General features: G+C 66.9%; 46 protein-coding genes and 2 rRNA genes (2 of these 48 only partly in view). 20 read left to right on the forward strand and 28 right to left on the reverse strand.

The features are described 5' to 3' along the window. Positions 1–1470, reverse strand: the 5' portion of a protein-coding gene (locus TSH58p_RS04585; protein WP_109071209.1) for a methyl-accepting chemotaxis protein. The gene continues 489 nt to the left of window position 1, outside the view; only the first 1470 of its 1959 coding nucleotides appear in the window; its start codon is at positions 1468–1470; its stop codon lies beyond the left edge, outside the window. Between the two features lie 169 nt (positions 1471–1639). Here TSH58p_RS04585 and TSH58p_RS04590 point away from each other — a divergent pair, with 169 nt between their 5' ends. The 8 genes from TSH58p_RS04590 to TSH58p_RS04625 all read left to right on the forward strand — a co-directional run bounded on the left by TSH58p_RS04590 (position 1640) and on the right by TSH58p_RS04625 (position 9784). Beyond that, positions 1640–2464: a YdcF family protein gene (locus TSH58p_RS04590; protein WP_247874157.1), complete on the forward strand. Its 825-nt coding sequence runs from the start codon at positions 1640–1642 to the stop codon at positions 2462–2464. Positions 2465–2569: 105 nt separating this feature from the next. Beyond that, positions 2570–3481, forward strand: coding sequence for a septal ring lytic transglycosylase RlpA family protein (locus TSH58p_RS04595; RefSeq protein ID WP_247874153.1), 912 nt, complete (start codon positions 2570–2572; stop codon positions 3479–3481). Between the two features lie 89 nt (positions 3482–3570). Then, positions 3571–4737, forward strand: a complete 1167-nt coding sequence (locus tag TSH58p_RS04600; protein ID WP_109071212.1) for a D-alanyl-D-alanine carboxypeptidase family protein — start codon at positions 3571–3573, stop codon at positions 4735–4737. Positions 4738–4807: 70 nt separating this feature from the next. Beyond that, entirely contained in the window at positions 4808–5440 is a 633-nt protein-coding gene (gene tmk / locus TSH58p_RS04605; protein ID WP_109071213.1) for a dTMP kinase, read from the forward strand. Between the two features lies 1 nt (position 5441). Then, a complete protein-coding gene (locus TSH58p_RS04610; RefSeq protein ID WP_109071214.1) occupies positions 5442–6560 on the forward strand; it encodes a DNA polymerase III subunit delta' in 1119 nt (372 codons plus the stop codon). A 72-nt stretch (positions 6561–6632) separates the two neighbouring features. Further along, complete coding sequence (gene metG, locus TSH58p_RS04615; RefSeq protein ID WP_109071215.1) at positions 6633–8183, forward strand: methionine--tRNA ligase; 1551 nt, start codon at positions 6633–6635, stop codon at positions 8181–8183. A 6-nt stretch (positions 8184–8189) separates the two neighbouring features. Continuing rightward, positions 8190–8987, forward strand: a complete 798-nt coding sequence (locus tag TSH58p_RS04620; protein ID WP_109071216.1) for a TatD family hydrolase — start codon at positions 8190–8192, stop codon at positions 8985–8987. Further along, positions 8984–9784 (forward strand): MBL fold metallo-hydrolase, encoded by an 801-nt coding sequence (locus TSH58p_RS04625; protein WP_109071217.1) that lies wholly within the window; start codon positions 8984–8986, stop codon positions 9782–9784. Before TSH58p_RS04620 ends, TSH58p_RS04625 begins: the two co-directional genes overlap by 4 nt. Before the next feature lie 37 nt (positions 9785–9821). On the opposite strand, the gene TSH58p_RS04630 is transcribed toward TSH58p_RS04625, so the two are convergent. Then, positions 9822–11000, reverse strand: coding sequence for a lysozyme inhibitor LprI family protein (locus tag TSH58p_RS04630; protein ID WP_109071218.1), 1179 nt, complete (start codon positions 10998–11000; stop codon positions 9822–9824). A 233-nt stretch (positions 11001–11233) separates the two neighbouring features. On the opposite strand from TSH58p_RS04630, the gene TSH58p_RS04635 reads away from it, so the two are divergent. Continuing rightward, entirely contained in the window at positions 11234–12094 is an 861-nt protein-coding gene (locus TSH58p_RS04635) for a DUF4384 domain-containing protein (RefSeq protein WP_109469149.1), read from the forward strand. Between the two features lie 13 nt (positions 12095–12107). Here the strand turns inward: TSH58p_RS04635 and TSH58p_RS04640 are convergent, their stop codons facing one another. The 8 genes from TSH58p_RS04640 to TSH58p_RS04675 all read right to left on the reverse strand — a co-directional run bounded on the left by TSH58p_RS04640 (position 12108) and on the right by TSH58p_RS04675 (position 20557). Next, the gene (locus tag TSH58p_RS04640) at positions 12108–12902 is read right to left on the reverse strand and encodes a PP2C family serine/threonine-protein phosphatase (RefSeq protein ID WP_109071220.1); all 795 of its coding nucleotides are present in this window, start codon (positions 12900–12902) and stop codon (positions 12108–12110) included. Positions 12903–13045: 143 nt separating this feature from the next. Continuing rightward, the gene (locus tag TSH58p_RS04645) at positions 13046–13276 is read right to left on the reverse strand and encodes a hypothetical protein (RefSeq protein WP_247874154.1); all 231 of its coding nucleotides are present in this window, start codon (positions 13274–13276) and stop codon (positions 13046–13048) included. 184 nt (positions 13277–13460) lie between these two features. Beyond that, entirely contained in the window at positions 13461–14477 is a 1017-nt protein-coding gene (locus tag TSH58p_RS04650) for an agmatine/peptidylarginine deiminase (protein WP_109071222.1), read from the reverse strand. A gap of 392 nt (positions 14478–14869) precedes the next feature. After that, on the reverse strand, positions 14870–15703 hold the full coding sequence (locus TSH58p_RS04655) for an ABC transporter permease subunit (protein ID WP_109071223.1): 834 nt from the start codon (positions 15701–15703) through the stop codon (positions 14870–14872). Then, on the reverse strand, positions 15700–16623 hold the full coding sequence (locus TSH58p_RS04660; RefSeq protein WP_014240467.1) for an ABC transporter permease subunit: 924 nt from the start codon (positions 16621–16623) through the stop codon (positions 15700–15702). The genes TSH58p_RS04655 and TSH58p_RS04660 overlap by 4 nt, the downstream gene beginning before the upstream one ends. Continuing rightward, positions 16620–17795 (reverse strand): ABC transporter ATP-binding protein, encoded by a 1176-nt coding sequence (locus tag TSH58p_RS04665; protein ID WP_109071224.1) that lies wholly within the window; start codon positions 17793–17795, stop codon positions 16620–16622. Before TSH58p_RS04665 ends, TSH58p_RS04660 begins: the two co-directional genes overlap by 4 nt. 98 nt (positions 17796–17893) lie before the next feature. Next, positions 17894–18994 (reverse strand): extracellular solute-binding protein, encoded by a 1101-nt coding sequence (locus TSH58p_RS04670; protein ID WP_109071225.1) that lies wholly within the window; start codon positions 18992–18994, stop codon positions 17894–17896. A 219-nt stretch (positions 18995–19213) separates the two neighbouring features. Further along, on the reverse strand, positions 19214–20557 hold the full coding sequence (locus tag TSH58p_RS04675) for a glutamine synthetase family protein (protein ID WP_035673873.1): 1344 nt from the start codon (positions 20555–20557) through the stop codon (positions 19214–19216). Between the two features lie 165 nt (positions 20558–20722). Here TSH58p_RS04675 and TSH58p_RS04680 point away from each other — a divergent pair, with 165 nt between their 5' ends. The 3 genes from TSH58p_RS04680 (at position 20723) to TSH58p_RS04690 (ending at position 24549) form a co-directional block, all read left to right on the forward strand. Next, complete coding sequence (locus TSH58p_RS04680) at positions 20723–22003, forward strand: FAD-binding oxidoreductase (protein ID WP_109071226.1); 1281 nt, start codon at positions 20723–20725, stop codon at positions 22001–22003. Positions 22004–22038: 35 nt separating this feature from the next. Next, complete coding sequence (locus TSH58p_RS04685) at positions 22039–23064, forward strand: hypothetical protein (protein WP_109071227.1); 1026 nt, start codon at positions 22039–22041, stop codon at positions 23062–23064. Between the two features lie 219 nt (positions 23065–23283). Further along, positions 23284–24549, forward strand: coding sequence for a ferric reductase-like transmembrane domain-containing protein (locus TSH58p_RS04690; protein WP_247874155.1), 1266 nt, complete (start codon positions 23284–23286; stop codon positions 24547–24549). 16 nt (positions 24550–24565) lie between these two features. Here TSH58p_RS04690 and TSH58p_RS04695 read toward each other — a convergent pair whose 3' ends face one another. After that, positions 24566–25990 carry an FAD-dependent oxidoreductase gene (locus tag TSH58p_RS04695; RefSeq protein WP_282183625.1) on the reverse strand — a complete coding sequence of 475 codons (1425 nt, stop codon included), beginning with the start codon at positions 25988–25990 and terminating at the stop codon, positions 24566–24568. A gap of 15 nt (positions 25991–26005) precedes the next feature. Continuing rightward, on the reverse strand, positions 26006–27160 hold the full coding sequence (locus TSH58p_RS04700) for a polysaccharide pyruvyl transferase family protein (RefSeq protein WP_109071229.1): 1155 nt from the start codon (positions 27158–27160) through the stop codon (positions 26006–26008). A 152-nt stretch (positions 27161–27312) separates the two neighbouring features. Here TSH58p_RS04700 and TSH58p_RS04705 point away from each other — a divergent pair, with 152 nt between their 5' ends. Then, complete coding sequence (locus TSH58p_RS04705) at positions 27313–27780, forward strand: hypothetical protein (RefSeq protein ID WP_109071230.1); 468 nt, start codon at positions 27313–27315, stop codon at positions 27778–27780. A gap of 6 nt (positions 27781–27786) precedes the next feature. Here TSH58p_RS04705 and TSH58p_RS04710 read toward each other — a convergent pair whose 3' ends face one another. After that, positions 27787–28776, reverse strand: a complete 990-nt coding sequence (locus tag TSH58p_RS04710; protein ID WP_109071231.1) for a TerC family protein — start codon at positions 28774–28776, stop codon at positions 27787–27789. Between the two features lie 321 nt (positions 28777–29097). Between TSH58p_RS04710 and TSH58p_RS04715 the strand changes: the two genes are divergently transcribed. Continuing rightward, positions 29098–29424: an HU family DNA-binding protein gene (locus tag TSH58p_RS04715; protein WP_256380066.1), complete on the forward strand. Its 327-nt coding sequence runs from the start codon at positions 29098–29100 to the stop codon at positions 29422–29424. 68 nt (positions 29425–29492) lie between these two features. Then, positions 29493–29903 (forward strand): MucR family transcriptional regulator, encoded by a 411-nt coding sequence (locus TSH58p_RS04720; protein ID WP_109071232.1) that lies wholly within the window; start codon positions 29493–29495, stop codon positions 29901–29903. 102 nt (positions 29904–30005) lie between these two features. Here the strand turns inward: TSH58p_RS04720 and TSH58p_RS04725 are convergent, their stop codons facing one another. Next, positions 30006–30530: a GNAT family N-acetyltransferase gene (locus TSH58p_RS04725; RefSeq protein WP_109071233.1), complete on the reverse strand. Its 525-nt coding sequence runs from the start codon at positions 30528–30530 to the stop codon at positions 30006–30008. A gap of 509 nt (positions 30531–31039) precedes the next feature. Between TSH58p_RS04725 and rpoH the strand changes: the two genes are divergently transcribed. Beyond that, positions 31040–31930, forward strand: a complete 891-nt coding sequence (gene rpoH, locus TSH58p_RS04730) for an RNA polymerase sigma factor RpoH (protein WP_109071234.1) — start codon at positions 31040–31042, stop codon at positions 31928–31930. A 231-nt stretch (positions 31931–32161) separates the two neighbouring features. After that, positions 32162–33508: a globin-coupled sensor protein gene (locus TSH58p_RS04735; RefSeq protein WP_109071235.1), complete on the forward strand. Its 1347-nt coding sequence runs from the start codon at positions 32162–32164 to the stop codon at positions 33506–33508. A gap of 95 nt (positions 33509–33603) precedes the next feature. On the opposite strand, the gene TSH58p_RS33575 is transcribed toward TSH58p_RS04735, so the two are convergent. Continuing rightward, positions 33604–33774 carry a hypothetical protein gene (locus tag TSH58p_RS33575; protein ID WP_199230180.1) on the reverse strand — a complete coding sequence of 57 codons (171 nt, stop codon included), beginning with the start codon at positions 33772–33774 and terminating at the stop codon, positions 33604–33606. Positions 33775–34077: 303 nt separating this feature from the next. Here TSH58p_RS33575 and TSH58p_RS04740 point away from each other — a divergent pair, with 303 nt between their 5' ends. After that, complete coding sequence (locus TSH58p_RS04740; RefSeq protein WP_109071236.1) at positions 34078–34653, forward strand: GNAT family N-acetyltransferase; 576 nt, start codon at positions 34078–34080, stop codon at positions 34651–34653. Here the strand turns inward: TSH58p_RS04740 and TSH58p_RS04745 are convergent. Further along, entirely contained in the window at positions 34631–35101 is a 471-nt protein-coding gene (locus TSH58p_RS04745) for a hypothetical protein (protein ID WP_109071237.1), read from the reverse strand. The two genes, TSH58p_RS04740 and TSH58p_RS04745, sit on opposite strands and share 23 nt — an antisense overlap. A 222-nt stretch (positions 35102–35323) precedes the next feature. Between TSH58p_RS04745 and TSH58p_RS04750 the strand changes: the two genes are divergently transcribed. Continuing rightward, complete coding sequence (locus TSH58p_RS04750; protein WP_109071238.1) at positions 35324–36478, forward strand: alpha/beta hydrolase; 1155 nt, start codon at positions 35324–35326, stop codon at positions 36476–36478. Positions 36479–36568: 90 nt separating this feature from the next. Here the strand turns inward: TSH58p_RS04750 and TSH58p_RS04755 are convergent, their stop codons facing one another. The 9 genes from TSH58p_RS04755 to TSH58p_RS04795 all read right to left on the reverse strand — a co-directional run bounded on the left by TSH58p_RS04755 (position 36569) and on the right by TSH58p_RS04795 (position 44589). Then, complete coding sequence (locus TSH58p_RS04755; protein ID WP_109071239.1) at positions 36569–37204, reverse strand: LysE family translocator; 636 nt, start codon at positions 37202–37204, stop codon at positions 36569–36571. A gap of 76 nt (positions 37205–37280) precedes the next feature. Beyond that, complete coding sequence (locus tag TSH58p_RS04760) at positions 37281–37928, reverse strand: hypothetical protein (protein ID WP_109071240.1); 648 nt, start codon at positions 37926–37928, stop codon at positions 37281–37283. Between the two features lie 89 nt (positions 37929–38017). Continuing rightward, a complete protein-coding gene (locus TSH58p_RS04765; protein ID WP_109071241.1) occupies positions 38018–38476 on the reverse strand; it encodes a molybdenum cofactor biosynthesis protein MoaE in 459 nt (152 codons plus the stop codon). A gap of 16 nt (positions 38477–38492) precedes the next feature. After that, positions 38493–38744 (reverse strand): molybdopterin converting factor subunit 1, encoded by a 252-nt coding sequence (gene moaD / locus TSH58p_RS04770; protein ID WP_109071242.1) that lies wholly within the window; start codon positions 38742–38744, stop codon positions 38493–38495. Further along, a complete protein-coding gene (glp, locus tag TSH58p_RS04775) occupies positions 38744–40012 on the reverse strand; it encodes a gephyrin-like molybdotransferase Glp (RefSeq protein ID WP_109071243.1) in 1269 nt (422 codons plus the stop codon). Before glp ends, moaD begins: the two co-directional genes overlap by 1 nt. Positions 40013–40087: 75 nt before the next feature. Continuing rightward, a complete protein-coding gene (gene mobB, locus TSH58p_RS04780) occupies positions 40088–40615 on the reverse strand; it encodes a molybdopterin-guanine dinucleotide biosynthesis protein B (protein WP_109071244.1) in 528 nt (175 codons plus the stop codon). A gap of 159 nt (positions 40616–40774) precedes the next feature. Then, the gene (gene pgsA / locus TSH58p_RS04785) at positions 40775–41386 is read right to left on the reverse strand and encodes a CDP-diacylglycerol--glycerol-3-phosphate 3-phosphatidyltransferase (RefSeq protein ID WP_109071245.1); all 612 of its coding nucleotides are present in this window, start codon (positions 41384–41386) and stop codon (positions 40775–40777) included. Between the two features lie 48 nt (positions 41387–41434). Beyond that, positions 41435–43417 (reverse strand): excinuclease ABC subunit UvrC, encoded by a 1983-nt coding sequence (gene uvrC, locus TSH58p_RS04790; protein WP_109071246.1) that lies wholly within the window; start codon positions 43415–43417, stop codon positions 41435–41437. A 401-nt stretch (positions 43418–43818) separates the two neighbouring features. Then, entirely contained in the window at positions 43819–44589 is a 771-nt protein-coding gene (locus TSH58p_RS04795; RefSeq protein WP_109071247.1) for an SDR family oxidoreductase, read from the reverse strand. Between the two features lie 94 nt (positions 44590–44683). Between TSH58p_RS04795 and TSH58p_RS04800 the strand changes: the two genes are divergently transcribed. Continuing rightward, a complete protein-coding gene (locus TSH58p_RS04800; protein WP_109071248.1) occupies positions 44684–45484 on the forward strand; it encodes a hypothetical protein in 801 nt (266 codons plus the stop codon). On the opposite strand, the gene TSH58p_RS04805 is transcribed toward TSH58p_RS04800, so the two are convergent. The 3 genes from TSH58p_RS04805 to TSH58p_RS04815 all read right to left on the reverse strand — a co-directional run. Continuing rightward, positions 45456–45746 carry a YkgJ family cysteine cluster protein gene (locus tag TSH58p_RS04805; RefSeq protein WP_109071249.1) on the reverse strand — a complete coding sequence of 97 codons (291 nt, stop codon included), beginning with the start codon at positions 45744–45746 and terminating at the stop codon, positions 45456–45458. The genes TSH58p_RS04800 and TSH58p_RS04805 overlap by 29 nt on opposite strands. A gap of 224 nt (positions 45747–45970) precedes the next feature. Next, positions 45971–46086 (reverse strand): 5S ribosomal RNA (rrf, locus tag TSH58p_RS04810). Between the two features lie 130 nt (positions 46087–46216). Further along, positions 46217–48880, reverse strand: a 23S ribosomal RNA gene (locus TSH58p_RS04815) (it continues 95 nt past the right edge of the window).

The following is a 48880-nucleotide window of genomic DNA, read 5'->3' on the forward strand; positions in this document are numbered from 1 at the left end:
CCGGACGATTTCCCCGATCCGCTGCGAACTGTCGGCCAGCGCCGCCACCGCCGAGTCGCTCTGCCGGGCGTGGTCCACGGCGCGGCGGATGGCCGTGCTGGAGGTGGTCACCCGCCCGCCGATCTCGCCGATGGAGGCGGAGAGGGTGCGCGACACGTTGTTGACGATGCCGACCACCTCGGAGGTCTGCTCGGCCTTCTCCGACGTGTCGAGGGCCTGCTCCTTCATCTTCTCCGCCGTGTCGCGCAGGATGTGGGCGCCGTTGCGGATCTGGTCGGCGGCGTGGCTGACCGTGTGGAGCACCCGCCCGAAGGCCGAGTCGAAGTCGTGGGCGATGGCGCGCAGCGCGGTTTCCCGCTCCTCCTCCGCGCGCCGCTCGGCCCGGCGGGACTCCTGCTCCAGCTCATGCGTGCGCTGAAGATTCTCCTTGAACACGCTGACGGCGCGGGCCATCGCGCCGATCTCGTCGCGCCGCCCGGTTTCCGGCACGGTGGCCGTCCGGTCGCCGCCGGCCAGCCGTTCCATCACGCCCTCGATCAGGCGCAGGGGCCGGGTGATGCTGCGGGCGACGAGCAGGCTGATGATCGCGAAGCCGACCAGCAGGACGGAGCCGACCTGCAGCACGTTGGCGATCACCTCGCCGCGCACCCGGTTCTGCGTCTCCACCGCCCCGGCCATGCCGGCATTGGCCGACTCCAGCAGGGCTTCGAAACGCGGCACCATGGCCTGGAAGGCGTCGTTGAAGGTCTGCACCTCGGCCCGGAAGGCCTTGGTGGCGTCGACGAACCGGCCGAGGTCCGTGCGGTAGGTGCGCGCCTGCTTCTCCAGCTTGGTCTGGGTCGCCGTGTCCAGGCCCGAGTCGGCGAGGAAGAAGGTGAATTCGTTGAACGCCTTGCGGTGGCCGGACAGAAGCGATTCGTCGCTGTAGATGATGAAGTCCTTCTCCATCTTCCGCATGGATTCCATGCGGCCGGTCAGCTTGTCGGCGTTCGGCCACTGCTTCAGCTCGTCCTCGATGGCGCGGGCCGAGGCGCGCAGGACGCCGCGCAGACCGCTGTCGTCGGACAGGCCCAGTTCCTTTGCCCGCGCAACGACCGAGGAGAAGCGCTCCTTCAGCGTGCCGATGCCCTGCGACAGATGGTCCAGCTCTTCCTGCGGCAGGCGTTCCACGCCGCGCTCCTTGAGGTTGTCCAGCAGGTGGGAGGCCTCCTCCGCGTTCTTCGCAAAGGCCTCGGCCGCCGTCTCGTCCCGGTCGGCCACGAAGCGCAGCGCCTGGAAGCGAAGGCGGCTGGCCCGGCGCTCGATGGCCGCCGTGTGCTCGTAGGCGTCGCGGAACTGGTCCAGTTCGGCGGTCGCCTCGAACATGCGTTGGGCGCCGACGGTGACCGTTCCGCCCAGCAGGCCCAAGGTGACCACGGACGCGGCGACCAGCAGCGCGATTCGCGTGCCGATGGAAATGTTCGACAGCATATGCGGTAAATCCTTGGTTGCGCCGCGGACCTTACCCGCCGCCGAAGACGCCGCTGTTACGGATTGATGGCGGATTCGTTACCGTGCCGTCGCCCTCTGGGCATCGTGGACAACCGTCCGTATCTAGAAGCCACTGAAAATCGAAAGGGGAGGTCGGCTGTTGTCCTTCGTGCTGTCGAAGCTGCTGTGGCTCCTGGTCTCGCCGGGCAATCTGCTCGTGCTGATCCTCACCGCCGGGACGGCGCTGCTGTTCATCCGCCGTCTGGCGCATTGGGGGCGGCGGCTGGTCGTGGCGGTAACCGTGGGCTTCGTCATCGTCATGGTCACGCCGATCGCCTCCTGGGTGGCGCTGCCGCTGGAGGAGCGCTTTCCCCGCCCCGAGCTGCCGGAGCGGGTGGACGGCATCATCATGCTGGGCGGGGCGGTGAACCCGCCGATCACTCTCGACCGCGGCGAGCCGTCCCTCAACGACGCGGCGGAGCGTGTCCTGGGGTTTGCCGAGCTGATCCGACGCTATCCCCAGGCGCATGCGGTGTTCACCGGCGGCTCGGGGCGGCTGGCCGGGCAGGACGCTCTGGAACTGCGGGAGGATCTGGCGGTCCGCGGCGCGCTGCGGCAGGTCGGGATCGACCCGGACCACGTGACCTACGAGAACGAGTCCCGCAACACCTGGGAGAACGCCCTGTTCAGCCAGCGGCTCGTCCGGCCGAAGCCGGGAGAGACCTGGGTCTTGGTAACCTCGGCCATGCACATGCCGCGGTCGGTCGGCATCTTCCGGCAGGTCGGCTGGGAGGTGATTCCCTATCCGGTCGATTACCGCACGCGCCTCGGCGGGCGCCCCTTCGTCCGCTTCGAGTTCGACAAGCAGATCGACGCGCTTCAGGACCCGATCCGCGAATGGATCGGCCTCGTCGCCTACCGCCTGATGGGGCGGACCGACTCGCTGTTTCCGGGTCCCGCCCATGAGCGCAACGCAGCGCCGGCGGGCTCCTGACGGGCGTTGCGCGGTTGGCGCGGGGAGGTAACTCGGCTAGAGTGGCGCCACCAGATTTAGCGGGGTGGGACCATGCGACGCGCGCATATGCTGAGGGGGGCGGTCGTGCTCGCAGGGGCACTGACGCTCGCCGCCTGTGCGTCCGCGCCGCCCGCGCCATCCTTGTCCGGACTGCCGCGCAGCGGCGTCTACAAGGTGGGCAAGCCTTATCAGGTCAACGGCGTCTGGTATTATCCCGCCGAGGATTACTCCTACAGCGAAACCGGGATCGCCTCCTGGTATGGGCCGGGATTCCACCAAAAGGTCACCGCCAACGGCGAGGTTTACGACCAAAATGAGCTGACGGCCGCGCACAAGACCTTGCCCATGCCAAGCCTCGTGCGCGTCACCAATCTCGACAACGGCCGGTCGCTGGTTGTTCGCATCAACGACCGCGGCCCCTACGCCAACGGGCGAATCATCGACATGTCGCGGCGCGGCGCGCAATTGCTTGGGTTCGAAGGCACGGGCACGGCCAAGGTGCGTGTCCAGATTCTGGCCGAGGAAAGCCGCGCGGTCGCCGCCGCGGCCCGCCAGGGCACGCCGGCTCCGATGCTGGCGGAACTGGACGGCCCGCCGCCGAAGGCCGCCCCGCGCGGCTCGGTGGAGGTCAGCGGCGCCGTCCGCCCGACACCCGCCGCGGTCACCCGCGCCCCGGTGCCGCCGCCCACGACGGTGGCCGGCGACATGGTGGACGGCCGCTTCGTTCCGGCCCCGGTGGTCGCCGAGCTGCCGGTGAAGCCCTACGAACAGATCTACGTCCAGGTCGGCGCCTTCGGCAGCCAGGACAACGTCACCCGCGTGCGCGCCCGTCTGGCCTCGCTCGGCCAACCGGCCCAGGTCACCCAGACAGTTGCCGGACGGCAGCGGCTGCAGCGGGTGAGGGTGGGGCCGCTGGCCAGCGTGGAGTCCGCCGACGCCGTTTTGAACCAGATCCTCCAAGCCGGCCTTACCGACGCCAAAATCGTGGTTGATTGATCTCCCGCGAGCCCAGTCCAAGCTTGGCCCGGCACCGGGCCTCGTTCCGTTTCACGTCTTGTCCAGTCCGCGTTTCGAAGGGAGTTGTCATGGTCGCTGTCGTCCGCACCCGCGTTGCCCGCACCCGTTTCGCCATGGGCCTTGCGGTCGCGCTGTTCGCGGCGGGGGTGGGGCCGGTGGCTCACGCCGCCAGCATCGAAACCATCGCCAAGCAGGCGATCCTGGTCGATATCACCTCGAACACCGTGCTGTTCGAGAAGAACCCGGATCAGCGCATGGCGCCGTCCTCGATGAGCAAGATCATGACGATGTACATGGTCTTCGATTCCATCAAGGAGGGCCGGCTGACGCTGGACAGCACGCTGCCGGTGTCGGAACGCGCGTGGCGGATGCAGGGCTCCAAGATGTTCGTGGAGCTGCACAACAACATCAAGGTCGACGACCTCATCAAGGGCGTGATCGTGCAGTCGGGCAACGACGCCTGCATCGTCTTCGCCGAAGGTCTCGCCGGCTCCGAATCGGCTTTTGCCGAGCGCATGAACAAGCGCGCCCGCGACTTGGGGCTGAAGGACACCAATCTGACCAACGCGACGGGCTGGCCCGACCCGAACCACTACATGACCGCCCGCGACCTCTCGATCCTGGCCGAGCATCTGATCAAGGACTTCCCGGAATACTACCACTACTACTCGATCCGGGAGTTCAAGTACCACGGCATCAACCAGGGCAACCGCAACCCGCTGCTCTACCGCGGCATGGACGTGGACGGCATGAAGACCGGCCACACCGAGGCCGGCGGCTACGGCCTGACCGCCTCGGCGGAGCGGGAAGGGCGCCGTCTCGTCCTGGTGGTCAACGGCCTGCCGAGCATGCAGGCCCGCGCCGACGAATCGGCCCGGCTGATCGAGTGGGGCTTCCGCGAATTCGCCACCTACGCCCTGTTCAAGGCGGGCGAGACGGTCGATCAGGTGCCGCTCTGGCTGGGCGCGCAGGACAGCGTGCCGGTCACCGTGCCGGAGGACATGAAGGTCACCATGGCGCGCGCCGACCGCAGCGGCATGAAGGTGTCGCTGGTCAGCAACGCCCCGGTCGCCGCGCCGGTGAAGAAGGGCGACGTGGTCGGCAAGGTGGTGGTCTCCGCGCCGGGCTTCCCGGGCAAGGAGTTCCCGGTGGTCGCCGCCCAGGACGTGGAGAAGCTGGGCTTCGTGGGCCGCGCCCTGGCGGCGGCGAAGTTCCTCATTTTCGGGGCGAGCTGATTGGTGTAAGCCGGCCCGTCACCGCCGGAATCCGGAACGCGGCGGGCCTCATCACCATCGGGAGCAGACCATGACGCGCGGGCGGTTCATCACGCTGGAGGGCGGCGAAGGGGCGGGCAAGACCACCCAGATCCGCCTGCTCGCCGACGCGCTGATCGGTTGGGGGAAGCGGGTCGTTCTGACCCGCGAGCCCGGCGGCTCGCCGGGGGCGGAGGAGATCCGCGGTCTCCTGGTCTCCGGGGAGACCGGGCGCTGGGGTCCGGTGACCGAGGCGCTGCTGCACACCGCCGCCCGCCGCGACCATCTGGAGCGCACCGTCTGGCCGGCTTTGGAGGCCGGTCACTGGGTGATCTGCGACCGCTTCTTCGACAGCACGATGGCCTATCAGGGCTATGGGCTGGGGCTGGGGCGCGAGCTGGTCGCCACGCTCCAAACTGCGGCCCTGGGCGACTTCCGGCCCGACCTGACGCTGATCCTCGACTTGCCGGTGGAGGACGGACTGGCCCGCGCCGCCGCCCGCCGCGGCGGGGAGGACCGCTACGAGCGCATGGACGTCGCCTTCCACCACCGCCTGCGCGAGGGCTTCCTCGACATCGCCGCACGCGAGCCGGAGCGTTGCGCGGTCGTCGACGCTGGCCACCCCGTCGAAGCGGTCCAGGCGGCTATTCTCGACCATGTGACCCGCCGCCTGGGAGCGTCCTGAGGTGAGCCGCGCCCGCGCGCCCGAGCCTGTCGCGGAGGAGGACGCCCTCGCCCCGCGCCGCAACCCCGAACTGACCGGTCACGAGGACGCTGAGCGCCTGCTGCTCGACGCCTGGAACTCCGGGCGGCTTCCGCACGCCTGGCTGATCGGCGGTCCACCGGGAATCGGCAAGGCGACCTTGGCCTTCCGCTTCGCCCGCTTCGTCCTGTCCCAGGGGCACGAGCCGCCGGACGCCGGCCTGTTCGGCGCGCCGCCGCCACCGGCCACGCTGGCGCTGCCCCCGGACGCCCCGGTCTTCCGCCGCGTCGCGTCGGGCGGTCACGCCGACCTGCTGACCGTCGAACGCCAACGCGACGAGAAGCGCGACCGGCTGAAGCGCGACATTGCCGTGGACGACGTTCGCAAGATCGGCCCGTTCCTGCGCAAGACCGCCGCCGAGGGCGGCTGGCGCGTCGCTGTGATCGACGGCGCGGATCGAATGAATCTCAGTGGCTTGAACGCCATTCTTAAGATTTTGGAGGAGCCGCCGCCGGGTGCCCTGCTGCTTCTGGTCAGCGACAATCCCGGCGGCATGCTGCCCACCATCCGGTCCCGCTGCCGCAAGCTCACGCTTCAACCGCTTCCTGAGGAAACGGTCCTCAACCTTTTGATCCAGCATCGACCGGACCTCGGCAGTGAGGACCGGGCGGCGCTCGCCCGGCTGGCGGAGGGCAGCATTGGGCGGGCCATCGGGCTGGCCGAGGCCGGCGGGCTGGACCTCTACCGGGAACTGGTTGGTCTGCTTGGCACCCTGCCGCGGCTGGACATCGCCGCCGCCCACGCCTTCGGCGACAAGCTGACCCGCAAGCAGGATGACGGTCTCTATGAGACGGCCACCGACCTGCTCGTCTGGTGGCTGGCCCGTTTCGTCCGGTCGCTGGCCCGCGGCGCCTGGCCGGCGGAGGTGGTGGCCGGGGAGGCCGCCCTGATGACCCGTCTGGCCAACGCCCGCGGCCTTGAACGTTGGGTGGAGGTGTGGGAAAAGGTCCAACGCCACTTCGCCCGTGCGGAATCCGCCAATCTCGACCGCAAACAGGTGGTCTTGAACGCCTTGGCGACGCTGGAAGCGGCTGCTACTTAACACGGACGACACACCACGCCCACCCGGACCGGCGACGCGCCGGGCCGGCGCATTCTCGGGAGAGCCTCTGACATGACCGGGTCGAAGACCTTTTACCTGACGACTCCGATCTACTATGTGAACGACGTGCCCCACATCGGGCATGCGTACACCACGCTCGCCTGCGACGTGCTGGCCCGCTTCATGCGGCTGGACGGCTATGACGTTAAGTTCCTCACCGGCACCGACGAGCACGGCCAGAAGGTGGAGAAGTCCGCCATGAACGCCGGCATCGCGCCGCAGGAGTTTACCGACCGCGTGTCGAAGAACTTCCGCGACCTCGTCGCGCTGATGAATTTCTCCAACGACGACTTCATCCGCACCACCGAACCGCGGCACATCGCGTCGGTGCAGGAGCTGTGGCGCCGTCTGGAATCGGCCGGCGAGATCTATCTCGGCAGCTACGCCGGCTGGTACTCGGTGCGCGACGAGGCCTTCTACGGCGAGGACGAGCTGACCACGTCGCCGGCCGGCAAGAAGATCGCCCCGACCGGCGCCGAGTGCGAGTGGGTGGAGGAGCCGTCCTATTTCTTCCGCCTGTCGGCCTGGCAGGACCGCCTGCTGGAGTTCTACGAGCAGAATCCGGACTTCATCGCCCCCGCCGGCAAGCGCAACGAGGTCGTCGCCTTCGTGAAGTCGGGGCTGAAGGACCTGTCGGTCAGCCGCACCACCTTCAAGTGGGGCATCCCGGTGCCGGGCAACCCCGACCACATCATGTATGTGTGGCTGGACGCCCTGGCCAACTACATCACCGCGGTCGGCTTCCCGGACGAGAGCGGCGAGTACGCCAAATACTGGCCGGCCAACCTGCACATGGTCGGCAAGGACATCCTGCGCTTCCACGCCGTCTACTGGCCGGCCTTCCTGATGGCCGCCAAGCTGGCCCCGCCGAAGCGCGTCTTCGCGCACGGATGGTGGACCATCGAAGGCCAGAAGATGTCGAAGTCGCTGGGCAACGTCATCGCGCCGGAAACTCTGGTCAACACCTACGGCCTTGACCAGACCCGCTACTTCCTGCTGCGCGAGGTGCCCTTCGGCAACGACGGCGACTTCTCGCACAAGCAGATGGTCCAGCGGATCAACGGCAACCTCGCCAACGATTACGGGAACCTCGTGCAGCGCTCCCTGTCGATGATCGGCAAGAACTGCGGGGCCGCCGTGCCGCAGCCTGGCGCCTTCACGGAAGCCGACGACGCGCTGCTCGGCGCCGCCCGCAACCTGCTGCCGATCGTCCGTGCGGAGATCCAGTCGCAGTCCTTCCACAAGGCGCTGGACGCCATCTGGGCGGTGATCGGCGACGGCAACCGCTATGTGGACGAGCAGGCCCCCTGGGCTCTGAAGAAGACCGATCCGGCGCGCATGGCCACGGTGCTGTACGTGCTGGCCGAGACCATCCGCCACCTCGCCATCCTGACCCAGCCGATCATGCCGGAAGCCTCGGCCAAGATCCTGGACCAGCTGGCGCAGGGGCCGGAAGCCCGCGGGTTCGACCGGCTGGGAGCGGGCGGGGCGCTGGTCCCCGGCACGCCGCTGCCGGCGCCGCAGGGCGTGTTCCCGCGCTACGTGGACGAAGCGAAGAGCTGAGAAACGATGCTGGTCGATAGCCACTGCCATCTCGACTTTCCCGACTTCGCCGAAGAGCTGGACGCGGTCGTCGACCGCGCCCGGCAGGCGGGGGTGGGGCGGATGGTGACCATCTGCACCTACCTGTCGCGCTTCGACCGCATCCTCGCGGTCGCCGAGCGGTACGACGACGTCCTGTGCTCGCTCGGCGTCCACCCGCATCAGGCGGCGGAGGAGATCGCCGGGGTGACGGTCGAGCGCCTCGTCGAACTGGCGAAGCACCCGAAGGTGATCGGGCTGGGCGAGACCGGGCTCGACTACTTCTACGACAAGAGCCCGCGGGACGTTCAGCAGGAGTGCTTCCGCCGGCACATCCGGGCCAGCCTTGAGACCGGCCTGCCGCTGATCGTGCACACCCGCGACGCCGACGACGACACCATGCGGATCGTCCGCGAGGAGGCCGCCGGACAGCCGGTCAACGGCTTGCTGCACTGCTTCAGCTCCGGGCGGCAACTCGCTGAAGACGCTCTGGATTTCGGCTTCTGCATCTCCCTGTCCGGGATCGTCACCTTCAAGAAGTCGGAGGACCTCCGCGCCATCGTGAGGGACGTCCCGCTGGACCGGATCCTGGTGGAGACGGACGCGCCCTATCTGGCACCGGTGCCGTTCCGCGGCAAGCGCAACGAGCCGGCCTACGTCGCCCACACCGCGGCCTGCGTCGCCGAGGTCAAAGGTGTGGACGCGGCGGAGATGGCCCGGATCTCCACCGAGAACTTCTTCCGTCTGTTCCCGCGCGCCGGAACGGCCCAACAGGCCGCCGCATGACCGCACAACGGGTCACGATCCTCGGCTGCGGCGGATCGCGGGGCGTCCCCGTGATCGGCCTCGGCTGGGGCTCCTGTGACCCGGCGAACCCGAGGAACCACCGGATGCGCCCGTCCGTCCTGGTGGAGTGGGAGCGTGACGGGAGCGGGCAGGGCGGTGGCGTCGGCGTCCTGGTCGATACCTCGCCGGACCTCCGCCAACAGCTGCTCAACGCCGATGTGCGGCGGCTCGACGCCGTGCTGTGGACACACCAGCACGCCGACCATGCCCATGGCATCGACGAATTGCGGGAACTCTGCCGGGCGATGCACGCGCCCATCGACGCCTACGGCCGCGCCGATGATCTGGCCGAATTGGAGCGGCGTTTCGGCTACTGTTTCGAACCCTTGCGTCCCGGCGATCCCTTCTACCGCCCGGTGCTGACGCCGCGCGCGGTGGAAGGTCCGTTCGAGGTGCGCGGTCACCGGATCGTGCCGTTCGACCAGGATCACGGCTACTTGAAGACCCTCGGCTATCGGTTTGATAAATTTGCTTATTCAACCGATGTTGTGAGATTGGATGAAGACGCCTTCGCGGCGTTGGAAGGCGTCGAGGTCTGGGTGGTCGACTGCGCGCGGATCGAGCCGCCGCACCCGGTCCACGCCCATCTCGCCCTCACTCTGGAGTGGATTGCGCGGGTGCGCCCCAAGCGGGCCTATCTGACGCACATGGACCAGACCATGGACTACGACACGCTCCGCCGGCTGCTTCCCGCCGGTGTCGAGCCCGCCTATGACGGGCTCGTCATCGAGCTTTGACCGGGCGGTTTGATGACGGATGGGGCAGGGGGGACCGTCAGTCGTCCGGCATGATGAGGCCCAGCCGACCGGCGATGAAACGGTCCGCGGCCGCCCTGGCCGCCTGATCGGCCGTCTGGGGATTCAGCCTGAACTTTTCCCTGTAAAGCTTTGATGTGGCGGAGATGGCCGTGGGCAGGGCGTGCACCGCGGCGCGGTACTCCTTCTCCGGCCAGACCTCGAAATCGCTCCAGGACCGGAAGGCGGCCACGGCCTTTCCGCGCTGCTCGGCCATCTTCCTGGCTTCGGCGGACATCGGCGATTCCAGAAGGGTGCTGGGCACCAGCGACGCCTGAAGATCGTCCACCTCGAACTGGCGCTCGTAGCCGTGACGGATGCTGCCGCGCTCCACCAGGGCCGGTTCGATGGCCGGATCCATGTGGGCGGAGACGGATTTCCATTCCGACAGATCGAACACCGAGGACGGCGGATTGCACAGTCCGGGCGTCTCGTCGCGCGCGTTGCCCCAGAAGGCCCCGAAGGCTTCGAAGGCCGGCTGCCCGTGCTTGGTGAACAGGAAGCAGGGCGCGTCCATCTCCGTGGTCGACAGGACGTGGCGCAGGAACAGCAACAGCGTGCCGAGCGGGGCGCTCGGAACGTCGCCGAGATTCGCCATCTCCTCATGGAGATAGGGATCCTTCGGAAGATCCTGGTTCAGGATTTCATCGACAAGCCCGCGCACGGTGGCGTCCTTGTCGGGCACCGCCACCGTGCCGCTTTGGTAGAGATAGACCAGCCATGCCTTCGCCGGCGCGCCGCTGTGACGCTGAAGCGCCGCAGCGGCGGCCTTGGCGTCCTTCGGGATGCCGGCGACGATCGCGGCCAGTTTCTTCTGGGCCGTCGAATTCTGGGCGGCGAGTTCGGCGGCGCGGGCCTCATAGAGGGCGCGGCAGGCCGGGATGGCCGACTTGTCGGCGCAGGCGCCGTCACGTGCGGTCAGGAACGCCTTCTGCGCGCGCTCGATGGTGTCCCGGCCGTCGGCCGGCGTGTTTCCCAAGGTGTCGCGCAGGAGCGCCGCCAAATCCTCGGCGGCGACCTTCAGATCGGCGCTCGCGCAAATGGTCCGGTCCGCGCGACCGGCCGGCTTGGTACAATCCAGTGGCGTCTGGGCCGAGGCGGCGAAAGGAATCAGACACAGCGACAGCACGGGGCCGAAAAGCCACGAGGAACGAGGCATAAAGCGCAGCCTTCATGGAGGGAATGGATGCGGGAACGAACCGCGACGATAGTCCATCGGCTTGAACGCCGGAAGGGACGGATTGGTGCCCTACTCGCTTCCTTCTGGTCTTATTTTCCATAATACAGATTATATGATCGATCATTGCCGCCAAGCGTCCGTCCCTCCACCCTTGGCGTTGCCCAAAATGCACGCTACATAAATCGCAGTTTATAGCCAACGGTCAGGTTCCGGTGAAGGACGCCTACGCGCCGATGACATGGCGATTGCGATGTTCCGCAGCGCTGCTCGCCGCTGCCATTGGAGGCGCTACGACCGCCTGGACCGGCCACGCCGACGCGGCGTCCGACGCCGCCGCGGAAAGCGAGACCGTTCCAGCACAGACACTGCCCACACCGGACGGACCGCCTGTTCCTGCCGTGCCCGATCTGACGGCCTTGCGAACGGCCCTGGCGGAGTTTCATTGCGCCGAACTCGATGTCGCCATCGGCGAGGACCAGCGGGTCGCGATCTCCGGCCTGACCGCGGGCGACACCGATCCGGACAGTCTCGCACTGCTCGCCCAGGACCTTCTGACCGGCCAGCGGGCCGCCGTCGAGATCGAGCGCACGTCCCCTGCCCTGTGCGATCCCCTGACCCTGATCGGCCCGCTGCGGTCGGCCAACGCCGGATTGGCCGCTCCCTTGTCGATCCACCTCAAGGGAACGACCGGATTTCTGTTCGAAGGCGGCCAGAATCTGATGTTCGACGTCGCGGCCCCCGATTTTCCGGCCTATCTGCAGGTGGACTATTTCACGTCGGATGGCGACGTGATCCATCTGTTGCCCAATCCATTGGAAATCAGCGGCCGCGTGGAGTCCGGCTCGGTTCGCCGGTTGGGTGAGCGCGGTGCCGGCGGGCGCTTCTGGACCGTTGGGCCGCCTTACGGCCATGAACTGATTGTCGTGATCGCCAGCCCCACACCGCTGTTCGCCGCGCCGCGCCCCGAAGCCGAGGCGGCGGCGTCCTACCTGCCCGCGCTGAAACAGGCTTTGGACTCCGCTGCACCCGCCACCGTCGCCACCGCGCGCTTCCTCAAAACCAGAGCGCCCTGAATGCGCCGTTCGCTCAGGCCGGGAGAAGGACGAACCGAGCGAGGATGAGGGTGATGTTGTCCGGCCCGCCCGCGCCGTTGGCAAGGTCGATCAGCCGGGCACAGGCGTCTTCGCCATCGGGCGGCGGCTGTTGGGTGAGAATGCGCTGGATCACGCCCTCCGGCACGATGCCGGTCAGCCCGTCCGAACACAGAAGGTACTGGTCGTCCGGCTGCAGATCGTGGACGGCGATGTCGGGCTCCACCTGCTCCCCGGTGCCGAGCGCGCGAACGATGATGTTGCGATGGGGAGCCTGCCCGCGGCGCCCGTTGTCGAGCCAGAGCTGGTAGAGGCTGTGATCGCGCGTCAGCAGGCGCAACTCGCCGCCGCGCAGGCGATACAGCCGGCTGTCCCCGGCGTGGAACACGACGACGCGCCCGGTTCCCGGAACCCGCCAGAGTCCCACCAACGTGGTTCCCATGCCGCGCCCTTCGGCGTAGCCCCGCTGCCGGTTCAGGGCGTTGATCCGGCGGTTGGCGGCCACCACCGCGGAACGCACCGTCGATGCGGCGTCCGCCGCCGCCCTCTCCTCCTCCGCCGGGGATGGTGTCCGACCGCCGTCGGCCTGGTCCTGAGAAGCGATGACGGCGGCCACCACCTCCACCGCGGTGCGACTGGCGATGTCGCCGCCGGCGTGTCCGCCCATGCCGTCGCAGATCACCGCCAAGCCCCGCGCCGGGTCGAGGTGGAACGAATCCTCGTTGCGCGACCGGACGCGGCCAACATCCGTTTGTCCAGCGGCGATCATCTCGATCAGGGCGGAATGCATCACGCGAACGGCTCCAGCGCGTTACAGCCGAACCAGCTTCCTGGAAACAGCCTTCGGCAACGCGAAAAACCGCCTCGGCTTTGCATAAGATAATGGCGGAGAGCTTGCGAATTGAACAGCGGGAAAGGACGCGTGAAAACGCCTCAGACGCTGACGTCCAGGAGCGTGCCGCGCTGCTTGGCACCATAGCCGGCGCCATTGGTCCGGGCCTGGACCGCCGCCGTCTGCGGGTCGATGGCCTGCCCCGACTGGGTGGCGTTGCGGGTTTCCCGCGTCTGGTCCATTTTCCCGACCGCCTGGGTCGCCTGCACCGTCTGGGTGCGGACGGTGGGGGTGGTCTGCTGCGCCGCCTGAACCGCCGGAGACATGGCCATCTGCATCGCCGGTGTGATCGGCGGCTGAGGCTTTGCCATCGGTGGCATATTGAGCGGGTTTAATTGCATGTTGAGAAGATGCGCCCGCGCATCCACCGGTTCAAGGTCCGAATCGCCGCAGCGACCGATTCAAAAGCGAAGGCCGGAGGAGCCTTCGCCTTTTCGCCACCCGCGCGGTGTCGGATCAGACCGCCGGCTGCTGCTGGGTGATGCAGTGGATGCCGCCACCGCCGCGCACGATGTCCAGCGCCGGAACCTGCACAATCTCACGGTCCGGGAAGGCCCGGCGCACGATGCGGAAGGCCTCGTCGTCCGCCGAATCCTCGAAGGCCGGCATGACGATGCCGCCGTTGGCGATGTAGAGATTCGTGTAGGACAGGGTCAGTCGAACGCCGCTCTCGTCGCGCCGCGCCGGCTGGCGGACCGGGATGACCTCCAGTTCCCGCCCCTGGGCGTCGCGGGCGCGCTTCAGCCGGTCCAGATTGTCCTGGAACGCCTTGAAATTGGCGTCGCCGGGATCGTCGGTGGTGATGGCCATGACAACGCCGGGCTTCACGAACAGGGCGATCTCGTCGATGTGACCGTCCGTCTCGTCGTCCTGATAGCCCTCGCCCAGCCAGATCACCGTGGAGATGCCGAGATGCTCCTTGAGAAGCTCCTCGATCTCCGCCTTGCCGAGATTCGGGTTGCGGTTCGGGTTGAGCAGGCACTGCTCGGTCGTCAGCAGCGTCCCCTCCCCGTCCACATGGAAGGAGCCGCCCTCCATGATCAGGGGCGCTTCGAAGCGGCGCAGGCCGAGATGCTCCAGCATCAGGCGCCCGACCTGCTGGTCCTTGTCGCTGTCCGGGTAATTGCCGCCCCAGGCGTTGAATCGCCAGTGGACGCCGGCCAGCTGCCCTTTCCCATCGGTGACGAAGCTGGGTCCGGTGTCGCGAATCCAGGAGTCGCTGATGGGCAAGGGCAGGATCTCGACGCCCGGCCCGCAGGCCAGCGAGGCGTCGGCGACATCGGCGGGATCGCAGACCATGGTCACCGGCTCGAACCGGCTGATGGCGCGGGCGACGTCGGTGTAGGCGGCGGCGGCGGCGTCGAAAGCCCCTTCGGGCCACGTCTCGGGCCGGCACGGCCACGCCATCCAGCAGCGGGTGTGCCGTTCCCATTCGCCCGGCATGGTGAAGCCTTCCGCCGCCGGTGTCGTCATCTTTGAATCTCCTGCCAAATCCCTGAATGGCCCGGCTCTTTTGCATGGCCGGAGCGGGTCGTCACGATGTTACCCGTGACCCACGGTCACCCTAACCACGGAGCGGAGGATTTGGCAACGGCCACCAAAGAGGCCTCTGGAATGCCCGGAAGGGCAACGCGCTCGACCGCTCAGCGGCGGGAGGGCGGACGATCCGAATAGCGGCGCTTGGGCGCCGAAAAAGGCATCGAAAAACCAAGACGAAGCATCGGGAACCATAAGAGCGCGCGCACGATACGGCCTCATTCGCTGTTGCAGATGCCCACAGAATAGCAAATGCAACAGCGGACGACCACCCCCGCCGTCTGCGGCCTGATGGCATAGCCCCTATGAGGCGACACGGAAGGGGTAAATCAGCCCCCCTGCACCGCCATCTGCTCGTCCCGTTTCTTCTGCCGGTCCTGCCGCGCCATGACCAGGCTGGCGATGAAGATGCCGGTGGCGACCACCACCATCATCAGCGTCGCCAAGGCGTTGATCTGCGGGCTGATGCCGAATTTCACGCTGGAGAAGATGACCATCGGCAGTGTGGTGGAGCCCGGCCCCGACACGAAGCTGGCGACCACCACGTCGTCGAGCGACAGGGTGAAGGCGAGCAGCCAGCCCGACACGATGGCCGGGGCGATGATCGGCAACGTGATGACGAAGAACACCTTGGCCGGGCGGGCGCCGAGGTCCATCGCCGCCTCCTCCAGGCTCTCGTCCAGGCTGACGAGGCGCGACTGGATGATGACCGCCACATAGGCCATGGTGAAGGTGGTGTGGGCGATGGTGATCGTCGTCATGCCGCGCCCGTCCGGCCAGCCGATGGCCTGCTCCAGCGCCACGAACAGCAGCAGGAGCGACAGGCCGGTGATGACCTCCGGCATGACCAGGGGCGCGGTGATCATGCCGCCGAACAGCGTCCGTCCGCGGAACCGCCCGAAACGGGCCAGCGCCAGGCCGGCCACGGTGCCGAGGATCACCGACGCGGTGGCCGACATCGCCGCCACCTTGAGCGACAGCCAGGCCGCCCCGAGAAGCTGGTCGTTCTGCAGAAGCTCCGCGTACCATTTGGTGGAGAAGCCGCCCCAGACCGTGACCAGCCGCGATTCGTTGAAGGAGTAGAAGATCAGCAGCGCGATCGGCACGTAGAGGAAGGCGTAGCCGAACCACAGCGCCCAGGCCAGTTTTCCCATCTGCTTCATCGCCCGGCCTCCGTCTGGCGCCCCTGGACATGCTGGAAGACCATGATCGGCACCACCAGGAACAGCAGAAGCGCGATGGCCACCGCCGAGGCGACCGGCCAGTCGCGGTTGGCGAAGAACTCGTTCCACAGCACGCGGCCGATCATCAGCGTGTCGGGACCGCCGAGCAGTTCCGGAGTCACGAACTCGCCGACCGAGGGGATGAAGACCAGCAGCGACCCCGCGATGATGCCCGGCAGCGACAGCGGCAGCGTCACCGTCAGGAACGCCTTCCAGGGCCGGCAGCCGAGATCCGCCGCAGCCTCCAGCAGAGTCGGGTCGAGCTTTTCCAGCGTCGCGTAGAGCGGCAGCACCATGAAGGGCAGATAGCAGTAGGTCATGCCGATGTAGACGGCCCAGTCCGAGTAGAGCAGCTCGAACGGCTCCGTCGTCAGGCCGGTCCATTGCAGCAGGTTGTCCACAACCCCGTTGGCCTTCAGGATGCCGATCCAGGCGTAGATTCGGATCAGGAAGCTGGTCCAGAAGGGCAGGATGACCAGCATCATCAGCGGCCCGCGCCTGGACGGCTCCGCCCTGGCGATGGCATAGGCCATGGGATAGCCCAGCAGCAGGCAGCAGACGGTGGTGACCAGCGCGATCTTCACCGAATTCAGATAGGCCAGGATGTAGAGATCGTCGCCGCCCAGCCGCAGATAGTTGGACAGGTTCAGCAGGATCTGGAGCTTGGTCGTGCCCGCGTCCTCGTCGACCAGCCAGTCGATCAGCGGCGCGTAGGGCGGCTGCGCCAGCATCGCTTCCGACAGGCTGATGCCGAAGACGATCAGGAAGGGCACCAGGAAGAACAGAAGAAGCCACAGGTAGGGGATGGCGACCACCACCCCCCGCCCCCACAGGCCGATCCGGCGCAGAAGGTCGATCATTGCGTCAGCACCACCCCGGCGAAGGGACGCCAGCTCAGATACACCTCGTCGTCCCAGGTGATGGGCATCTCGGTGCGCCGCACCACGTTGGGCGCCGTGACCCGCACCGTCTTGCCCGTCTTCAGCTCGACCAGATAGATCGACACGTCGCCGAGATAGGCGATCTCGCGCACGATCCCGCTGGTGACGTTGCGCCCAGCGGCGTTGGTCGCGGCGTTGGTCGCGGCGTTGGCCGGCGGCTCCTTGCTCAGCGCGATCTTCTCCGGACGGACGGCGACTCCCACCGTGGCGCCGGCGGGCACCGCCACCGCGTGGTTGATGTAGAGGTCGCAGCCGGCGTCCTCCGAACGGATCAGCACATGGTCGGCCTGATCCTCCACCACCCTGCCCTCGAACATGTTCACCGAGCCGATGAACTCCGCGACGAAGCGGGACTGCGGGTATTCGTAGATCTCGGTCGGCGTGCCGGTCTGGGCGATGACGCCGTGGTTCATGACGGCGATCCGCGAGGACATGGTCATCGCCTCCTCCTGGTCGTGGGTGACCACGATGAAGGTGACGCCCAGCTTCTCCTGGATGTTGACCAGCTCGAACTGCGTCCGCTCGCGCAGCCGCTTGTCCAGCGCGCCCAGCGGTTCGTCCAGCAGAAGCAGCTTGGGACGCTTGACCAGCGAGCGGGCCAGCGCCACGCGCTGCCGCTGGCCGCCGGAGAGCTGGTGCGGCTTGCGCTTGCCGAACTGGCCGAGCTGGACGAGGTCGAGCATCGCCCCCACCCGCTCCTTGATCTCGGCCTTCGGAACGCCGTCCTGCTTCAGGCCGAAGGCGACGTTCTGCTCCACCGACATGTGCGGGAACAGGGCGTAGGACTGGAACATCATGTTGACCGGCCGCTCATAGGGCGGGATGCCGGCCATGTCGACGCCGTCGATGAAGATCTTGCCCTCGGTCGGCGTCTCGAACCCGGCCAGCATGCGCAGCAGGGTCGTCTTCCCCGACCCCGAGCCGCCCAGCAGGGCGAAGAACTCGCCCCGATAGATCGACAGGCTGACCTCGTCCACAGCGACGAAATCGCCGAAGGTCTTGGTCACCTTCTCGATTCGCACATAGGGCTTCTGTCCCGGGTCCTGCCAGGGTTCCAGGCGCGTGGGCTTGCGGATCGGCTGGACGGCCATGCGGCTCCTCTCGGCGTCCTCTTCTCATGGGAACGCCCCGGCCGTTCCCGACGGGAAGCGACCAGGGCGCGTGTCGTGCAGGCCGGTTCGCGGCGCGCTTACTTGCCGGTCTTGACCTTGGTCCAGACGCGGGTGCGGGCGCGGTCGGTGGCCTGCTTGATCGACTTCAGGGCGAACAGCTTGACGGTGCTGTTCTCCGGCAGGAAGACGGCGGGGTTGGACTTCACGCCCTCGTCAACCGAGGCCAGCGAGGCCGGGACGGCGTTGGCGTAGCTCACCGTGTTGGACACCGCCGCGATGTTCGCCGGGTCCAGGATGAAGTTGATGTAGGCGTGCGCGCCGTCCTTGTTCGGCGCATCCGCCGGAACGGCCAGCGTGTCCCACCACACCTGCACGCCTTCCTTCGGCGTGATGTATTCGACCTTCACGCCGTTCTTGGCTTCCTCGGCGCGGGCGGCACCCTGGATGGCGTCGCCGTTGTAGGCCATGACGACGCAGGCGTCGCCGCCCGCCAGGATGTTGATGTTCTGGCCGGTGACGAACTGCTTGATGTAGGGGCGGACCGCCAGAAGCGTCTTCTCGACCTTGTCCAGATCCTCCTTCTTCTCGGAGTTCGGATCGAGGCCGAGGTAGTTCAGCACCGACGGGATCACGTCGATGGCCGAATCCATCACGGTGATGCCGCAGGCCGCGACCTTCTTCGCCACCTCCGGCTTGAAGATCAGGTCCCAGCTGTCGAGCGGGACGTCGGGGGCGACGGCCTTGATCTTCTCCGGGATGATGGCGATGCCGACCGTGCCGCCGAGATAGGGCACGGCGAACTTGTTGCCGGGGTCGGAATTTTCGAGGAGCTTGAGGACCTTCGGATCGACGTTCTTCAGGTTCGGGATCTTCGCCTTGTCGAGCGGCGCCACGACCTTCGCCTGGATCATCCGCGACAGGGTCGGCTCGGCGGTGGGGACGATCACGTCGTAGCCCGACTTGCCGACCAGCACCTTCTGCTCCAGCAGCTCCAGGCTGTCGTAGAGGTCCACCTTGGTGTCGTAGCCGGTGGCCTTCGTGAAGTCCGCCAGCGTCGATTCGCCCAGATAGTCGTTCCAGATGTAGATGTTGACCGGCTTCTTGGCCTGGGCCAGCGCCGGGCCGGCGATGGCGATCGCCGCGACGGCGCCGATGACGCTGAGAGCGAAACGTTTCATGCAGAAAGCCCCCGAATTCTGGATCGTTCGTCAGTTCGCAACTGGTCGACTTTTTTCCATTCGACGTGGGAGGCGGCGTGCGTTGCACGGCGTCCCCGGCGCGAGCGCTATTGCACCCACGGGGGGGTTGGTTGTCAACGGTTTGCGGGGGGTTTTGCGGGTTTTGCGGAACGGAAATGCCCCCTTCCGCGGCAGCGGCGGAAGGGGGCGGAAAAATGCTCAAACGTTCAGCAGGAGATTCTCGCGCTCCCAGGAGCTGATCACCCGGTGATAGGCCTCGTACTCGGCCTCCTTCACGCAGGTCACCGCGTCCAGGAACTTCTCGCCCAGCACCTCCTTCAGCGGCTTGCAGGCGTTGAACTTCTGCAAGGCGTCCCCCTGGTGGCGCGGCAGGGTGAAGGCGAGGCGGTAGGCGGACCCCTTCACCGGGTCGGTCGGCTCCAGCCCCTGGGCCATGCCGAGATAGCCGCAGGCCAGGGACGCGGCGATGGCGAGGTAGGGATTCGCGTCCGCCCCGGCCACCCGGTTCTCCACCCGGCGCGAATCGGCGGGCGAGACGGGAACGCGCAGGCCGGTAGTGCGGTTGTCGCGGCCCCAATGCACGTTGATCGGCGCGTCGGAGTTCGGCACCAGCCGCCGGTAGGAGTTCACGTTCGGCGCCAGCAGCGGCATCGCGTAGGGCAGATACTTCTGAAGCCCGGCGATGTGGGACATGAACAGCGGCGTGTCCGCCCCGTTGGCGTCGGAGAACAGGTTGCGCCCGGAATCCGCATCGACCACCGACTGGTGGATGTGCATGGCGCTGCCCGGCTCGTTCTGCATCGGCTTGGCCATGAAGGTCGCGTAGACCTGATGGCGCAACGCCGCCTCGCGCGCGGTGCGCTTGAACAGGAAGGCCTGGTCGGCCAGTTCCAGCGCGTCGCCGTGGTTGAAGTTGATCTCGATCTGCGCGGCCCCCGCCTCGTGGGTCAGGGTGTCGATGTCGATGTCCTGCGCCTCGCAGAAGTCGTAGACCATCTCGAAGATCGGATCGAACTCGTTCACCGCGTCGATGCCGAAAGCCTGCCGCCCGCTCTCCACGCGCCCGTTGCGCCCGACCGGCGGCACCAGCGGGTAGTCGGGGTCCTTGTTGACCTGGACGAGGAAGAACTCCAGCTCCGGTGCCACCATCGGCTTCCAGCCGCGCTCCTCGTAGAGCGACAGCACCCGCTTCAGGACATGGCGGGGGGAGAAGTTCACCGGGCTGCCGTCGGCGTAGACACAGTCGGTGATGACCTGGGCGGTCGGCTCCTCGTACCAGGGGACGAAGCGGATCGTCCGCTCGTCCGGGATCATGTAGATGTCGGAATTCTCGTCCGAGGTGACCGCGTCGTCCTCCGGGTACTCCCCGGTGACGGTCTGGACGAAGATCGCCTCGGGCAGCCGCAGACCGCGGTCGCGCAGGATGCGCAGGAACTTCTCGGCGGGCACGATCTTGCCGCGCGCGATGCCCGACATGTCGGGCACGAGGCATTCCACTTCGGTGATGCGGTTCTTCTTGATGAAGTCTTCCATGAAACCCATGAACGTATGGACCGCACCGGACGGTGGGCAGCCCCTCCCTGCTGTGAATGACCCGCTTACTATGATCCCGCACCCCCTCCTCGCGCCAGAGGGGAACAAAGATCCTGCCCATTTGACCGCTGGAATCATTGACGGGGCGGGGGTCACTCCCCTAACTCGGCAGTCATGCCGACATCATCCCACATCCGCTCGTGGTACGCCGACACCGCGACTCCGCACCCGCGGCACCCGGCGCTGGAGGACACGCTGTCCTGCGACGTCTGCGTGGTCGGCGGCGGCTACACCGGGCTGATGACCGCGCTGGAACTGGCCGAGCAGGGCTACGACGTGGTTCTGCTGGAGGCCAACCGCGTCGGCTGGGGGGCGTCGGGCCGCAACGGCGGGCAGATCATCACCGGCTACAACAAGTCGATGAGCACCATCGAGCGCTGGGTCGGAGCGGAGGATGCCCGGCGGCTGTGGGACCTCGGCGAGGAGTCCAAGGCGCTTCTGGCCGAGCGGGTGGCGAAGCACGCCATTCCCTGCGACCTCACCTGGGGCTTCGCCCACGCGGCGGTGAAGCCGCGCCACATGGGCGATGTGGCGGCGATGGAACGCGAGATGCGCGACCGCTACGGCTACGGGAAGGTCCGTGCGCTCGACCGCGAGGCCATGCGGGCGGTGGTGCGCAGCGACGCCTATGTCGGCGGGCTGGCCGACGACGGAAGCGGCCATCTGCACCCCTTGAACTACGCGCTGGGGCTGGCCGCCGCCGCCGTCCGGGCCGGCGTGCGCATCTTCGAGGACAGCCGCGTCACCGCCATCGACACCGGGGACCGCCCCGGCGCCACGACGGCGAAGGGGCGGGTGACAGCGCGTTTCCTCGTGCTGGCCGGGAACGCCTATCTGGGGGCGCTGGCGCCGCGCCTGTCGGCCAAGGTGATGCCGGTCGCCACCTACATGATCGCCACCGAGCCGCTGGGAGAGGCGACGGCGTCCGCCCTGCTGCCGACCAATGCGGCGGTCAGCGACATGAACTTCGTGCTCAACTACTTCCGCCGCTCCGCCGACCACCGGCTGCTGTTCGGCGGCGGCGTCAGCTATTCCGGGCTGGACGCGCCGGGGCTGAAGATCGCCATGCGGTCCAAGATGCTGGCGGTCTTCCCGCAGCTCCGCGGCGCCGCGGTCGATCATTTCTGGGGCGGCCACGTCGCCATCACGATGAACCGCATGCCCGATGTCGGCCGGCTGACGCCGACGACCTATTTCGCCCACGGCTATTCCGGCCACGGCGTGGCGCTGGCCGGCATGGCCGGCCGGGTCATGGCCGAGGCGATCCGCGGCACGGCGGAGCGGTTCGACGTGTTCGCCCGCGTGCCCCACCTGCCCTTCCCCGGCGGGCGGCGATTCCGCACACCCGCCCTTGTCCTCGCGATGCTCTGGTTCCGACTGCGCGATCTGCTGTAACCTGCCCGTCCCATTCCCGCTTCCGGTCCCCGCCCATGTCCGACGTCACCGATCCCGAAACCGGAAGCACGGAAGCCGAAGCCGAGGCGACACCCGCCGCGGCGACGCCACCCGACGCCGCGCCCGCGGCCCCGATGCGGGACACGCATTTCGATTTCGAGCACAAGGTCTTCAGCCTGTCCGGGGCCTTCTTCTGCATCGACCCCTCCTCCAAGCAACCGGTGCTCCACATCCTGCTGGGCGATCTGAAGGCCGCCCTGCCCTTCAACACGCTGATGGAATCCTTCGACATCAAGGAGGACAGCCGCGACGCCAAGCTGCTGGACGTCGTCGCCAAGGGGCTGGCCTTCGTGAAGCAGATCCGTCCCGGCGAGCAGATTCCAGGGGAGTTGCTGGACGGCCGGGCCTCCTGGTCGGTGGAGGAGAAGCACCGGAACATCGCGCGGGGGCGCCTGACCGTCCAGCTCGTCTCCTCGATCTCCGGAACCGAGATGATCGTGGTGAAGGCCGACGAGCTGGAACAGATCGTCGAGGACCCGCAGACCAAGCAGCGCGTCAAGGCCGCCTTCAAGGACATCGCGGCGAAGCTGGGCCTGAAGGACAATTACGAGCAGTACCTGACCGACCGCATCGAGGACCTGACGCAGGAGCTGTCCTACATCGAGGCGCTGCGCGACCGCTTCAACGCCATCCGCGCGATCAGCGGCAAGCTGGGCCGGCTGACCCAGATCTACCGGACCGACCGCACCCTGTGCAACGAGGTCGCGCGCATGCAGGGGCTGTTGAACAAGCCGCTGAAGGACTACGACGCCATCTTCGAGCAGGCGGACGCCCAGACCGGCGAGATCTTCGGCGCGCTGAAGGCCTTCGACACCACCGTGTCCTTCATCCGCAAGATCCGCGACGACCTGCGCGCCCGTCTTCTGGAGTGGGAGGACATCCTCCAGGCCTGGGACACCACCCCGGTGGAGAAGTCCACCGCCATCGAGCAGTTGCAGAAGCAGACCTACCGCTTCCTCGCCAACCGCTTCATGGAAACCAAGGTCTGGATTCGCAAGTAACCGAATTCCCCGCCATCCCCCGGCCTTGTCGTAGTCATGCAATCGAATGGCTGCGATGATCGGAATCGGCTTGTCACCGGAAGGGCAATAACGAAACATCCCTCCATCCGCACCTTGACGGTGGCCGACACGGAGGATGTCGCCATGAAAACGATCAAGCTGTCTTTGTGGGGTATTTTAGCCCTTCTCACGATTTTATGGATTGCCGCCGAACCCGGGGTGTTTCTGGCGGACGGCTTCTTCGCTCTTCGCGCCCAACTGGTCCAATACAGCGGCATCATCGCCATGGGCTGCATGGCCGTGGCGATGATCCTGGCGCTGCGGCCGCGCTGGCCGGAGGCGTGGTTCGGCGGTCTCGACAAGATGTACCGCCTGCACAAATGGCTGGGCATCGCCGGCCTCGTCGCGGCGATCGTCCATTGGCTGTGGGCCCAGGGGCCGAAATGGGCGGTGGGCTGGGGATGGCTGGCCCGGCCGCAACGGGGACCGCGGGCCATTCCCGACAGTTCCCTCGAACAGTCGCTCCGCAGTCTGCGCGGCACCGCCGAATGGCTCGGCGAATGGGCCTTCTACGCGGCCGTGCTGCTGATCGCGCTGGCGCTGTTCAAACGCCTTCCCTACCGGCTGTTCTTCAAGACGCACCGCCTGCTGGCGATCGCCTATCTCGTGCTGGTTTTCCACGCCGTCGTGCTGACCGACTTCGCCTACTGGAGCTTGCCCATCGGCTGGGCGATGGCTCTGTTGCTCGTCGCCAGCGCCTGGGCCGCCGTCGTCGTGCTTCTCGGCCGGGTCGCCGCCGACCGGCGGGTTCCCGGCACGATCAACGCTCTCCATTACTTTCCCGGCGTGCGCACGCTGGAGGTCGCGGTCGACGTTCCGCGCGGCTGGCCGGGCCACAAGGCGGGCCAGTTCGCCTTCGCCACCTCGGACCGCGCGGAGGGCGCCCACCCCTACACCATCGCCTCGGCCTGGAACGACGCCGAGCGCCGCATCACCTTCGTGGTCAAGGAGCTTGGCGACCACACCCGGCGGCTGCGGGAACGGCTGACGGTCGGCCAGGCGGTGACGGTGGAAGGGCCTTACGGCTGCTTCACCTTCGACGATTCCTGCCCGCACCAGATCTGGGTGGGCGGCGGCATCGGCGTCACGCCCTTCATCGCCCGCATGAAATTCCTGGCGGCCAGCGCTGAACGGCCGCGGCAAACCATCGATTTCTTCCACACCACCAGCGAGTACGACGAGGACGCGATCGCGAAGCTCACCGCCGACGCGGCGGCGGCGGGGGTCCGCCTCCATGTCCTGGTCGACAGCCGCGACGGCCGCCTGAATGGCGAGCGCATCCGTGCCCTGGTGCCGGACTGGCGTGACGCCAGCGTCTGGTTCTGCGGCCCGACGGGCTTCGGGCAGGCGCTGCGGCATGACTTCGCCATCCATGGCCTGCCGGTGGAACAGCGCTTCCACCAGGAACTCTTCGCGATGCGCTGACCCTGCGGTGGGAGCCTTACGCCTCCGGCTCGCGCAGCAGGGCGCCCTGGCGGAGCAGTTCGCGCTGGATGGCGCCGACCGGGATATCGCGGGTGCGCTCGCCCCGCCGCGCCGCCATCGACGCGCAGACCCCGGCGGCCTGCCCCGTCGCCATGCAGGTGGGCGTCACCCGGTAGGAGGAATGGGCCTCGTGGCTGCCGGAGATGCAGCGGCCCGCCACCAGCAGCTTCTCCATGCCCTTGGGCAGCAGGGCGCGCATCGGCACCTCGTACCACTCGCCGGACGGCACGCGCTTCAGCACCGTGCCACGGCCGGTCGGGCTGTGGATGTCCACCGGGTAGGTGCCCCGCGCGATGGCGTCCTTGAACTTCGCCGCGCCCAGCACGTCGTCCGCGGTCATGGCGTAGTCGCCGACGATGCGCCGGGTCTCGCGGATGCCGATTCCGGTGCCGGTCTGGCAGGTGTAGGCGTCGGCGAATCCGGGGGCGTACTTGCGCAGGAAGTTGGCGATCTGCGCGGCCTGCCGATGGCTCTCCCACTCAGCTCGCGTCAGGTCGAAGACGTTGGTGCCCAGCGCACCGGTGACCCGCGTGCAGTTCAGGGCGATCTCGCCTGGATGGGTGGTGGCGAAGAACAGGATGTCCTCGCGCGCCAGATCGAGGTCGCCGTTGGCGGTGGCCCTGGACACGAGGTCCCACAGCCCGTGCACACCGCGCCATTGCGTCGGATGGTCCCGCACATAGCCATTGAAGGCGTCGTGGTCGAAGCCGACCATGCGGAACATCAGCGTCATGGGCTGGGTCAGCCCGTCCTCCTCCCGCCCGACCTCATAGTCGCAGCCGGCCAGCGCCGCGATGTCGCCGTCCCCGGTGCAGTCCACGATCACGTCGGCCTCGATGACCACCGGCCCGGACTTCGTCTCGAAGACCACGGCGTCGGGCTTCCCCGGTTCGCCGAGGACGGTGGAGGCGAAGGCGTGCAGCAGCACCTTCACCCCGGCCTCGTCGAGGATCTGCTGCGCGGTGACCTTGAGCACCTCCGGGTCGAAGGGAACGGTGAAGCCGGTGTCCGGCGAGGGTGGAATGGCCCCCTGGTTGGTGTAGAGGCGCCCCAGGAAGACGGCCAGCGCCCCGCCCACCACCGGCTCGCCGGGGCCGTGGTCCTGCGGCATCAGGCGCGTGTTGTCCACCACCGCGACCGAGCCGCGCTGGGTGTAGAAGCTCATCCAGGGCATGACGAGCGCCGCCGTGGCGTTGCCGCCGAGGAAGCCGTAGCGCTCGACCAGGATCGTCTTGGCCCCCGACTGGGCGGCGCCGATGGCCGCCCCCATGCCGGCCGGACCGCCGCCGACGACAAGGACGTGGCAGCGCGCCACCTTCATGGCGCGGCGCGGCGGCAGGGTGACCGATTCAGGGTTCGGTGGACAGGGCAGGACGGGCAAGATTGGCTCCTTTCGTCATTCTGCCGCTTCGGCCGCCGCTTCGGCCGCCGCCTCGGCCGCCGCTTCGGCGCGCGGGGTCACCGTCCGCAGGGCGAGCGGCGCCGTTTCGCGGGCGCGCTCCATCAGCACGGGAATCCGGTCGCGCAGCAGTCCCTTCTGCTCCGCGCGGTGATCCCACAGGCGGTCGAGGTCGGCGAGGAAGGTCCCGGCGGTGGTGTGGGACACGGTCGCCCGCGGCTCCAGCCCCACCGAGGACAGGAAATCCGACACCTTGGACGCGTAGGGCAGCGCGATCAGCGGCGTGCCGGTGATGGCCGCGAAGATCAGGAAATGCAGCCGCATCCCCACGGCCATTTCGAAATGATCCATCAACCCGATGATCTGGCGCGGCGTGTAGCGGTATTGCAGCAGATGGGCGCGCTCCGACACCGCCATGCGGCCCATGACGCGGTGCGCCTCGCGCACGTCGGCGCGCTCCATCGGAACGAACACCACGTCGGCGCCGAAGCGCTGCACGATGTAGTCCGCCGCCTCCGCCAGAAGCTGGTGATAGGCGGCGTCGGTCAGTTCCGGCGCGGCGGCGCCCTGCTCGCGCACCGACAGGCCGACCAGCGGGCGGCCACGCGGGATTCCGGCCTCGGCCAGCATCTCCTCGGTGAAGGGCTCCGGCTTCAGCAGCAGCGCCGGATCGGCGGTGACCGTCACGGGCACCTGTACGCCGATCTCCTCGATCAGCCGCTTGGCGCTCGGTTCGCGGACGGTGATGCCGGTCATGCGGTCCAGCCCCTCGCGCACCGCGTCGCGCTCCACCCGGTCCTTCAGCGGGCCGACGCCGATCGCGAAGGTGTAGGTCGGCACCCCCAGCTTCTGCGCGATGGTGACCTCGCGCAGGTAGGTCTGCGCCTCGCTGTCGTAGAGGATGCCGCCGCCGCCCAGGAGCAGCAGGTCGAGCCGCTCGACCTCCGGGGTGATCTCGTCGCGCATGGCTTCCCGAGGGTTAAGAACGCGGTCCACCGCGTGATTTTCGCGGGTGTGGGCGGCGTTGCGGGAGAAGACGACCACCTCCACCCCCGGCACCGTCGTGCGCAACTGCTCGATGGCCGAGGTGAGGATCGCCTCGTCGCCCAGATTCAGGCCGCCGTAAGACCCTGAAATGCCTATGACCGTCATCCGCACCCCCTCCTGCCGCACCGAAGCCGTGCGCCTATGCCTTCGGGTGCAACCCGACCGGCTGGCGAAGGTTCCGTGCGACCGGTATTCTTCCGGCCCGTCCGCCCGGAGCTGGACGGGCAGGACGTTGGCAGGCCAGGACAAGGCGGACGATGCATAGACCCAGGCTGTTTCTCGACCTCGACGGCGTGCTGGCCGACTTCGACCGCGGCGTGAAGGCGGTCACCGGCAGGCGCCCGGAGGACATCCCGATGAAGGTCATGTGGCGGGAGCTGTCCCGCCACCCCGACTTCTTCGGAACGCTGGAGTTCATGCACGACGCGCAGGATCTCTGGCGGTTCTGCGAACCTTACGCGCCGACCATCCTGACCGGCCTGCCGCTGGGCTCCTGGGCGCCGGAGCAGAAGCGGCGCTGGGTCGCCCATATGCTGGGTCCCCACGTGCGGATCATCACCTGCATGGCCCGCGACAAGCACCGACACGGCGGGCCGGGCACGGTTCTGGTCGACGACCGCGAGAAGGCCCGCGATCCGTGGACCCAGGCGGGCGGCGACTTCATCCTCCACACCAGCGCGAAGGAGAGCATCGCCGCCCTGAAGCGCCTGGGCTTCACCGGCTGACCGTCCTCACTCCGCCGGCAGCCGCCTGCCCTCGCTGCGCGTCTTGAGAAGCGACACGACCACGCCGCCGGCGATCAGGGTCAGCGTCACGCCCAGCGAGATCAGCGGGTCCGGCTTGCCGAAGACCTGCGTGTAGAAGATCTTGCCGCCGATGAAGACCAGCACCAGCGCCAGCGCGTATTTCAGGTAACGGAAGCGGTGGACCATCGCCGCCAGCGCGAAGTAGAGCGCGCGCAGGCCGAGGATGGCGAAGATGTTGCTCGTGTAGATGATGTAGGGGTCGGTGGTGATGGCGAAGATGGCCGGCACGCTGTCCACCGCGAAGATCAGGTCGGCGAACTCGACCATCATCAGCGCCAGGAAGAGCGGCGTGGCGTAGAGCGCGGTCCGCCCGTCCGGCCCGGCCTCGCGCACGAAGAAGCTCTGGCCGCGGAAGCCGTCGGTGATCCGCAGGTGCCGGTTCAGGAAGCGCAGCGCCGGGTTGTTGGCGAGGTCCGGCTGCTTGTCCACGGCGAACAGCATCTTCACGCCGGTGATCAGCAGGAAGGCGCCGAAGATGTAGAGCACCCAGTCGAATTCGCTGACCAGCGCGGCGCCGGCGGCGATCATCAGGCCACGCATCACGATCACACCCAGGATGCCCCAGAACAGCACGCGGTGCTGGTACGCCCGCGGGACCGCGAAGTAGGTGAAGATCAGCGATATGACGAAGACGTTGTCGAGAGACAGGCTCTTCTCGATGAAGAAGCCCGTGTAGTACTGGGCGGCCGCGGCGTCGCCCATCGACCACCAGACCCAGCCGCCGAACAGAAGAGCGACGGCGATGTAGAAGGCCGAGAGGCGGAGGCTCTCCTTGACGCCGATCTCACGGTCACGGCGATTGAGGATGCCGAGGTCGAAGGCCAGCAGGGCCAGGACGAGACCGACGAAGGTCAGCCACACCCACGCCGGCTTGCCCATGACATCGAGAAAGACGAGGGCGATAAGGGAATCCATAACAACACCCACTTGATTGCGCTGCGTCTGCAGTGAATTCAAGCGGTGTCCGACATCACGGCTGACGCCTCAGCCGTCAGAGGGGCCCGGACCCGAACGCCACGCAAATGGTGTTGCGGATTGGTCGTTCAAGAACCGCGTCCCGCGAGTCGATCAACTTTCTTCGGAGACCATCCTTCCTTTGCCGGCCATGCGGCACCGTTGTGCCGCGCAGGGCGGTCTTTTTGATGCATCCAGGCCACAGTGAAGGCAAGAACTCACAACTGCTGAAACACTTATGGTTGCTTTCCTGTCCATCACTCTTGTGCAGATGGATTCGATCTGCCAAGAACACGGAAAAATCCACACGCGCGAAGGCGCCAGGAGTTTCGCATGAACCAAGCCGAGCTCATCGAGACCATCGCGACCAACGCCGGCATCCGCAAGTCCGATGCGGCAAAGGTCGTCCAGTCGGTGTTCGAAGGCATTTCCTCGGCGCTCGCCCGCGGCGAGGAGGTGCGTCTTGCCGGGTTCGGCATTTTCGAAGTGGCCGAGCGCGCCGCCCGCGAGGGGCGCAACCCGCGCACCGGCGAAGCGGTGCAGATCGCCGCGTCCAAAGCGCCGCGGTTCAAGCCGGCCAAGCAATTGCGCGACGTGGTGAACGTCTGATCGACATCGCCCAATCCAAGGCCGTTCGAAAACGGCCGACTCACAGGGGAACGGAGCTGAACGCGGCCATGACCATCGAAGCATCGGAACTGCAGGCCCTGACCGCCAAGGTCGTCTCGGCCTATGTCGGCAACAACACGGTGCCTGTCGCCGACCTGCCGGCGCTGATCCTCAACGTCCAGTCGGCCTTCAACGGTCTGGGCGAGGAAAAGGCCGCGCCGGCCAAGGCCGAACTGGTTCCCGCGGTGCCGATCAAGAAATCGGTGACCCCGGAATACATCATCTGCCTTGAGGACGGTAAGAAGCTGAAGATGCTCAAGCGGCATCTGAAGACCGTCTACGACATGTCCCCGGACGATTACCGAGCCAAATGGAATCTGCCGGCGGAGTATCCGATGGTTGCTCCGAACTACGCCAAGGCCCGGTCGGAAATGGCCACGAAGCTCGGATTGGGCCGCAAGCGGGTTGCGCAGGACTGACCCCCTGCCCTTCACCGCGCACCCAGCGGCAGGCGCACCCTCAGGGTGCGCCTTTTTCTTTTGGCCCTCGCCGCGGCATGGCCATGAAACGACACGGCGCCGTCAGCGATCGTCCGGTGGCGCCGTCTCCCCGTGACCGAGCGGACGCTGCATCAGGACGCTGTCCACCCAGCGCCCGAACTTGAACCCGACCGCCTTCAGCAGGCCCGCTGATTCGAAACCCAGGCTTCGGTGCAGGCCGATGGACGCCGCGTTGCCGCTGTCGCCGATCACGGCGAGCATCTGGCGGCACCCCGCCGCCGTGCAACGGTCGATCACCGCCGCGAGCAACGCCCGGCCGGCGCCGCGGCCCGTGCAGTCGGGGTCGAGATAGATCGAATCCTCGACGCTGTAACGGTAGGCGGTGCGCAGCCGGTAGGGGCCTGCATAGGCGTATCCTATGACCCGTCCGTCCATCTCCGCAACGACATAGGGCATGCCCCGGCCCAGCACATCGTCGCGCCGGCGCGCAAGCTCCTCCAGGCCGGGAGGCACCTCCTCGAAGCTGGCCGTGCCGGTCAGGACGTGGTGCGTGTAGATCGTCTTGATGCGCGGCAGATCGTCCGGCCGGCTGTCGCGGATGTGCATGGGGGACCTCCCGCCTTGTTCGGACCTGGAATAGCACGGCCGCGACACCGGAGAACACCGCCCTCGCCACCCTGGAATTGCATCCCCGCTCCCCCTGGAGGAACGTCCTATGCCAAGCGGCCGTATCCGTTAGCCTGTATGGCCATGGCTCATGCAAAAGACACATCCATGCCGTCGAGTGATGACCAAGCGGAGAGAGCCGCATCGGCCTTAGCTCCAAACGAAAATCGTCATCTTTTCGCCAATATTCCAAAAGTTCTTCCGATCTTTTCGGCATTCATAAGGACCGAATAGTCCGGACATAGGCCAAAAAATATTGCTGCACCGCCGTTTCGAGGCTTGATCCAACTTGGAGGTGGCGGCACAGTATCAATGTCTGATTGACGTGTTCCCGGATAATTTCGGCAAATCCCCCACAAAAAAAATGCCGAAACGATGGGCGTCTGCGAACGGCCATCGAAAGGGTTCCGCGGCAAGAGACGGTGGAGCGTTGGAGAGAGGAGGCCGGTGTGCTCAAGAAACTCCTGACTGGTGAAAACGCCAGCCTGACCCGTTATGTCGAGGAGTCGAAGCGGTTCCCCATCCTGGCCCCCGACGAAGAGCGCGAGCTCGCCGTCGCCTGGCGCGACCGCGGGAACGGCCATGCGCTGGAACGTCTGGTGGGCAGCCACCTGCGGCTGGTCATCAAGATCGCCCGCGGTTTCGGCGGCTACGGCCTGCCGTTGCCGGACCTCGTCGCCGAAGGCAATGTCGGTCTGATGCAGGCCGCCCAGAAGTTCGATCCGGAGCGCGGCTTCCGCTTCGCGACCTACGCCACCTGGTGGATCCGCGCCTCGATCCAGGAATACATCCTGCACAGCTGGTCTCTGGTGAAGATGGGCACGACCGCCGCCCAGAAAAAGCTGTTCTTCAACCTGCGCCGCCTGAAGAGCCAGATGCAGGAGCTGGAGCAGGGCGACCTGTCCCCCACCACCGTCACCGCCATCGCGACCGAGCTGGACGTGCCGGAGCAGGAGGTGATCGAGATGAACCGCCGGCTCTCGTCCAACGACAGCTCGCTCGACGCCGCCCTGTCCAGCGACGGCGAGACCAACTGGCTGGAACTCCTGGCCGACGACCGTCCGACCCAGGAAAGCGTGATCGCCGACGCCGACGAGCTGGCTCTGCGCCGCCGGCTGGTCGGGCAGGCCCTGGAGCGTCTTGACGACCGTGAACGCCGCATCCTGTTCGAGCGCCGCTTGAGGGACGATCCGTCCACCCTGGAGTCGCTGAGCCAACAGTTCTGCGTCTCGCGCGAACGGGTGCGCCAGATCGAGGTGCGGGCCTTCGAGAAACTGCAGAAGGCCGTCCTGAGCGCCGCCCAGGCTCTGCGCCGCACCCCGGCTCACATGGCCGCCTGATGTAGACGAACAGTCGAGTTTCGCGATCGCACACAACATACCGGCGGATGCCAAACGGCTCCGCCGGTTTCTATTTTTATCAGCCTTTAATGATTTGCCAGCCTGCGACAACGCTGCCGGTTTTCACACCGATCGTAACCCTCCATAGTGCCGCCCGCAGGTTAGTTACTTTGCATTAAAAACAAATTGCGCTAATCTGATGCGGTCCTATTCTCGCGGGGAAGTCGATCCATGTCGCATTCTGCCCAGACGCAATCCATTCTCGACCGAATCTCCTTTCTGCGAATCGACGAACCCACGAAGGCCGTCCTTCGGGAATTCCAGCCCTATCTCGCCCAGCGCATCGACCAGATCCTCGAGGATTTCTACGGCTACCTGCGCTCGGTCCCCCAGGTCGCGACTCTGCTCGTCAATCCGACGGTGGTCAGCCGGGCGCGCGACATGCAGAAGCAGCATTGGCTGAAGAACGTCTTCACCGGCACCTTCGACGACGCCTACATGGCGCAGGTGCTGAAGATCGGGCAGGCCCACCAGCGCATCGGTCTGGAGCCGCGCTGGTACACGGGCGCCTATTGCTTCACCCTGAACAAGCTGATCGACCTCGCCTATCAAGTGTACCGCAAGAAGCCGGAAAAGCTCGCCCAGCTGATGCAGGCGATCAACAAGGCGGTGTTCCTGGACATGGATCTGGCGACCTCCGTCTACGTCGACCTGAACACCGCCGCGATCATCTCGCGCGAGCTTGGCACCACCGCCGACTCGTTCGAACGCGAGGTGAAGAGCGTGGTGCAGGCCGTGGCCTCCGCCGCGCAGCAGCTCCAGGGCACCGCCCAGAACATGAGCCGCACCGCCGAGGAGACCAGCGCGCAGTCCACCCAGGTCGCCGCGGCGGCCGAGGAGGCCTCCGTCAACATCCAGACCGTCGCCGCCGCCGCGGAGGAGCTGACCGCCTCCATCGGCGAGATCAGCCATCAGGTGACCCAGTCGGCGGCCATCGCCGGCGAGGCCATGTCGCAGGCGGAGCGCACCAACACCACCGTGCAAGGTCTGGCCGACGCCGCCAGCCGCATCGGCCAGGTGGTGAAGCTGATCCACGACATCGCCAGCCAGACCAACCTGCTGGCGTTGAACGCCACCATCGAGGCGGCGCGCGCGGGGGAGGCCGGCAAGGGCTTCGCAGTCGTGGCGTCCGAGGTGAAGAGCCTCGCCAATCAGACCGCCAAGGCGACGGAAGAGATCAACTCCCAGATCGGCGCGGTTCAGGGCGCGACGCAGGACGCTGTTCTCGCCATCCGCTCGATCTCGGAAACCATCGCGCGGATCAACGACATCTCGACCTCCATCGCCTCGGCCATGGAGGAGCAGGGCGCCGCCACCACCGAGATCGCCCGCAACGTCCAGCAGGCGTCGATCGGCACGCGCGAGGTCAGCGAGACCATCGTGCGGGTCAATTCCTCCGCATCCGAAACGGGGTCGGAGGCGCGGGGCGTCCTGTCGGCGACGAACGAACTGTCCATTCAATCGAACAATCTGCGGGCGGAGGTCGACCGCTTCCTGGCGCGGGTGCGCGCCGGCTGATGGCCGCAATGGGGCGGGGCTGGCGGCACGATCCGGTGCCGCCAGCCCCTGCTATCCACCGGCCCACATGTGGACCGTCGGCCTGAACGGTGCGATCAGAGAACGGTGCGAAGAACCGTTTCGCTGACCTTTACCTTTGCGGCATTGGCTGCCGAACGAAGATCGTCCAGCGAACGCCAATGGCTGCGGCCACCGATCGTCGTCAGAGCACCGTTTTGCATCGCGACGAAAAGGCCGGTGCGTCCCAGATTCACGATCTTGATCATCGCACGCTCCTCCTCTGCCTCCGGGGTATCGATTCGCGCCAAGCCACGGCACAGCCCAGCGGTCTCCCCATTTCATTTAGAGACTTACCAAAAAGCCGCATATTCGGTCAATGAGGCCAATCGGCATAGACCACAGATTGTTTTTCCTTCGGCGAATCGAATCCGCGGGTGCAGCCCCCTCCCCCTTGGGAGCTGTGTCCGCCACCGTCAAAGCCTTGCCGGAAAGACTTTCATGGGCCGGGGGGAACGCCGCACTGCGTCGGTCCGTTCATTCCCTCAAATGGTTTGAAGTCCGGAGGAGGAATGGACGCCGCCACCGCGTCGCAGGATGTGATCAGCCTGCCCGTCACAATTCGCCCGGCCTGCCGGACCGATCTGCCGGATCTCGAATGGTTCGGGCTGCACACGCCGCATCGGGAAATCCTCGCCACGGCCTTCCGTTCCCAGGAGCGTGGAAGCGGCGCCCTTCTCGTGGCGGAGGTCAACAACTTCCCCGCCGGCCAGATCTGCATCGACTTCCAGCGCAAACGGCATCTGCGCCGGGCGACGCTGTGGGCGTTGCGGGTGTTCCAGCCCTTCCGCAACCGGGGCATCGCCACACGGCTGATGGCCGCCGCCGAGGGCACCGCGCTCGACCACGGCTATTCGGAATCGGAACTGGGCGTGGACCGGGACAACGCCGGGGTCCTCGCCTTCTATGAACGGCTGGGCTACGAACTGCGCGGGACGGAACGAGGGCGCTATTCCTACCGCACCCCGGCCGGCGAGCTGGTCCAGGTGCCCATCGATCAGTGGATCATGCGCAAGCCGCTGTTCAGGCAGGCGGCGTGGCAGGCCGGGGCCGGCTTCGCGCCGGTCATTCCGCCGCCAGCGCTATGAGCCGGGCCGGGCGGCGGCGCGGCAGACGGATGCGCGCGCCGTCCAGGATATCCGCCAGCTCCCGTGCGGAATCCGTGGCCATGGTCAGGGCGACCAGGGGAAGCCAGCGGTCGAACACCTGGGTCGTCACGTCGCCTTCCCCGGCCTGCATGGCGGCCAGCGCGTCCAACACCGCCATCTCGTCCATCCCGACCCGCGAGCAGGAGGGGCAGCGGAAGGCCGGGCGGCCGGCGTTGGTCACGGCGAAGGTCCCCAACAGGGCGAACAGCGGCAACAGAGCCGACGACGGCACCCCCGCCACGCCGAAACTGGCCCGCATGGCCGCCATCGCGCCGGCGGTGCCGTGACGGAACCACTGCCGGAAGCCGGTCAGAAGCGCGCGCTCCGCCGTCGTCAGATCGGACACCGTCCAAGGGGACAGCCGCCCCTCGCCCACCGAATCGCACATGCTGACCCCTCCCGACTGAAGTGACGGAGCCAACCTTAGACGATCCGCGCACGATTTGCGAGTCATTCGCATTTGCAATTCATGGACCTTCTGACGCAGGGCGATCCCACCATGGGGAGCTGTGACAACGTTCCGTGACAAAAGCCGGCCCGCCCTGCTGGAAAGGTCGGGTTAACCATATTCCGAGACCCTTTCCACGCCCGCAGACAGGAGCGTGGAAGGATGAGGCGGACAGTCGGACAGGCGCTGCTCGGATTGCTGGTGGCGTTGGCGATGCTTGGTACGGCGCAAACGGCGGCGGCCCAGATTCACCTGAACCCGGCCTATGGTGACGGCACCCTACTCGGGCCGACCATGGCCCGCGGCGCGGTGGTGTGGAGCCATGGCCGTTCGGTGGACGTGGAGGATTCGAACGCTCCCACGCCGCTCTACATGAAGACCATGAAGGATGCGGGGTGGGACGTGTTCCGGCTGGACCGCATGCGGGTCAGCGACACGCTGCCGAACAGCTCCCGCGCGCTGGCGGGCTACGCCGACCAGTTGAAGGACCGCGGCTACCGCAAGGTCGTGCTGACCGGCCAGTCCTTCGGCGCCTTCCTTTCGCTGATGGCCGCCGGGCAGAGCGACCGGGTGGACGCCGTCGTCGGCACCGCCCCCGCCGCCTTCGGCAACTTCTCCGACTCCTACGACAGTTTCCGCGACAACGCCGCGCAGCTCTGGCCGATCCTGCGCGGCATCCACAACGCGCGGGTGATGCTGTTTTTCTTCCACGGCGACGATTTCGACCCCGGCGGGCGCGGGGAGTCGGCGCGCGGCATCCTGTCCTCGCGCGGGCTGGACCACATCGTGGTGGATCAGCCGGCCCTGCTGACCGGCCACGGCGCCGCGACGACCGGCATGTTCGTCCGGCGCTTCGGCGCCTGCATCCTGCGGTTCGCGGAAGCGCCGCCGCGCCGGGGCGATCCCTCCTGCGATGAATCCTGGGGCCGCACGCCGAGCGCGGAGCTGATGCGGGCCGCGGCGCCGGAGCCGCGCACCGGCAGCGGCACCTCCTCTCCGGCGGGCACCGGCGCCCGCTCCTTCCTCGGCGTCTGGTACGGCGCCTACATCAACGGGCGGGAAATCGCGCTGGCCGTGGACCGGGTCGAAGGCGACGCCGTCTACGCCGATTACGTGCTGGGACCGGGCATGGAGGCCGACCAGCCGATGGAGCGCGCCCAGCGCAAGGGCCGCATCGAGAACGACGAGCTGGTGTTCGACGAGAAGGGGCGCAACGTGCTGCGCTACAGCGTCCGGACGGACGGGCGCCTGTCCGCCACGTGGCTGGACCGCTCCGGCAAGGGCCGTCTGGAGACGACCCTGCGCCGGATGGACTGACCGTCGAGCGTCAGTCCTGACGGACGCCCGCCGTTCGAAGACCAGCGCAAATCCTGATGTGTCAGGATTTGCGCTGGTCGGTATGAGTGATCACAGCCGGCGGGCGAGTGCCAGCAGACCGCCGGCGCCGATCATCAGGCCGCCGGTCAGGCGGTTGAGGGTCCGGGCGGCGGACCCGCTGGTCAGACGGGCGCCGATGCTGTTGCCGCCGGTGGCGTAGGCCATGATCCAGCCGAACTCGATCACCACCATGATCGCCACCAGCGCCACGAGCTGCGGCATCAGCGGAGCCGCCGGGTCGATGAATTGCGGGAACAGCGCGGCCATGAAGACCAGAGCCTTCGGGTTGCTGAAGGCGACCAGCAGCCCGCGCAGGAACAGGCGATGGGCCGGGGCTTCCTCCGCCGCGGCGGCGGCGGTGGCGCGCGGCGAGCCGTCCGGCACCGGCGCCCGCCACGCGGCGATGCCGAGCCAGGTCAGATAGGCCACGCCCGCCCACTTCACCGCCTGGAAGGCCGGCTCCGACGCCGCCAGCAGGGCGCCGAGGCCGAGCACCGACAGGGTGGCCATCGTCGTCAGCGCCACGCACATGCCGAGCCCGCCCCAGGCCGCCCGGCGGATGCCGTAGCGCAGGCCGAGGCTCATCGCCAGCAGCATGTTGGGGCCGGGAGTCATCGACAGCACGAAGGCCGTCGCGAAGAAGAATCCAAGAGTCTGCCAGTTCATCGCCGTCATCCGAAGGGGGGCTCGGGATGTCACCACGGCGCGGCGCGTCTGGCAAACGCCGCCTGCGCAAAGCTGCTCAACGCCGCCCTGGATCGCGTCCGCCCGGATCACGGTAATCCCATGGCGGCGTGCGCAGCCACTCCTCCAGGCTGCCCGGCGCCGCCCGGCCCCTCAGATTTGGCCGCTCGGCCGACTGGATGGGCTCGGGAGCCTTCGGGCCGAGAAGCGCACCGGGCCACACCCGCCCGTCCCCGTCGACCCGCGCGCGGTAGCGCAACCCCATGGAGGCGATGAACTCCCCCTGCCCGGTCGGGCGCCCGAACGCGAACCCGCCGACATAGCGGTGACCGTCCGGCAGGGTCAGCGTCCCCATGCCGGTGGCGAGGCCCCGCCGGAATTGGCCCTGAAAAATCGTTCCATCCTCGCGCCCGCGGCGTCCAGGCCCTTCGGCCCGGCCATCGACGAAGACCGCTTCGGTCCAGTCCACCGGTTCCGCATCATCGAACGTTTCAAGAACGCCGGCACCGTGGGCGAAGCCGTTGCGGCAGGGGCCGTTCCATCGGACGGTCCTCCCCGGGCTCAGATCATGGTCGCGAACGCGGCAGCCGCCGACCGGGTCGGTCAGGACCCGCTCCGCCGCCTGCCGCTGCTTGCCTTGGACGGGGCACGACGGGAGCGCGCCCAGCAGCACGGCCAGACCGGTGAGCAGGAACCGGGTTCCCATGATCGGACACTCCGCATGCGCGCACAGCCTTGCGCGGGAGCGGATCCAATCACCGTGCGGAGGGCGCCGTCTGTGCCCTGCCTCTCATCTTACGCCGGTTTCGCCCAGCGGGCCGCCGCCGCGTCGTCGGAGTCCTTGGCCTCCACCCAACGCTCGCCGTCCGGGGTGGCCTCCATCTTCCAGAAGGGCGCCTTGGTCTTCAGCCAGTCGATCAGGAAATGGCAGCTTTCGAAGGCCGCCTCACGATGGGCGCTGGCGGTGGCCACCAGCACGATCCGGTCGCCCGGCTCCAGCCGCCCGTAGCGGTGGATGATGAGCGCGTCGTCCAGCGGCCAGCGCGCCCGCGCCTCCGCCTCGATGGCCTCCAACTGCCGCTCGGTCATGCCGGGATAATGCTCCAGCGTCATGGCGCTGACGGACTCGCCGCCGGCCATGTCGCGCACCAGCCCGACGAACAGGGTCACCCCGCCGATGCCGGTCTTGCCGCCGGTCATCGCTGCCAGTTCCGCCCCGACGTCGAAATCCTCGCTCTGCACCTTCACCGTCACGGCAAAGCTCCCTTTCTCAGCCGCCGGTCACGGGTGGGAACAGGGCCACCTCGTCGCCGGGGCCGACCGGGTGGTCGTAGGGCACATGCTCCTGGTTCACCGCGACCTTGACCACCGTGCTGTTGGCGAGCGCGTCGGCGTGCTTCGGGCTGCGGGTCTTCAGCCACTCCACCAGGGAGCCGACGTCCCGGACCTCCGCCGGCAGGTCCACCGTCTCGGTCGCCACGCCGATCTTGGTGCGCAGCCAGGCGAAATAGAGGATCTTCATCACCGAACCTCACTGAAAGGCAGGAATTCCACGATCATCCCCGGTTCGACGCGGGTGATCTCTTCCGGCAGTTCGACGAGCCCGTCGGACTCGACCATCGACGACAGGATGCCCGCCCCGTCGCGCGGGTGCTTGACCGCGGTCAAAACCCCGTCGGCGGCACGGGCGAGCGTGGCCCGCACATATTCGCGCCGCCCGGCCTTCTTCTTGTAGGTGAAGCCCGCGCGCAGCGGGAACAAGGCGGACGCCTCGTCCGCCGCCCCCATCAGGCGGAGCAGGATCGGCCGGGCGATGCGCAGGAAGGTGACCATGACCGCCACCGGGTTCCCCGGCAGGCCGACGAAGACCGCCGCCCCCCCGGCTTCACGCCTGACCGTGCCCAGCGCCACCGGACGCCCCGGCTTGATCGCCAGCCGCCAGAAATGCAGCCCGCCCAGAGCCTCCACCGCCGCCTTGACGTGATCCTCCTCCCCCGTGGACATGCCGCCGGAGGTGACGAGGACGTCGTGTGTCCCCGCCGCTTCGGCCAAGGCGCCGCGAACGGCGTCGAGCCGGTCGGGCAGGATGCCCAGGTCGGTCACGTCGCAGCCGAGCTGGCGCAGCGAAGCGATCAGGGCGAAGCGGTTGGCGTCGTAGATGCAGCCGGGCTCCAGCGGCACGCCCGGCTCCCGGACCTCGTCCCCGGTGGAGAAGACGGCGACGCGCAGGGATGTCCGCACCGTCACCTCCCGCCGCCCCAGAGAGGCGAGCAGGCCGATGTCCTCCGCCCGCAGCCGGCGGCCGGCGGTGAGAACGGTGCTGCCCTGCGTCATATCCTCCCCGGCGCGGCGGCGGTTGGCGCCGCGGCGGATGCCGGGAGGAATGGCGACGGAGCCCTCTTCCGCCTTGCAGTCCTCCTGCATCAGCACCGTGTCGAAGCCCTCGGGCATCGGGGCGCCGGTGAAGATGCGCACCGCCTCCCCGCGCCGCCCCGGACGGTCCAGCGCATGGCCGGCTGTGACGCGCGCCGTGACCGGCAGCCGCGTGGCCGAATCGGGCGCCAGGTCGTCGAAGAAAACCGCGTAGCCGTCGACCGCCGAATTGTCGTGCGGCGGCACGTTGAACGGGGCGACGACGTCCTCGGCCAGCACATGGCCCAGCGCGTCGGCGAGGCCGATCCGGCGAGCCTCCGTCACGGGGTGGAGGCGGCTGGAGAGAAGGTCCAGAGCCCGGTCCACCGCCATCATCTCCCCGCCGAAGGCGAAGCAATCGTCGCTAAGCTGAGCCATCGCCCCACTCCACCCCACACACCGCCGTCCGTCCGATCCGGGCCCCCCCACCCACACGGGTCGGGCGGTCCTGCTTCAGACAGCCTGCCCTGTCGCCCCGCACCGGTCCAGCGCGCAACGCCCGATGATGAAGGACGCGATGGCCTCCTCGTCGTTCAGGTCGAAGACGGGCACCCCGGCGTCCGGCACCGGCCCGTCGCTGGCGATCGCGACGATGCTCGGATCGTCCCGCGCGATCAGCGACTTGCCCACCGAGGCGCGCCACACCTCGATCTTCTCGTGGGGCTCGCGCTTGAACCCCTCGATCAGCAGCAGATCGACGGGCGACAGCTTCGGCAGCAGTTCGGCCAGGGACAGCTCCGGCTCGTCGTTGCGGATCTCGTGCATCAGCGCCCAGCGGCGGGGCGAGCTGACCAGGACCTCCGTGGCGCCGGCCTCGCGGTGGTTGTGGCTGTCCTTGCCGGGATGATCGATGTCGAAGCCCTTGTGCGCGTGCTTCATGGTCGAAACGGTCAGGCCACGCCGGATCAGCGCCGGGATCAGGCGAACGATCAGCGTCGTCTTGCCGCTGCCGCTCCACCCCGTCAGGCCGAACATCTTCATGGAAGCCCCTATCCTCCGCCTTGCCGCCCATCGCTGCGCGGGCGTTCCCCGGTCACATAGCAGAAACACACGGGCATGCGAACGGACAAACCGGAATGGCGGCCCGCTCTGCCACGTGCCGGAAAGCCGACCGCGGAGAACAGCGACTCAACCGTCGGATCAGCCCGGCGTGCGGGCCGGGTTGCCCGGAGCGCCCTTCCGGGGCTTGGCCGGCTGGTGGGCCATCATGTGCTTCAGCCCGGCGCGCATGTAATCCCAACCGGTGACGAAGGTGAGGATCGCCGCCACCCACAGGCCCAGCGTGCCGATCAGCGTGACCGGGATGTGGACCGGGCCGTAATCGCCGACGATCAGGAAGCCGATCGCCACCATCTGGATCGTCGTCTTCCACTTGGCCATCCAGGTGACCGGCACCCCGACGTTCAGCCCGGCCAGATACTCGCGCAGACCGGACACCAGGACCTCGCGCAGCAGGATGACCACGGCGGCCAGCACCGACAGCCCGGACAGCCGGGCGAAGGCGACCAGCATGATCAGCGTCGCGGCGACCAGCAGCTTGTCCGCGATGGGGTCCAGGAACTTGCCGATGACGCTTTCCTGCTCCCAGGCGCGGGCCAGGTAGCCGTCGAACCAGTCGGTGATGCAGGCCGCGGCGAACAGGGCGCAGGCCGTGTAGGCGGCCCACGCCTCCGGCACGTAGAACAGCCCGACCACGACGGGAATCACCGCGATGCGCGACAGGGTGAGCAGGTTCGGCAGGCTGGTCAGCATCGGTCGCAACTCTGGAATCGGGGGAAACGCGCGGCGGGCGGCGTCATTCTAACCGTCTGAATGGAAATGATCGTATATCTTTTTCGCCACTGTTTTGCTGATCCCTTCGACCGACTCCAAATCCGCCAGACCGGCGCGGGAGACGGCGACGGCGCTGCCGAAATGGTGCAGCAGGGCCTTCTTTCGGCTGGGTCCAATTCCCGGGATCTCGTCGATCATCGATTTTCCCAACGCCTTGGTGCGCTTCGCCCGATGGGTGCCGATGGCGAAGCGGTGCGCCTCGTCCCGCAGCCGTTGCAGGAAATAGAGCACCGGGTCACGCATTTCCAGCTGGAACGGTGCGCGGTCCGGCATGAAGAAGCGCTCCCGCCCGGCGTCGCGGTCCGGCCCCTTGGCGATGCCGACCAGCGCCACATCGTCGATTCCCAAATCGGCGAGCACGCCCAGCGCCATGTTGAGCTGCCCGATGCCGCCGTCGATCAGCACCAGATCGGGCCAGGTGCCCTGCGTCCGCTCCGGGTCCTCCTTGACCGCCCGTCCGAAGCGGCGGGCCATGACCTCGCGCATCATCGCGAAGTCGTCCCCGGCGGCGCCCTCGGTCTTGATGTTGAACTTGCGGTAAGCGTTCTTGATGAAGCCCTCCGGCCCGGCGACGATCATGGCGCCGATGGCGTGGGCGCCCTGGACGTGGGAGTTGTCGTAGACCTCGATCCGCTGCGGCGGGCCGTCCAGCCCGAAGACCGCCGCCACCCCGTCGAGCAGCCGCGCCTGGGACGAGCTTTCGGCCAGCCGCCGCCCATGGGCCTCCCGCGCGTTGGTCAGGGCGTGCTCGACGATGCGGCGCTTGTCGCCCCGCTTGGGCGCGGCCAGCTCGACCCGGTGGCCGGCGCGCAGCGCCAGAGCCTCGGTCAGCAGTTCCTGTTCCGGCAGGTCGTGGCTGACCAGGACGAGGCCAGGGGCCGCCTTGTTCTCGTAGAACTGGGCGATGAAGGCGGCCAGCACCTCCGGGGTCTCGGCGCTCTTGTCGTGGCTGGGGAAATAGGCGCGGTTGCCGTAGTTCCGCCCGCCGCGGAAGAAGAAGACCTGCACGCAGGTCATCCCGCCCTCCGCGTAGGCGGCGATCACGTCGGCGTCCTCGACCACCCCTTCCACGTTGATGTCCTGATGCGCCTGCACCGCGGTCAGCGCGCGGATGCGGTCGCGGTAGCGGGCGGCGGTCTCGTAATCGAGATTCTCCGCCGCCTTGGTCATCTCCGCGACGAACTCCGTCTGGATGTCGCGGCTCTTGCCGGACAGGAAGGCGCGGGCCTGATCGACCTGGGCCTGATACTCCGCCGGGCTGACCCGCTCGACGCAGGGCGCGGTGCAGCGCTTGATCTGGTACTGCAGGCAGGGCCGCGTGCGCGCCGCGAACACCGTGTCGGCGCAGTTGCGCAGCAGGAAGGCGCGCTGGAGCGCGGTGATCGTCCGGTTGACCGCCCCCGCCGAGGCGAAGGGGCCGAAATAGTCGGCGTCGCGCGACCGCGCGCCTCGGTGCTTGGTCAGCTGCGGGTAGTCGTGGTCCTTGGTGATCATGATGTGCGGGAAGGTCTTGTCGTCCCGCAGCAGCACGTTGTAGCGCGGCATCAGCCGCTTGATCAGGTTCGATTCGAGGAGCAGCGCCTCGACCTCGGTGTGGGTCGTGACGAACTCCATGGTCTCCGTCTCCGACACCATGCGCTGCAGCCGCACGGGCAGGCGGTTGACCTGGGTGTAGTTGAACACCCGCCGCTTCAGGTTCTTGGCCTTGCCGACATAGAGCACGGCCCCGTCGCCCGCCAGCATGCGGTAGACGCCGGGCGTCTGCGGCAGGGTCTTCAGATGGTCGCGGATGACCTCCGCCCCCCGGGCGAGATCGGCGGGGCGCCGTCGCGGGCGCGGAGCGCCGTCCGCGCCTTGGGCATCCGCGCCTTGCGAATCCGCAACATCAGTGTCGGCGCCGTCCGTCTCCGGAAGAACAAGATCAGTGGGGGTGTCTGCGGTGTCGGCCATGTCTCGAATGTCGTCGGGTGCCGGGAATGGGTCAACCACCCCCTGTCCTGAATGGTTAAGACGAACGACTCACCTCATCGGCGGTCGTTCGTCGGGATATCCACGACTCCTGTGGATAAGTGTGTCGATAACCCACGGGTTACCCCTACGGAACCAAGGCGGCCCAAGGGATTCCAAAGCTATGCACAAAAATTAGGCATTTCTTCTAAGTCGTTGTTTTTATTGGAGACACTTTGAGTCAAGTCGGCACTTTGGCGCTGCGCCGCTAAATTTCCGGATCGTGCAAACAGCCCCTTGCGCCAACGGGGTTGGATGTGTACAACGCGCGGTCCTTTTGCCGGCCTGTCCAACCGACCAGGGCGCCGGCCGCTGAACGGCATGGTGCGTCCTGGCCGAACCGCCTATTCCGTCGGCACGAACCCCAGGGACGGCTGCGCCCACCCCAGATGCTCGCCGCCGTCCAGAGCGACCATCTGACCGGTGACCGAAGGCGCGTCGATCAGGAAGCGCAGGGCCGCGCAGATCTCCTCGGGCGAAGGGCCGCGCTTGAGCGGAGTCGCGTCGCGCTGGGCGGCGAACTCCTCCTCCGTCTGACGGACGTTCTTCAATGTCGGGCCCGGCCCGATCGCGTTGACCCGGATGCGCGGGGCGAGCGCCATGGCGAGCGTCTGGGTCAGCGTCCACAGGCCGGCCTTCGACAGGGTGTAGGAGATGAAGTGCGGGGTGAGGTTCCACACCCGCTGATCGATCATGTTGACGATCAACCCATCCGTGTCGCCCGGCACCTGAGCCGCGAAGGCTTGGCTCAACACGAAGGGTGCACGGAGGTTGGCCTCCATGTGGCGGTCCCAGGACTCGCGGGTCACGTCCCCCACCTCGTCCCGCTCGAAGCGGGAGGCGTTGTTGACCAGCAGCGACAGCGCGCCCAGCCGCTCGACGGCTTCGGGCACCAGCGCCTGCATGTCCAGTTCGCGCTCCAGGTCGGCCTGGAGCGCGACGGCGACGCCACCCTGCCCGACGATCTGCGTCACCACCGCGTCGGCCTCGCTGCGGGAGTGCCCAAAATGCACTCCCACGCGCCAGCCACGCGCCGCGAGGTCGAGCGCGATGGCGCGTCCGATCCGCTTTCCCGCCCCGGTGACCAGGGCCGCTTTCCTCTTGATCTCCACCATGCCGCCATAGGTACCCTGCCACCCGTTCCGGTCAAGGGGTTCCCTTCGGGTCAGGCTCCGGACCGGCAAAAGACGCGCGGAGCGGGATGCGGCCATGCTGAGGGAAGCCTTCGAGTATCTGACGACGCCCTGCCCGCCCCTGGCCCGCCGTTACGGCTATCTGGCGGAAGCGGTGGCCCTCGGCGCGCGCCACCGGCGCCAGCGGCGGGCTTGGGCTCCCCATGTCGAGGCCTGCCGGCGCTTCGTCCAGGAGGCCGCGGAGCGGGCGCCGCGGGGCGGACGGGCGCTGGTGGCGGGGTCCGGCTTGCTGATCGAGATTCCGTTGCCGGTGCTGGCCGCGCGATTCGGCGAGGTGGTGCTGATCGACATCGTGCACACCCATGCCGCTCGCCGACAGGCGCGTCGCCATCCCAACGCCCGTCTGCTCGCCCTCGACGTCACCGGTGCGCTGGCGCCCCTGGACGCCGCCCTCTCCGACGGTTCACCGCTTCCCTCACCGTCTCCGCCCGACCTGCCGGGGGAGCGGTTCGCTTTCGCCGTGTCTTGCAATCTCCTGTCGCAGCTCCCCCTCCTGCCTCTGGACGCCATCGACCGTAAGGCGCCGAACACGTCGGGAGCGGAGCGGGAACGCTTCGCCCGAACCCTGGCGCAGTCTCATCGCTCCTGGCTGACCCGCGTCGCCGAACAGGCCGCTCTCTTCACCGATGTGGAGAGCCTCTGGTTGGAGAACGGCGCGGTGCAGGAACGCGAGGACTCCCTGTGGGGGCTCGATCTTCCTCATCCCGATCGCACCTGGGACTGGGACATCGCTCCGGCCCCGGAGGAGGACCGCCGGCGCAGCTTGCGTCACCGCGTCGGCGCTTGGTTCAATCTTGCAGCCCCAACTGGGACCTGACGGTGTGACAGGCATCGCTTCCCGCCGTGAATTCACGGCACACCAGGGGGCGGTGCTCATAGACGCTGCAAAAGACGGACTCGCCGAGGGTTCCCATCAGGGCGGCACAGCGGTTGCCGTTGCACCGCATGCGGCCGTCCTCCTTCAGGTGCTCCATGATCCCGTCACCATCCCAATCACCGATGAAGGTCGGCCATTCCCAGGAATAGGCGCAACAGGCCCCGCAGCTTTCGCAATCCGGCACGTCACCATCCGTCGGCATGGCATTTTTCCCATTCTTCCCCGCCCCGTCACACCCCTTGTCCCCTCCCCCGCTCCGCGGGGGAGGGTTAGGGTGGGGGGGCCGTGTCGACACCCCAAGCACAACGAAAAGCCGGCGCTTCCCACAGGGAAAAGCGCCGGCTTTGTCGTTCATGAAGCCGATTGTCAAGTGTGTTTGAAGCCTTGTCCGTCCACGTCCTGGCTGGTGTGGCGTGTGCCGTGGTGACCTGGCGGCGACCTACTCTCCCACGTCTTAAGACGCAGTACCATCGGCGCTGAGGCGTTTCACGGCCGAGTTCGGAATGGGATCGGGTGTTGGGAGCCTCGCCATGACCACCAGGTCACCAAGGCACACGCGAACCATCCGGACAGGGACGGCAGAGGTGTCAATGATCGAGGACGTTCTTGCATTCTTGCGGTGTTGGCTCGTGCGCCCAGGGCTTGCCGCTGCGCGCGGGCCGCCTGCTGGGAAGGATCAAGCCGATCGAGCGATTAGTAAGGCTCAGCTTCAGGCGTTGCCGCCCGTCCACATGCCTCCTATCGACGTGATGGTCTGTCACGGCTCTCAAGGGAGTTCTGGTTTAGAGGTGGGTTTCCCGCTTAGATGCTTTCAGCGGTTATCCCGTCCATACTTAGCTACCCGGCCATGCCACTGGCGTGACAACCGGTGCACCAGAGGTATGTCCATCCCGGTCCTCTCGTACTAGGGACAGATCCTCGCAAAACTCCGACACCCACGGCAGATAGGGACCGAACTGTCTCACGACGTTCTAAACCCAGCTCACGTACCACTTTAATCGGCGAACAGCCGAACCCTTGGGACCTGCTCCAGCCCCAGGATGTGATGAGCCGACATCGAGGTGCCAAACGACTCCGTCGATATGGACTCTTGGGAGTCATCAGCCTGTTATCCCCGGCGTACCTTTTATCCGTTGAGCGATGGCCCGTCCACATGGAACCACCGGATCACTATGGCCGACTTTCGTCTCTGCTCGACTTGTCTGTCTTGCAGTCAGGCGGGCTTATGCCATTGCACTCGTCGAGCGATTTCCGACCGCTCTGAGCCCACCATCGCGCGCCTCCGTTACACTTTGGGAGGCGACCGCCCCAGTCAAACTACCCGCCATGCAGGGTCCCGGCTCCGGATCAACGGAGCGCGGTTAGATGCCAGAGACCTCAAGGGTGGTATTTCAAGGTTGGCTCCGCCCGAGCTGGCGCCCGGGTTTCCTAGCCTCCCACCTATCCTACACATGAGATCCCTAGCACCACTGCAAAGCTGTAGTAAAGGTGCACGGGGTCTTTCCGTCTGACCGCGGGTACTCCGCATCTTCACGGAGAGTTCAATTTCGCTGAGTTGGTGTTGGAGACAGCGGGGAAGTCGTTACGCCATTCGTGCAGGTCGGAACTTACCCGACAAGGAATTTCGCTACCTTAGGACCGTTATAGTTACGGCCGCCGTTTACCGGGGCTTCAATTCGGAGCGTGAACCCCTCCTCTTAACCTTCCGGCACCGGGCAGGCGTCAGACCCTATACGTCGCCTTGTACGGCTTCGCAGAGCCCTGTGTTTTTAGTAAACAGTCGCCACCCCCTGGTCTGTGCCCCCCGCCCGCGCTTGCGCACGAACGGGGCCCTCTTCTTCCGAAGTTACGAGGGCAATTTGCCGAGTTCCTTCAACACCATTCTCTCAAGCGCCTGGGTATACTCTACCAGTCCACCTGTGTCGGTTTGGGGTACGGTCTGATGCGGGGGCTGTTTCCTGGAACGGGTCCCCAGCCGGGCCAATCCGATAAGGCCCGACACGCTTTCCCATTCGTCACACACCCGCTGGCCCACGAATATTAACGTGGTTCCCATCGACTACGCCTTTCGGCCTCGCCTTAGGGGCCGGCTCACCCTGCGTGGATTAACCTTGCGCAGGAACCCTTGGACTTTCGGCGACAGTGTTTCTCACACTGTTTGTCGCTACTCATGTCAGCATTCTCACTTCCGATACCTCCAGGCGGCCTCACGGACACCCTTCACAGGCTTACGGAACGCTCCGCTACCACGCGCCTTTCGGCGCATCCGCAGCTTCGGTACACGGCTTGAGCCCCGATACATTTTCGGCGCAGGCCGGCTTAACTAGACCAGTGAGCTATTACGCTTTCTTTAAAGGATGGCTGCTTCTAAGCCAACCTCCTGGTTGTCATGGCCTTCCCACATCCTTTCCCACTTAGCCGTGATTTGGGGACCTTAGCTGGCGGTCTGGGCTGTTTCCCTCTCGACGATGGACCTTAGCACCCACCGTCTGTCTGCCGGGCTGTGCTCCACGGTATTCGGAGTTTGGTTAGGTTTGGTAAGCCGCGAGGCCCCCTAGCCCATCCAGTGCTCTACCCCCGTGGGCAATCGCCCGACGCGCTACCTAAATAGCTTTCGCGGAGAACCAGCTATTTCCCGGTTTGATTGGCCTTTCACCCCTAGCCACAGGTCATCTCCGACTTTTTCAACAGGCGTGAGTTCGGTCCTCCAGTGCGTGTTACCGCACCTTCAACCTGCCCATGGCTAGATCACCGGGTTTCGGGTCTACAGCAAGCAACTCAAGCGCCCTGTTCAGACTCGCTTTCGCTGCGCCTCCGGCTATCGCCTTAAGCTCGCTGCTTACTGTAAGTCGCTGACCCATTATACAAAAGGTACGCCGTCACCGCGCCCCTCCGAAGAGATTGGCGGCTCCGACTGCTTGTAGGCATCCGGTTTCAGGAACTGTTTCACTCCCCTCGTCGGGGTGCTTTTCACCTTTCCCTCACGGTACTGGTGCACTATCGGTCACTGAGGAGTACTTAGGCTTGGAGGGTGGTCCCCCCATGTTCGGACAGGGTTTCACGTGCCCCGCCCTACTCGAGCATTCAGTCCGGTTTACCCGTACGGGGCTATCACCCGCTCTGGCCCGCCTTTCCAGACGGTTCCGGTTATGTAGACTGAATGACTGGCCTGGTCCGCGTTCGCTCGCCACTACTAGCGGAGTCTCGGTTGATGTCCTTTCCTCCGGCTACTTAGATGTTTCAGTTCGCCGGGTTCGCCTCCCCACCCTATGGATTCAGGTGAGGATACCGCTTGCGCGGTGGGTTGCCCCATTCGGAAATCCACGGATCAAAGCC

It is taken from the genome of Azospirillum sp. TSH58 (assembly GCF_003119115.1).
In the GTDB taxonomy this organism is placed as follows: domain Bacteria; phylum Pseudomonadota; class Alphaproteobacteria; order Azospirillales; family Azospirillaceae; genus Azospirillum.

Bases quoted from the DNA above. Each gene is read 5' to 3' on its own strand.
- TSH58p_RS04600 (WP_109071212.1), top strand. From the start codon at position 3,571: ATGGTCGCTGTCGTCCGCACCCGCGTTGCCCGCACCCGTTTCGCCATG.
- tmk (WP_109071213.1), top strand. From the start codon at position 4,808: ATGACGCGCGGGCGGTTCATCACGCTGGAGGGCGGCGAAGGGGCGGGC.
- metG (WP_109071215.1), top strand. From the start codon at position 6,633: ATGACCGGGTCGAAGACCTTTTACCTGACGACTCCGATCTACTATGTG.
- TSH58p_RS04620 (WP_109071216.1), top strand. From the start codon at position 8,190: ATGCTGGTCGATAGCCACTGCCATCTCGACTTTCCCGACTTCGCCGAA.
- TSH58p_RS04625 (WP_109071217.1), top strand. From the start codon at position 8,984: ATGACCGCACAACGGGTCACGATCCTCGGCTGCGGCGGATCGCGGGGC.
- TSH58p_RS04630 (WP_109071218.1), bottom strand. From the start codon at position 11,000: ATGCCTCGTTCCTCGTGGCTTTTCGGCCCCGTGCTGTCGCTGTGTCTG.
- TSH58p_RS04640 (WP_109071220.1), bottom strand. From the start codon at position 12,902: ATGCATTCCGCCCTGATCGAGATGATCGCCGCTGGACAAACGGATGTT.
- TSH58p_RS04645 (WP_247874154.1), bottom strand. From the start codon at position 13,276: ATGGCCATGTCTCCGGCGGTTCAGGCGGCGCAGCAGACCACCCCCACC.
- TSH58p_RS04650 (WP_109071222.1), bottom strand. From the start codon at position 14,477: ATGACGACACCGGCGGCGGAAGGCTTCACCATGCCGGGCGAATGGGAA.
- TSH58p_RS04655 (WP_109071223.1), bottom strand. From the start codon at position 15,703: ATGAAGCAGATGGGAAAACTGGCCTGGGCGCTGTGGTTCGGCTACGCC.
- TSH58p_RS04660 (WP_014240467.1), bottom strand. From the start codon at position 16,623: ATGATCGACCTTCTGCGCCGGATCGGCCTGTGGGGGCGGGGGGTGGTG.
- TSH58p_RS04665 (WP_109071224.1), bottom strand. From the start codon at position 17,795: ATGGCCGTCCAGCCGATCCGCAAGCCCACGCGCCTGGAACCCTGGCAG.
- TSH58p_RS04670 (WP_109071225.1), bottom strand. From the start codon at position 18,994: ATGAAACGTTTCGCTCTCAGCGTCATCGGCGCCGTCGCGGCGATCGCC.
- TSH58p_RS04675 (WP_035673873.1), bottom strand. From the start codon at position 20,557: ATGGGTTTCATGGAAGACTTCATCAAGAAGAACCGCATCACCGAAGTG.
- TSH58p_RS04680 (WP_109071226.1), top strand. From the start codon at position 20,723: ATGCCGACATCATCCCACATCCGCTCGTGGTACGCCGACACCGCGACT.
- TSH58p_RS04685 (WP_109071227.1), top strand. From the start codon at position 22,039: ATGTCCGACGTCACCGATCCCGAAACCGGAAGCACGGAAGCCGAAGCC.
- TSH58p_RS04700 (WP_109071229.1), bottom strand. From the start codon at position 27,160: ATGACGGTCATAGGCATTTCAGGGTCTTACGGCGGCCTGAATCTGGGC.
- TSH58p_RS04705 (WP_109071230.1), top strand. From the start codon at position 27,313: ATGCATAGACCCAGGCTGTTTCTCGACCTCGACGGCGTGCTGGCCGAC.
- TSH58p_RS04710 (WP_109071231.1), bottom strand. From the start codon at position 28,776: ATGGATTCCCTTATCGCCCTCGTCTTTCTCGATGTCATGGGCAAGCCG.
- TSH58p_RS04720 (WP_109071232.1), top strand. From the start codon at position 29,493: ATGACCATCGAAGCATCGGAACTGCAGGCCCTGACCGCCAAGGTCGTC.
- TSH58p_RS04725 (WP_109071233.1), bottom strand. From the start codon at position 30,530: ATGCACATCCGCGACAGCCGGCCGGACGATCTGCCGCGCATCAAGACG.
- TSH58p_RS04735 (WP_109071235.1), top strand. From the start codon at position 32,162: ATGTCGCATTCTGCCCAGACGCAATCCATTCTCGACCGAATCTCCTTT.
- TSH58p_RS33575 (WP_199230180.1), bottom strand. From the start codon at position 33,774: ATGATCAAGATCGTGAATCTGGGACGCACCGGCCTTTTCGTCGCGATG.
- TSH58p_RS04740 (WP_109071236.1), top strand. From the start codon at position 34,078: ATGGACGCCGCCACCGCGTCGCAGGATGTGATCAGCCTGCCCGTCACA.
- TSH58p_RS04745 (WP_109071237.1), bottom strand. From the start codon at position 35,101: ATGTGCGATTCGGTGGGCGAGGGGCGGCTGTCCCCTTGGACGGTGTCC.
- TSH58p_RS04750 (WP_109071238.1), top strand. From the start codon at position 35,324: ATGAGGCGGACAGTCGGACAGGCGCTGCTCGGATTGCTGGTGGCGTTG.
- TSH58p_RS04755 (WP_109071239.1), bottom strand. From the start codon at position 37,204: ATGAACTGGCAGACTCTTGGATTCTTCTTCGCGACGGCCTTCGTGCTG.
- TSH58p_RS04760 (WP_109071240.1), bottom strand. From the start codon at position 37,928: ATGGGAACCCGGTTCCTGCTCACCGGTCTGGCCGTGCTGCTGGGCGCG.
- moaD (WP_109071242.1), bottom strand. From the start codon at position 38,744: ATGAAGATCCTCTATTTCGCCTGGCTGCGCACCAAGATCGGCGTGGCG.
- glp (WP_109071243.1), bottom strand. From the start codon at position 40,012: ATGGCTCAGCTTAGCGACGATTGCTTCGCCTTCGGCGGGGAGATGATG.
- mobB (WP_109071244.1), bottom strand. From the start codon at position 40,615: ATGAAGATGTTCGGCCTGACGGGGTGGAGCGGCAGCGGCAAGACGACG.
- pgsA (WP_109071245.1), bottom strand. From the start codon at position 41,386: ATGCTGACCAGCCTGCCGAACCTGCTCACCCTGTCGCGCATCGCGGTG.
- uvrC (WP_109071246.1), bottom strand. From the start codon at position 43,417: ATGGCCGACACCGCAGACACCCCCACTGATCTTGTTCTTCCGGAGACG.
- TSH58p_RS04795 (WP_109071247.1), bottom strand. From the start codon at position 44,589: ATGGTGGAGATCAAGAGGAAAGCGGCCCTGGTCACCGGGGCGGGAAAG.
- TSH58p_RS04800 (WP_109071248.1), top strand. From the start codon at position 44,684: ATGCTGAGGGAAGCCTTCGAGTATCTGACGACGCCCTGCCCGCCCCTG.
- TSH58p_RS04805 (WP_109071249.1), bottom strand. From the start codon at position 45,746: ATGCCGACGGATGGTGACGTGCCGGATTGCGAAAGCTGCGGGGCCTGT.